At 31.7% G+C, this 57,671-nt stretch carries 57 protein-coding genes and 3 tRNA genes (2 of these 60 cut by a window edge); 34 read left to right on the top strand and 26 right to left on the bottom strand.

Going from position 1 to position 57,671, the window contains the following annotated elements; all coding sequences use genetic code 11:
- The 3 genes from AAYQ05_RS13990 to AAYQ05_RS13980 all read right to left on the bottom strand — a co-directional run.
- Positions 1–279, bottom strand: partial view of a VOC family protein gene (locus AAYQ05_RS13990; RefSeq protein WP_343544092.1) — the 5' portion only. Its footprint begins 117 nt before the window's first position; 279 of the gene's 396 nt are visible here — the first part of the coding sequence; its start codon is at positions 277–279; its stop codon lies beyond the left edge, outside the window.
- Between the two features lie 101 nt (positions 280–380).
- Positions 381–875, bottom strand: coding sequence for a hypothetical protein (locus tag AAYQ05_RS13985; RefSeq protein ID WP_343544091.1), 495 nt, complete (start codon positions 873–875; stop codon positions 381–383).
- A gap of 82 nt (positions 876–957) precedes the next feature.
- Positions 958–1,800 carry a chromate resistance protein ChrB domain-containing protein gene (locus AAYQ05_RS13980; RefSeq protein ID WP_343544090.1) on the bottom strand — a complete coding sequence of 281 codons (843 nt, stop codon included), beginning with the start codon at positions 1,798–1,800 and terminating at the stop codon, positions 958–960.
- A 205-nt stretch (positions 1,801–2,005) separates the two neighbouring features.
- Between AAYQ05_RS13980 and AAYQ05_RS13975 the strand changes: the two genes are divergently transcribed.
- Together AAYQ05_RS13975 and AAYQ05_RS13970 are read left to right on the top strand one after the other, a co-directional pair.
- The gene (locus tag AAYQ05_RS13975; RefSeq protein WP_343544089.1) at positions 2,006–2,524 is read left to right on the top strand and encodes an endonuclease V; all 519 of its coding nucleotides are present in this window, start codon (positions 2,006–2,008) and stop codon (positions 2,522–2,524) included.
- Positions 2,525–2,707: 183 nt separating this feature from the next.
- The gene (locus tag AAYQ05_RS13970) at positions 2,708–3,763 is read left to right on the top strand and encodes a serine hydrolase domain-containing protein (protein WP_343544088.1); all 1,056 of its coding nucleotides are present in this window, start codon (positions 2,708–2,710) and stop codon (positions 3,761–3,763) included.
- A 42-nt stretch (positions 3,764–3,805) separates the two neighbouring features.
- Here AAYQ05_RS13970 and AAYQ05_RS13965 read toward each other — a convergent pair whose 3' ends face one another.
- A complete protein-coding gene (locus tag AAYQ05_RS13965) occupies positions 3,806–4,387 on the bottom strand; it encodes an HD domain-containing protein (protein WP_343544087.1) in 582 nt (193 codons plus the stop codon).
- Between the two features lie 129 nt (positions 4,388–4,516).
- On the opposite strand from AAYQ05_RS13965, the gene AAYQ05_RS13960 reads away from it, so the two are divergent.
- The 8 genes from AAYQ05_RS13960 to AAYQ05_RS13925 all read left to right on the top strand — a co-directional run bounded on the left by AAYQ05_RS13960 (position 4,517) and on the right by AAYQ05_RS13925 (position 11,223).
- Positions 4,517–5,323, top strand: a complete 807-nt coding sequence (locus tag AAYQ05_RS13960; protein WP_343544086.1) for a hypothetical protein — start codon at positions 4,517–4,519, stop codon at positions 5,321–5,323.
- A 31-nt stretch (positions 5,324–5,354) separates the two neighbouring features.
- Complete coding sequence (locus tag AAYQ05_RS13955; protein ID WP_343544085.1) at positions 5,355–5,903, top strand: hypothetical protein; 549 nt, start codon at positions 5,355–5,357, stop codon at positions 5,901–5,903.
- Between the two features lie 10 nt (positions 5,904–5,913).
- Entirely contained in the window at positions 5,914–6,726 is an 813-nt protein-coding gene (locus tag AAYQ05_RS13950; RefSeq protein WP_343544084.1) for a hypothetical protein, read from the top strand.
- Positions 6,727–6,757: 31 nt separating this feature from the next.
- Positions 6,758–7,321 (top strand): Crp/Fnr family transcriptional regulator, encoded by a 564-nt coding sequence (locus AAYQ05_RS13945; RefSeq protein WP_343544083.1) that lies wholly within the window; start codon positions 6,758–6,760, stop codon positions 7,319–7,321.
- A gap of 74 nt (positions 7,322–7,395) precedes the next feature.
- Positions 7,396–8,196 (top strand): MBL fold metallo-hydrolase, encoded by an 801-nt coding sequence (locus tag AAYQ05_RS13940; protein ID WP_343544082.1) that lies wholly within the window; start codon positions 7,396–7,398, stop codon positions 8,194–8,196.
- A 120-nt stretch (positions 8,197–8,316) separates the two neighbouring features.
- The gene (locus AAYQ05_RS13935; RefSeq protein ID WP_343544081.1) at positions 8,317–9,246 is read left to right on the top strand and encodes a DUF2268 domain-containing putative Zn-dependent protease; all 930 of its coding nucleotides are present in this window, start codon (positions 8,317–8,319) and stop codon (positions 9,244–9,246) included.
- A 143-nt stretch (positions 9,247–9,389) separates the two neighbouring features.
- Complete coding sequence (locus tag AAYQ05_RS13930; protein ID WP_343544080.1) at positions 9,390–9,920, top strand: nucleoside monophosphate kinase; 531 nt, start codon at positions 9,390–9,392, stop codon at positions 9,918–9,920.
- A 340-nt stretch (positions 9,921–10,260) separates the two neighbouring features.
- Complete coding sequence (locus AAYQ05_RS13925; RefSeq protein ID WP_343544079.1) at positions 10,261–11,223, top strand: hypothetical protein; 963 nt, start codon at positions 10,261–10,263, stop codon at positions 11,221–11,223.
- A gap of 89 nt (positions 11,224–11,312) precedes the next feature.
- On the opposite strand, the gene lepB is transcribed toward AAYQ05_RS13925, so the two are convergent.
- The 4 genes from lepB to AAYQ05_RS13905 all read right to left on the bottom strand — a co-directional run bounded on the left by lepB (position 11,313) and on the right by AAYQ05_RS13905 (position 13,567).
- Positions 11,313–12,923 carry a signal peptidase I gene (gene lepB, locus AAYQ05_RS13920; RefSeq protein ID WP_343544078.1) on the bottom strand — a complete coding sequence of 537 codons (1,611 nt, stop codon included), beginning with the start codon at positions 12,921–12,923 and terminating at the stop codon, positions 11,313–11,315.
- A gap of 241 nt (positions 12,924–13,164) precedes the next feature.
- A tRNA-Tyr gene (locus tag AAYQ05_RS13915) sits at positions 13,165–13,245 on the bottom strand.
- An 83-nt stretch (positions 13,246–13,328) separates the two neighbouring features.
- A tRNA-Val gene (locus tag AAYQ05_RS13910) sits at positions 13,329–13,403 on the bottom strand.
- Between the two features lie 89 nt (positions 13,404–13,492).
- Positions 13,493–13,567, bottom strand: a tRNA-Val gene (locus AAYQ05_RS13905).
- A 267-nt stretch (positions 13,568–13,834) separates the two neighbouring features.
- Between AAYQ05_RS13905 and AAYQ05_RS13900 the strand changes: the two genes are divergently transcribed.
- The gene (locus AAYQ05_RS13900) at positions 13,835–15,619 is read left to right on the top strand and encodes an ABC transporter ATP-binding protein (protein ID WP_343544077.1); all 1,785 of its coding nucleotides are present in this window, start codon (positions 13,835–13,837) and stop codon (positions 15,617–15,619) included.
- A gap of 180 nt (positions 15,620–15,799) precedes the next feature.
- On the opposite strand, the gene AAYQ05_RS13895 is transcribed toward AAYQ05_RS13900, so the two are convergent.
- Positions 15,800–16,969 carry a proline dehydrogenase family protein gene (locus AAYQ05_RS13895; RefSeq protein WP_343544076.1) on the bottom strand — a complete coding sequence of 390 codons (1,170 nt, stop codon included), beginning with the start codon at positions 16,967–16,969 and terminating at the stop codon, positions 15,800–15,802.
- 247 nt (positions 16,970–17,216) lie between these two features.
- On the opposite strand from AAYQ05_RS13895, the gene aroB reads away from it, so the two are divergent.
- The 5 genes from aroB to recQ all read left to right on the top strand — a co-directional run bounded on the left by aroB (position 17,217) and on the right by recQ (position 23,730).
- Positions 17,217–18,284 carry a 3-dehydroquinate synthase gene (aroB, locus tag AAYQ05_RS13890; protein ID WP_343544075.1) on the top strand — a complete coding sequence of 356 codons (1,068 nt, stop codon included), beginning with the start codon at positions 17,217–17,219 and terminating at the stop codon, positions 18,282–18,284.
- Between the two features lie 303 nt (positions 18,285–18,587).
- Positions 18,588–19,991 carry a type III PLP-dependent enzyme domain-containing protein gene (locus AAYQ05_RS13885; protein WP_111424946.1) on the top strand — a complete coding sequence of 468 codons (1,404 nt, stop codon included), beginning with the start codon at positions 18,588–18,590 and terminating at the stop codon, positions 19,989–19,991.
- A 98-nt stretch (positions 19,992–20,089) separates the two neighbouring features.
- A complete protein-coding gene (locus AAYQ05_RS13880) occupies positions 20,090–21,058 on the top strand; it encodes a deoxyhypusine synthase family protein (RefSeq protein WP_057117936.1) in 969 nt (322 codons plus the stop codon).
- Positions 21,059–21,066: 8 nt separating this feature from the next.
- Positions 21,067–21,480: a DNA primase gene (locus AAYQ05_RS13875; RefSeq protein WP_343544074.1), complete on the top strand. Its 414-nt coding sequence runs from the start codon at positions 21,067–21,069 to the stop codon at positions 21,478–21,480.
- A gap of 141 nt (positions 21,481–21,621) precedes the next feature.
- Positions 21,622–23,730 carry a DNA helicase RecQ gene (recQ, locus tag AAYQ05_RS13870; RefSeq protein WP_343544073.1) on the top strand — a complete coding sequence of 703 codons (2,109 nt, stop codon included), beginning with the start codon at positions 21,622–21,624 and terminating at the stop codon, positions 23,728–23,730.
- 194 nt (positions 23,731–23,924) lie between these two features.
- On the opposite strand, the gene AAYQ05_RS13865 is transcribed toward recQ, so the two are convergent.
- The 4 genes from AAYQ05_RS13865 to AAYQ05_RS13850 form a co-directional block, all read right to left on the bottom strand.
- Entirely contained in the window at positions 23,925–24,440 is a 516-nt protein-coding gene (locus AAYQ05_RS13865; RefSeq protein ID WP_343544072.1) for a DinB family protein, read from the bottom strand.
- 10 nt (positions 24,441–24,450) lie between these two features.
- Positions 24,451–27,036 carry a phosphoenolpyruvate carboxylase gene (locus AAYQ05_RS13860; protein WP_343544071.1) on the bottom strand — a complete coding sequence of 862 codons (2,586 nt, stop codon included), beginning with the start codon at positions 27,034–27,036 and terminating at the stop codon, positions 24,451–24,453.
- A gap of 91 nt (positions 27,037–27,127) precedes the next feature.
- Positions 27,128–27,607: an Lrp/AsnC family transcriptional regulator gene (locus tag AAYQ05_RS13855; RefSeq protein WP_008468989.1), complete on the bottom strand. Its 480-nt coding sequence runs from the start codon at positions 27,605–27,607 to the stop codon at positions 27,128–27,130.
- A gap of 77 nt (positions 27,608–27,684) precedes the next feature.
- Positions 27,685–28,839: a M14 family metallopeptidase gene (locus AAYQ05_RS13850; RefSeq protein ID WP_343544068.1), complete on the bottom strand. Its 1,155-nt coding sequence runs from the start codon at positions 28,837–28,839 to the stop codon at positions 27,685–27,687.
- 312 nt (positions 28,840–29,151) lie between these two features.
- On the opposite strand from AAYQ05_RS13850, the gene AAYQ05_RS13845 reads away from it, so the two are divergent.
- Complete coding sequence (locus AAYQ05_RS13845; protein ID WP_343544067.1) at positions 29,152–29,607, top strand: helix-turn-helix domain-containing protein; 456 nt, start codon at positions 29,152–29,154, stop codon at positions 29,605–29,607.
- Between the two features lie 84 nt (positions 29,608–29,691).
- On the opposite strand, the gene AAYQ05_RS13840 is transcribed toward AAYQ05_RS13845, so the two are convergent.
- The gene (locus AAYQ05_RS13840; protein WP_343544066.1) at positions 29,692–30,243 is read right to left on the bottom strand and encodes a 1-acyl-sn-glycerol-3-phosphate acyltransferase; all 552 of its coding nucleotides are present in this window, start codon (positions 30,241–30,243) and stop codon (positions 29,692–29,694) included.
- A 64-nt stretch (positions 30,244–30,307) separates the two neighbouring features.
- On the opposite strand from AAYQ05_RS13840, the gene AAYQ05_RS13835 reads away from it, so the two are divergent.
- The 6 genes from AAYQ05_RS13835 (at position 30,308) to AAYQ05_RS13810 (ending at position 35,049) form a co-directional block, all read left to right on the top strand.
- Positions 30,308–30,973 carry a spermidine synthase gene (locus AAYQ05_RS13835; RefSeq protein WP_343544065.1) on the top strand — a complete coding sequence of 222 codons (666 nt, stop codon included), beginning with the start codon at positions 30,308–30,310 and terminating at the stop codon, positions 30,971–30,973.
- 5 nt (positions 30,974–30,978) lie between these two features.
- Positions 30,979–31,656 carry a peptidoglycan DD-metalloendopeptidase family protein gene (locus tag AAYQ05_RS13830; protein WP_343544064.1) on the top strand — a complete coding sequence of 226 codons (678 nt, stop codon included), beginning with the start codon at positions 30,979–30,981 and terminating at the stop codon, positions 31,654–31,656.
- A gap of 6 nt (positions 31,657–31,662) precedes the next feature.
- Positions 31,663–32,139: a hypothetical protein gene (locus tag AAYQ05_RS13825; protein WP_281632652.1), complete on the top strand. Its 477-nt coding sequence runs from the start codon at positions 31,663–31,665 to the stop codon at positions 32,137–32,139.
- A gap of 12 nt (positions 32,140–32,151) precedes the next feature.
- Positions 32,152–32,676, top strand: coding sequence for a hypothetical protein (locus AAYQ05_RS13820; RefSeq protein ID WP_343544063.1), 525 nt, complete (start codon positions 32,152–32,154; stop codon positions 32,674–32,676).
- A 48-nt stretch (positions 32,677–32,724) separates the two neighbouring features.
- Positions 32,725–33,195, top strand: a complete 471-nt coding sequence (locus AAYQ05_RS13815; RefSeq protein ID WP_343544062.1) for a nuclear transport factor 2 family protein — start codon at positions 32,725–32,727, stop codon at positions 33,193–33,195.
- 111 nt (positions 33,196–33,306) lie between these two features.
- A complete protein-coding gene (locus AAYQ05_RS13810) occupies positions 33,307–35,049 on the top strand; it encodes an APC family permease (protein WP_343544061.1) in 1,743 nt (580 codons plus the stop codon).
- Positions 35,050–35,242: 193 nt separating this feature from the next.
- On the opposite strand, the gene AAYQ05_RS13805 is transcribed toward AAYQ05_RS13810, so the two are convergent.
- Positions 35,243–36,730: an aminotransferase class V-fold PLP-dependent enzyme gene (locus AAYQ05_RS13805; RefSeq protein ID WP_343544060.1), complete on the bottom strand. Its 1,488-nt coding sequence runs from the start codon at positions 36,728–36,730 to the stop codon at positions 35,243–35,245.
- Between the two features lie 183 nt (positions 36,731–36,913).
- Here AAYQ05_RS13805 and msrA point away from each other — a divergent pair, with 183 nt between their 5' ends.
- Both msrA and AAYQ05_RS13795 read left to right on the top strand, forming a co-directional pair.
- A complete protein-coding gene (gene msrA / locus AAYQ05_RS13800) occupies positions 36,914–37,447 on the top strand; it encodes a peptide-methionine (S)-S-oxide reductase MsrA (protein WP_343544059.1) in 534 nt (177 codons plus the stop codon).
- 193 nt (positions 37,448–37,640) lie between these two features.
- On the top strand, positions 37,641–39,209 hold the full coding sequence (locus AAYQ05_RS13795) for a protein adenylyltransferase SelO (protein ID WP_343544058.1): 1,569 nt from the start codon (positions 37,641–37,643) through the stop codon (positions 39,207–39,209).
- A gap of 71 nt (positions 39,210–39,280) precedes the next feature.
- Here the strand turns inward: AAYQ05_RS13795 and AAYQ05_RS13790 are convergent, their stop codons facing one another.
- Both AAYQ05_RS13790 and AAYQ05_RS13785 read right to left on the bottom strand, forming a co-directional pair.
- On the bottom strand, positions 39,281–40,249 hold the full coding sequence (locus AAYQ05_RS13790; RefSeq protein WP_343544057.1) for a YpdA family putative bacillithiol disulfide reductase: 969 nt from the start codon (positions 40,247–40,249) through the stop codon (positions 39,281–39,283).
- A gap of 2 nt (positions 40,250–40,251) precedes the next feature.
- Complete coding sequence (locus AAYQ05_RS13785; RefSeq protein WP_343544056.1) at positions 40,252–40,725, bottom strand: CYTH domain-containing protein; 474 nt, start codon at positions 40,723–40,725, stop codon at positions 40,252–40,254.
- A 184-nt stretch (positions 40,726–40,909) separates the two neighbouring features.
- On the opposite strand from AAYQ05_RS13785, the gene AAYQ05_RS13780 reads away from it, so the two are divergent.
- A complete protein-coding gene (locus AAYQ05_RS13780) occupies positions 40,910–41,821 on the top strand; it encodes an OmpA family protein (protein WP_343544055.1) in 912 nt (303 codons plus the stop codon).
- A gap of 16 nt (positions 41,822–41,837) precedes the next feature.
- The gene (locus tag AAYQ05_RS13775; protein ID WP_343544054.1) at positions 41,838–42,377 is read left to right on the top strand and encodes a hypothetical protein; all 540 of its coding nucleotides are present in this window, start codon (positions 41,838–41,840) and stop codon (positions 42,375–42,377) included.
- Between the two features lie 130 nt (positions 42,378–42,507).
- On the opposite strand, the gene menC is transcribed toward AAYQ05_RS13775, so the two are convergent.
- From menC to menD, 7 genes are all read right to left on the bottom strand, one after another.
- Positions 42,508–43,545 (bottom strand): o-succinylbenzoate synthase, encoded by a 1,038-nt coding sequence (menC, locus tag AAYQ05_RS13770; protein ID WP_343544053.1) that lies wholly within the window; start codon positions 43,543–43,545, stop codon positions 42,508–42,510.
- Between the two features lie 98 nt (positions 43,546–43,643).
- A complete protein-coding gene (locus AAYQ05_RS13765; protein WP_343544052.1) occupies positions 43,644–44,882 on the bottom strand; it encodes a tetratricopeptide repeat protein in 1,239 nt (412 codons plus the stop codon).
- A 185-nt stretch (positions 44,883–45,067) separates the two neighbouring features.
- A complete protein-coding gene (locus AAYQ05_RS13760) occupies positions 45,068–45,745 on the bottom strand; it encodes a metal-dependent hydrolase (RefSeq protein ID WP_343544051.1) in 678 nt (225 codons plus the stop codon).
- Between the two features lie 28 nt (positions 45,746–45,773).
- Complete coding sequence (gene menA / locus AAYQ05_RS13755; RefSeq protein WP_343544050.1) at positions 45,774–46,736, bottom strand: 1,4-dihydroxy-2-naphthoate octaprenyltransferase; 963 nt, start codon at positions 46,734–46,736, stop codon at positions 45,774–45,776.
- An 85-nt stretch (positions 46,737–46,821) separates the two neighbouring features.
- Positions 46,822–47,655 carry a 1,4-dihydroxy-2-naphthoyl-CoA synthase gene (locus AAYQ05_RS13750; RefSeq protein WP_012024845.1) on the bottom strand — a complete coding sequence of 278 codons (834 nt, stop codon included), beginning with the start codon at positions 47,653–47,655 and terminating at the stop codon, positions 46,822–46,824.
- An 804-nt stretch (positions 47,656–48,459) separates the two neighbouring features.
- Complete coding sequence (locus AAYQ05_RS13745; RefSeq protein ID WP_343544049.1) at positions 48,460–49,314, bottom strand: CvfB family protein; 855 nt, start codon at positions 49,312–49,314, stop codon at positions 48,460–48,462.
- Between the two features lie 154 nt (positions 49,315–49,468).
- Complete coding sequence (menD, locus tag AAYQ05_RS13740; protein ID WP_343544048.1) at positions 49,469–51,130, bottom strand: 2-succinyl-5-enolpyruvyl-6-hydroxy-3-cyclohexene-1-carboxylic-acid synthase; 1,662 nt, start codon at positions 51,128–51,130, stop codon at positions 49,469–49,471.
- Positions 51,131–51,307: 177 nt separating this feature from the next.
- Between menD and AAYQ05_RS13735 the strand changes: the two genes are divergently transcribed.
- Positions 51,308–52,483, top strand: coding sequence for a thioredoxin family protein (locus tag AAYQ05_RS13735; protein WP_343544047.1), 1,176 nt, complete (start codon positions 51,308–51,310; stop codon positions 52,481–52,483).
- 16 nt (positions 52,484–52,499) lie between these two features.
- The gene (locus tag AAYQ05_RS13730) at positions 52,500–52,997 is read left to right on the top strand and encodes a GNAT family N-acetyltransferase (protein ID WP_343544046.1); all 498 of its coding nucleotides are present in this window, start codon (positions 52,500–52,502) and stop codon (positions 52,995–52,997) included.
- 111 nt (positions 52,998–53,108) lie between these two features.
- On the opposite strand, the gene AAYQ05_RS13725 is transcribed toward AAYQ05_RS13730, so the two are convergent.
- Both AAYQ05_RS13725 and AAYQ05_RS13720 read right to left on the bottom strand, forming a co-directional pair.
- Positions 53,109–53,696: a glutathione peroxidase gene (locus AAYQ05_RS13725; protein ID WP_281632671.1), complete on the bottom strand. Its 588-nt coding sequence runs from the start codon at positions 53,694–53,696 to the stop codon at positions 53,109–53,111.
- A gap of 387 nt (positions 53,697–54,083) precedes the next feature.
- Positions 54,084–54,215, bottom strand: a complete 132-nt coding sequence (locus tag AAYQ05_RS13720) for a hypothetical protein (protein ID WP_343544045.1) — start codon at positions 54,213–54,215, stop codon at positions 54,084–54,086.
- 272 nt (positions 54,216–54,487) lie between these two features.
- Here AAYQ05_RS13720 and AAYQ05_RS13715 point away from each other — a divergent pair, with 272 nt between their 5' ends.
- From AAYQ05_RS13715 to AAYQ05_RS13695, 5 genes are all read left to right on the top strand, one after another.
- Positions 54,488–55,018 carry an RNA polymerase sigma factor gene (locus AAYQ05_RS13715; protein ID WP_343544044.1) on the top strand — a complete coding sequence of 177 codons (531 nt, stop codon included), beginning with the start codon at positions 54,488–54,490 and terminating at the stop codon, positions 55,016–55,018.
- Entirely contained in the window at positions 55,018–55,806 is a 789-nt protein-coding gene (locus AAYQ05_RS13710; RefSeq protein WP_343544043.1) for an anti-sigma factor, read from the top strand. Before AAYQ05_RS13715 ends, AAYQ05_RS13710 begins: the two co-directional genes overlap by 1 nt.
- Positions 55,807–55,890: 84 nt before the next feature.
- The gene (locus AAYQ05_RS13705; protein ID WP_343544042.1) at positions 55,891–56,280 is read left to right on the top strand and encodes a DoxX family protein; all 390 of its coding nucleotides are present in this window, start codon (positions 55,891–55,893) and stop codon (positions 56,278–56,280) included.
- Positions 56,267–57,313: a hypothetical protein gene (locus AAYQ05_RS13700; RefSeq protein WP_343544041.1), complete on the top strand. Its 1,047-nt coding sequence runs from the start codon at positions 56,267–56,269 to the stop codon at positions 57,311–57,313. The genes AAYQ05_RS13705 and AAYQ05_RS13700 overlap by 14 nt, the downstream gene beginning before the upstream one ends.
- Positions 57,314–57,381: 68 nt before the next feature.
- Positions 57,382–57,671: the 5' portion of a DUF3667 domain-containing protein gene (locus AAYQ05_RS13695; RefSeq protein WP_343544040.1), read on the top strand. It continues 439 nt past the right edge of the window; only the first 290 of its 729 coding nucleotides appear in the window; it begins with the start codon at positions 57,382–57,384; its stop codon lies beyond the right edge, outside the window.

Genomic DNA, 57,671 nt, shown 5'->3' with positions numbered 1-57,671 from the left:
CACTTTTTTGTACCAAAGGTCTACTTCTTCCCTACTTTCTGCAGAAAGCGAAAATATAATTTCATTTTCTTTTTTAGCATTTACTAAATCACCCTTTAAGGCAGTTTTGAACCTATCGTTTGTAAAAAAGTTGATGATGAAATTATTCTCCGCAATAGAAAAACTCACGATTTCGTCTGTGTTTTGTCCGTTTTGCTTGAAGCCTAAATTGGTATAAAATTGAATTGTCTGCTGTAAATCGTGAGTAACCAAGTTAGCCCATATCATTTTCGTTTTCATAAACTTTAGTTTTAATTGATTGAGACTAAGTTACTGATTTTATTATTTAAAGAGTTGTAAAATAATGGAAAAGGTTTTCAGAATTCTTATTTTTGTGTGCCTTAAAAAGCAATTCCAAACTGAAATCCAACAGTAAAACTGGCGGGATGATCATTTCCAAAACGAACAGGCAACGGTACGGCAATATAATAACTGCAACTGCTACTTTTTATAATGGTTTTATTAAATACAGGAGTAAAACCGTATCGTCCGCTGGATTCAAAAGCTGCTCTTCCTGCAAATGTGTAGCCTTTTCCTAAAGCAACCAAAACGCCAGGATGAAATAATAAATTGGTTACTTTGCTTGTTCCTTTATCGTCTTTTATATTAGGAACCATCTCAAAAGAAAATCCGATTTTCTCATTTTTCCAGATATTTATTCCCGTTGGAAAACCAACCGCATAATAATCTCTAAAGTTTACAGTAGTCTCATCTGCGTTTATGGTGACAATGGGATGCATGATGCCAAAATATCCCGTAATTTTTGGATAAGTAGTTTGCGAGAAAGCTGTAAAACCAGCAAATAATACAATAATAAAAGTTAGCTTGAAAGACATTGTTTTTAATTTTGGTTATAAAAACAAAGCTAGAAGCATCTGTTATCAAAAAATAGAACTCAGTTTACCTTTTGTATCTGGTTTACTTTTTTGACTTTTTTCTATAAGCCGAAGGATTTTTTCCGGTATGAAGTTTAAAAATTCTAGTAAAATGACTTTGGTCTGAAAAGCCTGTTATATAAGCAATTTCAGTTAAGGTATGAGTTGAATTTTCAATAAGATTAATTGCCTTTTCGATACGGAGTTTTCTAACATATTCTCCAAAATTTAAATCTTCAAAATGTTTTGAAAATTCTCGTGACAAGTAGGAAGGATTTAAATCTAATTCGCTCGAAATCTTCTTTAAATCAAAAGTAAATTGAGCGTCAATCTGGTCTTGAATTATGTTTTTCAAATCTTTTACCCACAAAGGTGTTTTGCCTGATATTTTTTTGTCTTTTAGAAACTTGTTATAAACTTCATGCAGCAATTTTTCGAACGGACTATTTTGTAAATGATTCTGCTGATATAAATGTGTAGCCCAGCTGTATAAGGCATCATACAAAATCATTCCTTTTTCTAGCAATTCCTGATCATCTTTGATATTATAAGCCATTCCAGCAGAAATAGCCCAAAGTCCAGCCGATTCTTTTGCGATTTCGTGCCTGTCGGTATCTGCGCCACGCACAATTCCCGCAACAATTTTAACTGCTGGATCTTTTATATCATATTTCTTTACGATATAATCAAAAGTACATTCTTCATTATAATGCGTAAATTCAACGTTTGGGATATCAAACGGAATGGCATTCAGCTCTTTTGCTTTTGTGATAACATCATCAAAAGGAACATAAATAAACTCAGATTCAGTATCAACAAATTTTCGAATCAACCACGGACAGGCAATTCGATCTATTTTGGGTCTTTCTCTGGTTATCCATTTCATTTCGAAATACTTTTATCTTTTAAAACTTTAGCTAAACTACATCTATTTATGATTTATTCAAAAGCTTGAATTTTAAAGTTTTGTGATTTTTTGAATGATGATAAATTAGAAATAAAAAAAAACTTCTAAACTAATTGTTTTCAGCAATGAGAAGTTTCTAAACGATTTTTCTATTTTTAGGCTTTAATACTTTATTAAAGAATATATGATCCTAGCTTTTGATACTTATTACTTTGACCAAAAAGCAAAAACAATCTGTCTTGAATTTGCGAATTGGAATGAAGATAAAGACTTTAAAATTCATTCTGAAACAATACACAATGTATCAGAATATATTCCTGGTGAATTTTATAAAAGAGAATTGCCATGTATTTTGAGTTTGTTAAACCAAATAGATTTGTCTAAGATTGAAGTTATTGTTGTTGATGGTTTTGTGTACTTAAATGACGAACAGAAATATGGTTTAGGAGGTTATCTATACGAGAAATTAAACAAAGAAATTCCAATTATTGGTGTTGCCAAAACGAATTTTGCCTCTATAGAAAAGAATAAAAAAGCTTTGTTTAGAGGAGATAGTAAGAAACCGTTATACATTACTTCTGTCGGAATTGATTTGGATGAAGCCTATAAAAAAGTCGAAAGCATGCATGGAGAATTTAGAATGCCGACTTTATTAAAAGAATTGGATAGATTGACAAAGGAAAATTTAGAAATAGAAAAATAAGAAGTTGTTCAATTGCAATACGCTTATTATAAATGTGTTGCAATTAATCATACTCCTATTCAAAAAAAGTCGAACCATTTTTTTTAAAGAAAATGCGTTCGACTTTTTTTATTCGGTCGCCTGAGTCTGGTTTCTTTTTCAATTTTGTATCGAAATAAAATTCTAACATCAAAAAACGATACAATGAAAACTTCAGTAAAATTTTTAGCAGTTCTTTTAGTAAGTAACTTTTCTTTTGGACAAGATATCAACAGAAAAATTGATTCTATAATAAAAGACAATTGTCAAAAAAATCCTAATGTTGGTATTAGCGTTGGTTTTGTCAAAGACAACAAAGAATATTACACTTCGTATGGCAATCTAGATTCTAAAAATGATGCCAAAATTGATAAAAACTCGATATTCGAAATCGCTTCGATCACTAAAATTTTGACTTCTAATTTAATTGCACAAGCAGTGAATGAGAATAAAATTAAAACAGATGATTTTATAGACGCTTACCTTCCTACAGCATATGTACTGCACCCAAATCTTCAAAAGAAAATAAGAATTTCAGATTTGGCCTCTCACCAATCTGGTTTGCCTGATATTGATTTTGGGAAACTGATTGAACTTAATCCGCAACAGCCTGTAAGTAGTGTAACGCAAGAAACATTATCATCATTAATTAATAATTGTACAGAATTAGCAGATTATGGCAAATATCGTTATTCAACAATAGGTTATACTTTGCTTGGTCAAATATTAGAGAAAATCTATAATAAAAGTTATGATGAAATTATTGCAGAAAAGATGATTCAGCCATTAAAAATGAAAAGAACATTTACAAAAGATTTTAATGTAAAAAACATCACTACAAGCCATAATCCAGATGGCGGAATTCAGGAATTCTTCAAATGGAATATTACAGCTCCAGCTGGATTAATTAAATCAACCGCTTCAGATATGATTCTTTATTTAAAAGCTGTTCTAAACGAAAAAAGCGCTGTCGGTAAAGCTGAATTGATTACAGAAAAAATCTACTATAAAGATCAAAAAAGAGAAATGGGATTAGGTTTAGGAATCATGACAGATGATAAAAATACCATTTATTCTAAATCTGGAGATTCTATGGGACAGTCTTCTATTGTATGCTACAATAGAGACAAAAATTGGGGAATCATTATATTATTAGATCAGCGAAATTCAAAAATGAGACAGAATTTACTAAATACGATCTATGATACTGTTTTAAAATAAATTAAAATAAAAACTCCTCAATTTATTTGAGGAGTTTTGTTATTAAAGTTGCTCAGCAGTGCTAAGAAAACGATTATACTCTAGAATCTTATTCTTTAACCTTTCTGCTAAATAAGCGTTTCCATCTTTAAGCTCGTTATGTATAATTTCGGCTTCTTCAATATATTTTAACTTTTTCTCATCATTCCAATAATACGGAGGTTGGTATAAATTGCATATTCTATCAGCCATTTTTACAGCCCAAACTTCTATTGGCTGTTTTTTAATTCTGTTTAAGCTATCGCGCATTTTTTCAAATGAATCCTCAATTTCTTCATTTTTGGTTAATGCCAAAACTCCCGATGCTACCTGAGTTCCAAATAAATCGATAACTTTTTCATAAGTAAATGCAGTGTCTTCAATAGTATCATGAAGCATAGCACATTTTACAGCCAAATCGGCATTCATATTTTCTGTAAACCGCACAGCATTTAAAACTTCAAAAACGACGCTTCCAATATGATTGATGTATTCTACCCTTTCTCCTTCATTACTGCCTCCATATTTTTGTCCGTCATGAAGTTTTGAAACCAATTGCCAAATATTTTGTATTTCGTCTATAGACCAGTCTTTTTGCTGTTGCATAATTTTAATTTTGATTGGATGTAATTTATTGCTTTTTTTCGAATATTGAAAACATTCAATCAACGTTCTGCTTCTCTTTTGCGATATGATTGTATATTAGCTTCAACTAAAACTAAATCTTTAATCCGAATGAACAATCCTCAAGAGCTTATAGAAATAATACCTTTTCCAGAATTTGAGAATACTTTTAATAGTATAAATTCAAATGAAAAATTTGTTTTTTTGCCTCTTGCTACACTTCAATTTAAGAAGCATTCAGAATTTGAGAATAAGAGTTTTCATTTTGTTTCGATTTGGGATACAGGAGATTATGAGGAAAGTTTTTTTAATGAGTTTAGAAAAAACATTAGATGTATCAAATTCAAAATAGAAAACAACAAATATTCTTATCCAGAAAAATTGAATTTTCCTTTTATTAATTTATTATCTCACGCATATGATCTAACTCAGCAAAATTTCCAGCAGAATTTAGATTACTATTTAGCACCTAAAAGCTATCATGAATTTTCCTCTGAAAAAAGTATTTTCAGCCAAGGACGAGAATTTGTCTTTAATTCCTTAAACGGCATCGATAAATTTGAATCTAGTTATTATTATGAAAGGATAATGCAATATTTATATACCAAAGAAAAATACAAACTTTTTGACAAAATAAATCCACAGTTTACTTATTCTGAAACTTTTATCGGAATAACAACGACCAAAGAAGAAGTTATAGCAGAATTTAATGAAGAGGGAAAATCTAAAGATGAAATCATTAATAATCTGCTAGGAACGCCAGAATGGCTGCAGTCGCCTGAAGAAATTCCGGAAAAAGTAAGTTTAATTTTTATAGGAAGTGTTTATGAAGGAGATTTTACAAATGGATCAGCAGAAATATATCTTTATTGGGATAAAGAAAATGATGAAGCCTATCAATTTTTTCAGTGGACATAGACACGATTAAATATTAAGTTAGATTATTACGATGCACGAAATTTTAGAAATAAAAGAACTAAATACTGAGGATATAAAATTTCTTAAAAAAGAATTAAAGCAAACATATGCGCTTTCATTTTTTCAATCTCTCTTAGGTATTGTATTGCCGATTTACTTAATTTATCTGACTCTTACTAATAGTGATCTTGAAGACAAAGGATTTCCATTATTAATGATAATAGTAATTTTTGGCTTTTGGACTTATGCTGCTATCAAAGCAATGATAACTACTAGAGAAGAAAAACAGAATTTATTATTGCAGAAAAAGATAGAGGGTAATCTGAAAGTTTTAGAAAAAGAAATTGTAACGAATGAAGGTTATGAATCGGATACACAATCGTATGAAATAACAATTTATTCTCAAATTGAGCAAAAACACAGAAATATTTCAATTAGTAGAAAAGACTATGATAAAATTGAAATTGGAGATTTTGTTGGAATTACCTATTTTACAGACAATACTTCTATAAAAGCATTAATTTTTAAAGAGCAAGATTTAAAGTATAAGTCTTTTACACACAAAAGAAAGTCTGATTAAAAACGATAAAATGAAAACAACTATATTTTTAACTTATTTTATTTTAATGCTTTGTACTCCTTTTTATTCTCAGAATAAAAAAATAGCAATGAAAAGAAGAGAGAATGATGTTATTGTTGTTATGTATCTTACAACCGGAAAAGATAATGTTAAAACGGCAAACTATACTTTAAAAAATAAAGAAGAGAAAGTATTACTCAAAGATATAAGAGGAATGGAGAATTTAGGTCGTGGTTATCAAGCTATTGATGCCAAAAACAAATTAATCTATTTTTCTCTAGAAAAAGGAAATATTGTATTTAAGTTAGGTGTTAAAGATGTGGCACGTGCTTATACTGTTTGCGGAACAGCTCCCAGTTATAATGTAACTATCAAAGACACACTTAATCATTTTGAAATTGTATTATTAACTGATAATATGTGGCTTAATATAGAAAATACACGGAGTTCAATTGGGCAAATATCAAAAAAGGGTGCTGATGACTGTTATTTTATAAATGGCAAAAGAGAATATTCGTATCAAAATTATCCAGCAACAAATAGTTTTTCAGGGATTAAAAATGAAAATCCCAATGCTGTTATTTTTAGAAAGGACAATCTGTATGGGATTTTTTCAAAAACTGAAGCCTTTTATGACGAAATAAAAATTGTAGATCTTATGACGAAAGTAAAAAAAGGTAAGTTGTATAGTTATTACGAAATAAACAAAGTTCCGAAGTATAAAAAACTAGATGATTTTATAGGGCTATATGCTAGATTTGAATTACCCAATGGGAAAAAAGGTTATTTGACAGGTTCTGGCTATGAATATTTTGATAAATGATTGTGAATTAATTTAATAAATAGAAGATTTAATGACATCTTTGATAGAATATTTTAAAAAGCTAGGCTTTCCAGAACATACTTTAGCTGAATTTTTAAGTTGTATAAAAACAAGACAATTTTCGGCAAATGAGCTGATTCTCGTTCAAGGTCAATCTGAAAATTATTTGTCTTTTATAGACACAGGAGTTGTCAGATATTATGTTATTGCAAACGATAAAGAAATTACATTTGATTTTGCGTTTAAAGATTCCTTTTATTGCGCATACGACTCATTCTACAATAGAGCTAAAACCGAAATTTACGTTCAGGCATTAACAGATTGCCAATTATATTCTATATCATACGAAAGTTTACAGCGTCTTTACGAAAAATGCGAAACAGCAAAGAAACTTGGACGCATCGCAACTGAATATTTGCTTGATAAAAAAGTAAAAAGAGAATTAGACCTTTTAACCAAAACACCGCAAGAAAGGTATGAAAGATTACTATTTGAACAGCCAAAATACATTCAACAGATTCCGCTAAAATATCTTGCTTCTTATATTGGCGTTGTACCAGAAACTTTAAGCCGAATAAGAAAACGCATTTCTTGACCAAAGTCAATTTGCAAACCATTTATTAAACTCAGATTTGTACGAACATTTTAACAATTTAAAATCAAGTGCAAATGAAAGTTACAATTACACATATCGACACGGCATGCGTGCTGTTAAACATAAATGGATTTAAAATTTTGACTGATCCTACTTTAGATAAAAAAGATGGATTTTTTCCTCAATATGTCAGCAGTCCGATGGCATTTTCAAAAAAATATTGCAGTCCTTCCCTATCTATTGAAGAAATTGGAAAAATAGATTTGGTTTTGTTAAGTCATGATCATCACAGTGATAATTTAGACAAAAAAGGGCGTCTTTTTATTCAAACAGTTCCAACTGTCCTCTCCACAAAAGACGCTGTAAAACGCTTAAAAAATACCAATACAATAGGACTTGACAACTGGCAGGAATATGAAGTTGAAACTGAAAAGGTAAAAAAACTAAAAATTACTGCGATACCGGCTCAGCATACTAATATCAAAAGATTGAACAAAGTTATGGGAAAGGTGATTGGTTTTACTTTAGAATGGGAAGGTCAGCAAAACGGCTGTTTGTATATTTCGGGAGATACAGTTCTTTTTGAAGGTTTGCATGAACTGGAGCAAAAGAAAAAAGTAGAGATTGCTATTTTGCATTTAGGGGCTGGAGCATTTCCTTACTTAAAAAAGAATTTAAGAGTTACAATGAATGGTGAAGAAGCCATTGCAACAGCTCAACTTTTAAAACCGAGTGTCGTAATTCCGATACATTACGAAGGCTGGTGGCACTTTAAGCAATCTGTAAAATCATTAAAAAACGAGATTGAAAAATCTGAAATAAAAGAGAAATTTTTGTGGTTGGAAAGTGGTGTTGATACACTCCTGCCAATATAAATTATGATATCTCCTGAGAAATTACATTAGTTTATTTTATATAGACTTGGCTATTTTGTGTCGATATCCTTACATTTGACAAAAACTCGATTTTTTACTCAAACCTTATATAAAAAAAGCATGAAGTTAAACCTCATTTTTGCAACGCTTTTTATTATTGTCTCTAATTCTAATTTTGCACAAAGCAATTTCTCGGAGAATCCGTTAGATGCAGTTTTTGAAACAAAAGATTCAAAAAACTTTTGGAATGCTTATGATAACATGGAAAAATCTAAAGGAAATCCTTTCATCGAATATATGGAGAAAGGTTCGCAAGGTGTTAAAGCATTTACTGAAAATAGAATAATAAATGCTGATTCCCTTTTTGCTGTTGTAAAGAAAAGAAAAGCAGATTATGAACTTTCAAGAAATGTTTTAAATAGTATTTCTACAAAAGAAAAAAGAGTTAGAGCGATTTATAGCGCATTGAAATATTGGTATCCAAAGGCAAAATTTCCTCCTATTTATTTTGTGTACGGAAGATTTAATTCAGGCGGAACTTCTGCTCCAGAAGGGATTATCGTTGGGACCGAAATGCTTCAAAATCTAGATGGAGTTTCGGGTTTAATTGCACACGAACTCATACATTATCAGCAAAATATAACCGGTAAGGATATGCTCTTGAAATGGTGCCTGATGGAAGGTGGTGCCGATTTTATTGGTGAACTTATTTCAGGAGAATCAATTGATTCGTTTTCATACAAATACGGAGCGCAACATAAAGATAAATTATGTGAGGAATTTGTATCAAAGTTAAAAAATACTGAATATATAGATTGGTTGTACGCAACTTCTAAAAAAGATGACAGACCAAATGATTTAGGATATTGGATGGGCTATAAAATAATAGAATCTTATTTCAATAAACAAAAAGACAAGCAAAAAGCAATTGACGAAATCCTGAATATAAAAGATCCTTTGCAATTCTTGCAACAAAGCGGTTTTCTAGATGTTTGTATTGAAAAATATCAAAAATCTAAAAAAGAAAGTTTTGATAAGTTTTTTGAATAACGGAATTCAGAGAATATTTAAAACTTAAAAAAAATAATACAAGGCTCATTTTATGTGCTTGAACAAGAACTATTCTATAATCGACGATTTGTGAAAATCAACGTTTAAATTCCTATTTTCGCTAAGATGAAAGTAAAAATAAAATGACTGAAATAACAATAGTTTTTCGTTTTAATATATCTGAAGTTGTATATCCTTCAGTTGAGGAAATCCTATATTCTGAAAATGAATTAAACATTATTTCAGAAGACCGAATTAGAAATGATTTTTTAAAGAGTGATCATGTTATAGCCAATAAAATTAATAGCTATATAGACAATGGAGAATTGATTCCGACAGCATTATGGCAACCATTTTGGTTATCTATGATTCATAGAGAGCAAATGAATGTTTTTACAGCAGGAATAGGAGATCTCAATCAGTTTAAAGAATTTGAAAAATTTCTAGAGGCTAATAACTTTAAACTTTCTGAAATAATTTATTTAAAGCTAAACGATATTTCTAAAATTACCCAAATGGCAAAAGAGAAGTATTCAAAAATGTATGATGACGAGGAAATATTGAGAAATCATATTGAAAAATATAATAAAATGAGAGAAAAAGTAATTGATTATGCTTTGCCAAAATATAAAGTATCGATGCATGATTTCTTTTCAGAACTTATAAAAGTATAAAGTCTTTTATATTTAGTAATTATATAATCTTTAACTTATTAGTATTGAAAAAAGTCATTAAAAAAGGAATTGTTTTTTTGCAGGTATTTTAATCTTATGTCTTATCTATAGTTTTTCTGTAAAGAGTTATGATACCTATTCTGGAAAAGAAACTTTACAATATTGGAAGAAAAACGAACAACTATTTGAGTCGGTTAATCAAAATCAGAGTTTATCATTTAAAAATTTAGATCCTTATTTGCTACAAAACGATCTTTTTTTGCTTGGAGAATTTCATGGTATAAAAGAGACAATAAAAAACGATGTAAATCTTATTAAATATTTAAATCGAAAAGTTGGCATGAAAGCACATTTCGCTGAAATTGATTTTAGTCAAGCGTATTTTCTAAACCAATATTTAGAATCTGGAGATGAAAAATTAATAGATCATGTTTTAGATACATGGATAATTTATCACGGTAACAATAATAAAGACTACAAAAGGAAATGGATAGAAATATACAAGCTAAATCAATCTAATTTACCAAATTTAAAAATTCATGTTTATGGAATTGATAAAATCCAGAACCTAAAACTAACTCAAGAGCATTTAAAAATTTTATTGAAAAAAGTAAATCTTTCGGTTAATTTTCCAGAGGAAGATTTGTTGTTTATTAATTGGGCGAAAGAACAATTGCCAAAATTGCTTTTAGATTCCCAAGAATCAGATGATAATACCGTTAGAGATATTTTATTTATTCAGAAAAACTTAGCCGATTATATTTCTGTTTCTAGAGAAAACATTATGTATTCTAATTTTAAGAGTTTATACAAAAGATACAATCTTAAAAATGAGAAAGTTTACGGCTATTTTGGAGAAGCTCACGTTTTGCAAAAACAATTAGGTAAAAATAAAGATTTTGGTGTTTTAATAAAAGAAGATAAGAATTTAGGAAATAAAACATTTACTATAATTTCAAGGTATTTAGACAGTAATATGTCTGCACCTTCTAAATTTTTACCTTTCTTTTTAAAGAGCGGAAAAGAGCATACAAAATTAGAAGTTACTTGCAATAATACCTTTCTTATTTATCATCTAGGCATCAGTGAGTTAGAAGAATTAACTGTTCCTAATACTAATACTTTTTTTGATTTAAATGAAGAAAACTCTCCTTACAAACAGTCAAATAGATTGGTTAGGAGTTTTGGATTGTTGAGTATGATTTCGGGAATGAATATAGTAGATGAAACTTGCCCTACTACAGATTATGCTCAAGGTTTACTATTGATTAGGAATTCTGATTGGGCACAGCCGAATGATTGATTTTTAATTACTCTTAAATTTATTAATAGCGGAAGAAAGATTTAACATAAAAAAAACTCCTTAAGAAATTAAGGAGTTTTTTTTATATGTTAAACCTGTTGTTTTTTTCTACTTTTTATCAATTTGTTTGCTATTATAAAAAGGCCTAGGACGACTAAAAAATGGATTAAATATGATTTAGGTTTATCATCGCCATTAACAAAAGAAAAAACTCGATTCCATCTTATTTTATTAAAGCCTTTACCATCCTTCTCCAAGCTCAACCATATAAAAACGGGCTTGCCAACTACATGGTCAAAAGGAACATATCCCCAAAACCTTGCGTCTAAAGAATTATGACGGTTGTCTCCCATCATCCAATAATAGTCTTGTTTAAAAGTATAAGTGTCGCTTATTTTACCATTTATTAGAATATTATTATCGTTGATTTTTAAAGTATTATGTTCGTATTCCTCGATAATTCGTTTATAAAAAGGAAGTGATTTGAAATCTAATTTAATAGTTGCCCCTTTTTTAGGGATGTAGATAGGTCCAAAATTATCAATATTCCAGCCTAATGATGAATTGTGAGGAAATACATTTCCATCTTCTCCTTTTGGTGTCAATTGTTTTTTAACACTTTTTACAACAGGATTGCTAGCTAATAATTTCGCTTCCTCATCTGTTAATGTTAAAAAATATTCTCCTGAATTAGTTAGTGCAAAATAGCCATTATCATATTTTAATCCTTCTCTGGCCCCATATATAGACCTAAGTTCGTCTTGGCTTATAGCCTGTCCTTTAGTATCAATTAAAAAGTTATATTGAGCTTTTGCACTTTTTGGTAGCACCGATAATTTACCGTTAATATAAATATTTCCATCACGAATTTCTAAAGAGTCCCCAGCTATTCCGACACATCTCTTAACTAAGTTTGTTTTTTTATCAATAGGTTTGTAATAGTTTCGATCTGGATTAAAATTATCCATATTTCGCAAAGTATCTGCGGGTTGATTAAAAACCAAAATTTCATTACGTTTGATTTCTTCTAATGCCGGAAGCCGAAAATATGGTAATTGAAATTTATTTAATAATGACGTTTCCTTTTTTGTAAAATCATCATTGAATAAATAAGATTTTAAACCTAAAAAAGGGATTGAATCATGTACCATAGGCAATGCGACCGAAGTCATTGGCACTCTTGCTCCATAATTTATCTTACTTACAAACAAAAAATCTCCTGTATATAAAGTCTTTTCTAATGAAGAAGATGGAATTGTAAATGGCTGAATAATATAAGTATGGACAAGCGTAGCGACAATAATAGCAAACACAAGAGAGCCAATCGTATCTTCTGTTTTAGATTTAGGTTGTAAATCTCTATTCTCAATATAGGTGAGTTTTGAGTTATAATTTAAAAAGGTAATATAGAAACCGAATGTTAGCAAAACAAGTGCAGTATCTTTTGTGGAATTTTTTCCAAAGCTTCTAATACTCTCTATCCAAACAACAGGAATCATTAACAGATTGATAATAGGAGTAAAAACAAGAAAAACCCACCAGCGAGGACGTTTTATAATTATCATCAATACTACTAAATTGTAAAATGGTATAAATGACTCTAGTGGTTTTCTACCTGCTTTTATATAAAGTTTCCACGTTGATAATCCATGGACAATTTGCAAAATTAAAATTAAGATGAGCCATTGTGATAAATTCATACTTTCTAACGTTTTATTATGTAGTTGTTTTTTAAATCTAAGTTTATAATTGATTTAGTATATGTATCATTTTGCTTAATTTGTTACATAATAATGAAACAACGCGTTAAACTATAATCTATTTAAAATAAGATTTGCGCTATGGAATTGGTAATGATCTTGATTATAAAGTGTAGTTAAATTAGTTTGTAAAAGAAAAAAGCCTGTAAATCAAAAGATTTACAGGCTTTTTTCTTTTTAGTGGGGAGAGCAGGATTCGAACCTGCGAAGTTCACACAGCAGATTTACAGTCTGCCCTCGTTGGCCGCTTGAGTATCTCCCCAAAATCTGAATGTAAATGATGATTTATTACATTCACGAAAGTCAAAAAAAAAAAAAATCCTTAATTTCTTAAGGAGTTTTTTGTGGGCGATGAGGGGTTCGAACCCCCGACCCCCTCGGTGTAAACGAGGTGCTCTGAACCAGCTGAGCTAATCGCCCTATTTTACTAGGTTGCTATCATTTGTGATTGCGAGTGCAAATATACATTTAGAATTTATATTTGCAAACCTTTTTTATTAAAAAATTTGTGGGCGATGAGGGGTTCGAACCCCCGACCCCCTCGGTGTAAACGAGGTGCTCTGAACCAGCTGAGCTAATCGCCCTATTTTACTAGGCTACTATCATTTTGTGATTGCGAGTGCAAATGTACAGCTAGATTTTGTATTTGCAAGCCTTTTTGGAAAAAAAATGAAATATTTTTTCACGTTTTTATTTAGAAGGCTATTTTTCAAACCTTTAAAAAATGAAGTTTTTTTACTCTTTTCTTATAATTTCGTTAAAAAGCCAAATTGAGAGCTGTAATTCTTAATATTCCTTTGTAGTGATTCGACTTAGTTATACATTTGCATACCTAAAAATAGTATACTCTAATGGCACGATTTAAAGAAAATGATTTACCTAAATCAAAAATAACGGCTACTTCACTTAACAAAGCAAAAACAATTTTCACATACGCAGGACATCACAAATGGAAATTTTTCATTGGTTTGATTTTTCTCCTTTTAACGGGTGCCACTGCCCTAGCCTTTCCAAAACTAATGGGAATGCTGGTAGATTGCGTAAAAAACAAGAACAACGACGAAGCAAATACAATTGCTTTGGGGTTAGTTGTAATTCTGTTTCTACAGTCTTTTTTCTCATTTTTCAGATTATCATTATTTGTAAATTTTACCGAAAACACACTGGCAAACTTGCGTTTGGCTTTGTATACCAATCTGGTAAAATTGCCCATGACTTTCTTCTCTCAAAAAAGAGTTGGTGAATTAAACAGCAGAATCAGCGCCGATATTACACAGATTCAAGATACTCTAACAACAACAATTGCGGAGTTTTTACGTCAGTTCATCTTAATCATTGGTGGAGTTATTCTTTTAGCAACTGAAAGCTTCAAATTGACGCTATTAATGCTTTCAGTAGTCCCTTTAGTAGCAATTGCAGCGGTTGTATTTGGTCGATTTATTAGAAAATATTCTAAAAAAGTACAAGATCAGGTTGCAGAAAGCCAGGTAATTGTAGAAGAAACCATGCAAGGAATTAGTATCGTGAAAGCTTTTGCCAACGAATGGTATGAAATTGCAAGGTATAAAGGAAAAATTAGCGAAGTGGTTAAATTGGCTATTAAAGGCGGTAAATACCGCGGTTATTTTGCCTCTTTTATTATTTTCTGCTTATTCGGAGCAATTGTAGCTGTAGTTTGGTACGGAGTACGTTTGAGTATTGCTGGCGAAATGAGCGTCGGACAATTAATTTCGTTCGTATTATATTCTACTTTTGTTGGAGCTTCGTTTGGGGGAATTGCGGAACTATACGCGCAAATTCAAAAAGCAATTGGTGCGACAGAACGTGTTTTTGAATTGCTAGACGAAAATCCAGAGAAAATCAATTCAGATTCAAGTCAAAATCAAGAAAAAATAAAAGGAAATGTTACTTTCAAGAACGTAGCATTTAGTTATCCTACACGTCAAGAAGTACAAGTTTTGAAAGATGTAAACTTCTCAGCAGAATTTGGTCAGAAAATAGCAATTGTTGGCCCTAGTGGTGCCGGAAAATCGACTATATCTTCTCTTCTGCTTCGTTTCTACGATATTACTTCTGGAGAAATTACAGTTGACGGGAAAAATATTTATGACTACGATTTAGAAAACCTTCGAGGAAATATGAGTATTGTTCCTCAAGACGTAATTTTATTTGGAGGAACCATTAGAGAAAACATTGCATACGGAAAGCCAGACGCAACAGATGAAGAAATTATGCAAGCTGCTAAACAAGCCAACGCATTTAATTTTGTTGATGGTTTCCCTGAGAAATTTGAAACTTTGGTAGGAGAACGCGGTGTTAAACTTTCAGGAGGTCAGCGTCAACGTATTGCGATTGCAAGAGCCTTGCTTAAAAACCCAAGTATTTTGATTTTAGATGAAGCTACATCGTCTTTAGATAGTGAAAGCGAAAAACTAGTTCAAGAAGCCTTAGAAGTATTAATGGAAGGCAGAACGAGTATTATCATCGCTCACCGTCTTTCAACAATCAGAAATGCAGATAAAATCTTAGTTTTAGATAACGGAAAAATTTCTGAAGAAGGAACGCACCAAGAATTAATAAACTTAGAAAACGGAATCTATAAGAATTTAAGCAACTTGCAGTTTAGTAACTCTTAAAAGGAAATTTCAGTTTTATAAAATCCATATTCCAATAAAAAAACTCCATTTAAAAATCAAATGGAGTTTTTTTTTAACCTCAAAGCAAACCCGAGAGGTTTTAATAAAAAAGCTTCAATGAAAATTGAAGCTTTTTTTTATATAAACTGTAAACTATAAACTGAGACTGAAAACTAAAAATTATTTCCCTTTTCTGCGTTTACGTTCTGCCTTAATCATAGACAATTCACGGCTTGTTTGTCCTGCTACAGAAGTATTTTCTTCTGCACGACGGATCAAGTATGGCATAACATCTTTTACAGGTCCGAATGGTAAATATTTTGCAACATTATAACCGTTTTCAGCTAAGTTATAGCTAATATTATCACTCATTCCGTATAATTGACCGAACCAGATTCTAGAATCATTTTTAGCGATTCCTTTCTGAGTCATCATTTCCATTAACTTGTATGAACTTGATTCGTTATGAGTTCCAGCAAAAATGGCCATTTTATCAATATGCTCTAACATATATTGTACGGCATTATCATAATTTACATCGGTAGCTTCTTTAGAAACACAGATTGGAGAAACATACCCTTTTTCTTCGGCTCTTTTGTTTTCTTTTTCCATATAAGCGCCACGAACCAACTTCATTCCGATATAAAAACCTTCCGTTTTTGCAACATCATGAAGTTTTTTAAGGTAATCTAAACGATCCCAACGGTACATTTGCAATGTGTTAAATACTATAGCTTTTTCTTTATTGTATTTACGCATCATATCAGTAACCAAATCATCAGCAGCATCCTGCATCCAGCTTTCTTCACCATCAATTAATAATGCAACATCCTTTTTGTGAGCTTCACTGCATATTTTATCAAAACGAGCTACTACTCTATCCCATTCTGCTTGTTCAGCAGGGTTTAAAGTTTGTTTTTCACCTAATTTTTCATACAGTTCAAAACGTCCTAAACCCGTTGGTTTGAAAACAGCAAACGGAATAGCTAAACGTTCTTTAGCAAAATCTACTGTTCTTAAAGTCATTTCTAAGGCAGCATCAAATTGCTCTTCTTCTTCTTTTCCTTCAACGGAATAGTCTAAAACTGAAGAAACTCCTTTTGTAAACATTTTGTCTACCACAGTAAGGCAGTCATTTTCGTTTACACCACCACAAAAATGGTCAAAAACAGTTGCTCTAATTAATCCTTCTACTGGTAAATGAGCTTTAATTGCAAAATTAGTTACAGCAGTCCCAATTCTTACTAAAGGCTCGCTGTCAATCATTTTGAAAAGAAAATAAGCTCTATCAAGTTCCGTGTCACTCTTTAGTGAAAATGCAACTTGCGTGTTATCGAATATCTTTTCCATTAAAATTTATTTTTTATGCAAATATAGAGAGTGTTTTGAATATTTTTCACTAAACAGCATCATATTTTTCAATATTCTTAACAAGAACATCTCAAATGTTAATTTGTGAAGTAAATATTTATTTCTTGAATAATTTTATCTTAATTTTAAAGATGCAAACCCGCATTTTAAACAAATTAGCCCGAAAGTTTGAATATTATTACGTTTAAAATGCCTTATTTTGCGCTTTCAAAACAACAAAAGAATTATGCAATCTATTCAAGCCAATAATTATCTCGTACATTTTAATGAGAATGCTTACGAAGCTTTAAATAAACATTTAAAAGAAAGTAAATATTCTAATATATTTATAATTGTTGATGATCAAACTAATGAGTATTGTTTGTCTAAGTTTATTCCGGTTTTGGAAACAGATTTAGCAATCGAAATTATAGAGTTTGAAGCTGGAGAAGCAAATAAAAACATTGAAACTTGTATTGAGATCTGGAATATTTTGACAGAACTTGGAGCTGACAGAAAATCGCTTATTATTAATTTAGGAGGCGGAGTTGTTACAGACTTAGGCGGTTTTGTTGCTTCTACTTTTAAAAGAGGTGTAGATTTCGTTAATATCCCTACTACTTTATTATCTATGGTTGATGCTTCTGTTGGAGGAAAAACAGGAGTTGATTTAGGAAATCTTAAAAATCAAATCGGCGTTATCAATGTGCCGCAAATGGTTTTGATTGATACACAATATTTGGAAACTTTACCACAAAGCGAAATGCGTTCTGGTTTAGCAGAAATGCTTAAACATGGTTTAATTTACGATGCGCCTTATTGGAGACAGTTTTCGGATTTAAAATCGATTGTTTTTGATGAATTGGATCAATTGATTTATCGTTCTGTAGAAATTAAGAATGAAATCGTTATTCAAGACCCAACAGAGAAAAATATCCGTAAAGCTCTAAACTTCGGACATACATTAGGTCACGCTATTGAAGGCTACTTCTTAGAAAGCGAAGAAAAAACTACTTTATTGCATGGAGAAGCGATCGCGGTCGGAATGATATTAGAAAGTTATATTTCGCTTCAAAAAGGATTGATTTCTGAACAAGAATACAGAGAAATAAAAGCGGTAATTAAAGACATATATGATGATGTAATTTTTGAAGAAAATGACATCGATCCGATCTTAGAATTGTTAATTCACGACAAAAAAAATGAATACGGTTTAATTCAATTTGCATTGATTGAAGGAATCGGAAAAATAAAAATTAACCAATCCGTTGAAAATAAATTGATTCTAGAAGCGTTTCAGGATTATAAATCTTAAACTTTTTTTAATCAAAAGCGTTGCATTTGGTATATATTATTTTTTACATTTGCCCCATGAAAACAAAGAATCAGCAAAGGCACTTCAGCTCTTACCGAAACAGACTCAACAGTTCTTTATTAAGAATGTTGAATCGTTTCTATAATAGCAAAAGTCCTTTTTGTTTTGATGTATTCCAATGTACAAAAGCAGAGCATGAAAAACTGCCTATTATATTTGCCAATATTAGAGTTTGAATTTAAGATTAAGTCCCCAAAAACCTAAATTAAATTATAATTACAATCTCTAAACATTGATAAATAAATGAATACAAAATATTCTGATCTAATAAACCAAACATACTACTTTCCACAAGAGGAATTTAAACTAAACAAAGACAACCTATTGTTTCACAACATCGATTTGATGAAATTGGTTGAACAATATGGTACGCCATTAAAGTTTACTTATTTACCTCAGATTTCTGAAAACATCAACAAAGCAAAAGCATGGTTCAGAAAATCAATGGAAAAAAATAAATACGAAGCAAAATATTACTATTGCTATTGTACAAAAAGCTCTCATTTTGAATATATTATGAATGAAGCTTTCAAGAATAACATTCACATCGAAACATCATCTGCTTTTGATGTAAATATTGTGGAGAATTTATTAGAAAACGGTAAAATCAACAAAAGTACGTATGTAATTTGTAATGGTTTTAAAAGAGACGAATACATTACTAATATTGGTAGATTAATCAACAACGGACATAAAAACACTATTCCGATTATTGATAACTACGAAGAGTTAGATTTGCTTCAAGCAGAAATTAAAGGAAAATTCAAAATCGGAATCCGTATTGCTGCCGAAGAAGAACCTAAATTTGAGTTTTATACTTCTAGATTAGGTATTGGTTACAAAAACATAGTTTCTTTCTATAAAAAACAAATCCAGGAGAATGATAAGTTAGAGCTGAAAATGCTTCACTTTTTCATCAATACTGGTATAAATGATACTTCATATTACTGGAATGAGCTTGTAAAATGTATTAAAGTATACATTGCTCTTAAGAAAGAGTGCCCTACTCTGGACGGTTTGAACATCGGAGGTGGTTTTCCAATTAAAAACTCACTTGCCTTTGAGTATGATTATCAATACATGATTGATGAAATTATCAATCAGATTAAAATTGCTTGTGATGAAGCCGAAGTTGATGTTCCAAATATTTTTACGGAATTTGGATCGTTTACTGTAGGTGAAAGCGGTGGTGCAATCTATCAGATTTTGTATCAAAAACAACAAAATGATAGAGAAAAATGGAATATGATCGATTCATCTTTCATTACCACTTTACCAGATACTTGGGCTATAAACAAACGTTTTATTATGCTGGCAGTAAATCGCTGGAATGATACTTACGAGCGGGTTCTGTTAGGAGGTCTTACTTGTGATAGTGACGATTATTACAATTCTGAACAAAACATGAACGCCATTTATTTGCCTAAATACAACAAAGAGAAGCCTTTATATATTGGATTCTTTAATACTGGCGCTTATCAAGAAACAATTGGAGGATACGGAGGTCTGCACCACTGTCTGATTCCGCAACCTAAACACATTTTAATTGATCGTGATGAAAATGGAATTTTGGCAACGGAGGTTTTCTCTGAACAACAGACTTCAGACGATGTTTTAAAGATTTTAGGATACAAAAAAAAGGTGTAAAAAAACGGCAGATTAAGTAATAATTTTTCTTAAAAAATTCTTAATTTGCATTAACATCCTAAAAGGTTAAACTTTTTAATTCAAAAAAAAACAAAAAAATGAAAGGACCAATCAGTCAGTTTATTGAAAAACACTATTTGCATTTTAATTCTGCTTCATTAGTAGATGCAGCAAAAGCATACGAGCAGCAATTAGCTGATGGTGCTAAGATGCTGGTAAGTATGGCTGGCGCAATGAGTACAGCAGAAATTGGAAAAATTTTTGCCGAAGTAATCAGACAAGACAAAGTGCATATTATTTCATGTACTGGAGCAAACTTAGAAGAAGACATCATGAATTTAGTAGCCCATTCTCACTACGAGAGAGTTCCTAATTACCGTGATTTGACACCAGAAGACGAATGGGCCTTGTTAGAAAGAGGATTAAACCGTGTTACAGATACGTGTATTCCTGAGCATGAAGCTTTCCGTCGTTTACAAAAACACATTTACAAAATTTGGAAAGATGCAGACGACAAAGGAGAGCGTTACTTCCCACACGAATTTATGTATAAAATGCTGTTATCTGGCGTTTTAGAAGAATATTATGAAATTGATCTAAAAGATAGCTGGATGTATGCAGCGGCAGAGAAAAATTTACCAATTATCGTTCCAGGATGGGAAGATAGTACAATGGGTAACATCTTTGCTTCATACGTAATTAAAGGAGATTTAAAAGCATCTACCATGAAATCTGGAATTGAATACATGACTTTCCTTGCGGATTGGTATTCTAAAAACAGTTCAAACGGAATTGGATTCTTCCAAATCGGTGGTGGTATCGCTGGTGATTTTCCTATCTGCGTAGTACCAATGTTGTATCAAGATATGGAAATGCATGATGTTCCATTTTGGAGTTATTTCTGCCAAATTTCAGATTCAACAACTAGTTATGGTTCTTATTCTGGGGCAGTTCCTAATGAAAAAATCACTTGGGGTAAATTAGACATCAAAACCCCAAAATTTATTATTGAGTCGGATGCTACAATTGTTGCTCCGTTAATTTTTGCATATTTATTAGATTTATAGAATAATTTATGAAAAGAGTTATAGTAGACTACGCCAAACTTACCAACGAAATTTTAAACCTTTTGGTAGAAAAATTTCCTGATGGTTACGATGATTCGGATGTAATCCGTTTTAGAAATGCTAAAAACGAATTGGTTGAAGCTGTTGAAGTTCGTACTGAGGACACAATTTATTTGGTAAAAATTAGTACTAAACTTGCTGACAGAATTGAAAACTACGATGAAGATGATGATTTAGATGTTGATGTAGATGCAATTGCACCAGTAAAAGGAATGGACCTTGATGATGATATTAGCAATGACGATGATGAAGATGATGATAATCAAGACAAACCTGATGCTGATGGCGACGATGATGATGAAGATGATGATGACAAAGCTGACACTGATTATGATGAAGAAGATGAAGAGGATGAAGATTAATACATTTTCTTTTCAATAAATAAAAGGAACTCTATTTTGAGTTCCTTTTTTTATAACAATACAGTACAAATTCAACAAATTATATTTTTATTTTTATAGGATTATTTTTACATTTAAATCTTAAGCAAAAAATATATGCCTATGACTTCAGAAATTTTACACGCTACTTTAAAAGAAAATTTTGGTTTCGAAAAATTCAGACCAAATCAAGAAACCATAATTAATACCATACTATCTAGACAAGATACTCTGGCAATTATGCCTACTGGTGGTGGAAAATCAATATGTTTCCAGCTCCCAGCTTTAATCTTGCCTGGAATTACAGTTGTAATATCACCTCTGATTGCACTAATGAAGGATCAAGTAGATAGTCTAAAAACCAACGGAATATCAGCTTGTTACATAAATAGTTCCCAATCATCACAAGAACAGCAATATTATATTGATAATCTAAAATCAAATCATTTTAAACTAGTTTATATTGCTCCCGAAAGTCTTTCTTACTTAGATATGGCTTTCAATGAGCTAAATATAAGCTTAATAGCAATTGACGAAGCGCATTGTATTTCGTCTTGGGGACATGATTTTAGACCCGCGTACACTAATTTAGGTTATCTAAAGAGCCGTTTCCCTTCTACTCCAATCTTAGCTTTGACTGCCACGGCTGACAAAGCTACACGTACCGATATAACCAAGCAGTTAAATCTGAAAAATCCGAAAACATTTATCGCATCTTTTGATCGGGCAAATCTAAGTCTGGAAGTTCGTCCAGCTTTGGATCGAGTTAAACAAATAATTGATTTTATTGAAAACAAACCCAACGAATCGGGAATAATTTATTGTTTAAGCCGTAAAACTACCGAAGAGTTAGCAGAAAAATTGAAAAAAAACGGTATAGAAGCTAAAGCGTATCATGCTGGTCTTGATAATGAAACGCGTGCTAAAACGCAAGACCAATTTATAAACGACGATTGTCAAGTAGTTTGCGCTACTATCGCTTTTGGAATGGGAATTGACAAATCGAATGTTCGCTGGGTGATTCATTACAATTTACCAAAAAATATCGAAGGTTATTACCAGGAAATTGGCCGTGCTGGACGTGATGGTCTTCCGGCTGAAACAGTATTGTTTGAAAGTTATGCAGATGTGATTCAGTTGCAAAAATTTGCTTCCGAAGGATTGAACTCTGATATTCAGCTTGCAAAATTAGATAGAATGAAGCAGTATGCTGACGCTGTAAGCTGTCGTAGAAAAATTCTGCTTTCTTATTTTGGTGAATTGGTTACTGAGAATTGCGGAAACTGCGATATTTGCAAAAATCCTCCAACTTTTTTCGATGGAACGATTCTCGCGCAAAAAGCTTTGTCTGCTATTGTGCGTTTAAAAGAATCTGAGCCTTTGGCTGTAATTGTCGATTTTTTGAGAGGCTCGAGAAACGCGTATATTTATGAAAAAAATTATCAAGAGCTAAAAACGTACGGAATTGGACACGACGTTTCTTGGTATGACTGGAATCAATATCTTATTCAGCTTATCAATTTAGGATATTGCGAAATTGCCTTTCATCAGCATAATAAAATTTTGCTTACCCATTTTGCAAAGAAAGTTTTATTTGAAGGTGAAAAAGTAAAACTGACAACAGTTGTTAAGAAAACAATTGATAAAAGCGAAACCAAAGAGACAAAACCAAAAGCAGCTAAAAATTCTTTATTTGAAACGCTTCGAAAATTGCGTTATGAAATTGCGCAGGAAGAAGAAGTTCCTGCTTATGTTATTTTTAGTGATGCTTCTCTTCGTCAAATGGAAATCTTAAGACCTATGAGCGATGAAGAGTTCCTTGCTGTTGAAGGTGTTGGGAAAGCAAAACTGGAAAAATATGGAGCAGATTTCATTAAAGCAATTATTGAATTTGAAAGAAATAAATCTGTTGTAAAAAAAGAGAAAAAAGACAATACTTATAAAAAGACTCTGGAATTATTTCAAAATGGAGTTTCGGTAGAAGAAATAGCAGAACAGCGGGATTTGAGCTCAACTACGATTATTTCGCATTTAGCAAAATTGTATGTTGATGGTCATGATTTAGATTTAAGCCAGTTTGTTTCTGAAGACGAAATCTTAAAAATTGAAAAAGCTCAGATAGAACTAGAAAATCCAAATGCATTAAGACCTTACTTTGAGTATTTTGAGGAAAAAATGTCTTATGATAAAATTAGATTTGGATTGGCTTTTTTGGAGAAAAAACTTAAATAAGTTTGTCATCTTGACGAAGGAAGGATCACACTACAAATTTGACAAAGTTAGTCTTCAATCTTTGTGGAATCACTAGTGAGATTCCTCGTTCCTCGGAATGACAAGATTGAGTCAACAACAAACCAAAATCAATAAGAAATCCCAAACTCCAACGAAATTGGAATTTGGGATTTTAAATTTTCAAATATTAATTTTTACAAATATCTTTCTTCAAAAACTTTCTGATGATGTTTCTGATGTCCAATCATGACAAAACCTAAAGCACGAACAGAAATCGGATTATTAGATGCTGTTCCAATTCTTTTTAGTTGTTCTTCAGATAAACTTTTGTAAAACAATAAAGTTGAATGTCTTACAGCTGAAAATTCAGTTAATAAATCTTGAATACTTCTGCTGTTTGAGTTTGTGTTATCTGCATAATCATTTTCTTCAAAACTTGGCAAAGGCGTTTTATCGTTTCTTGAAAAACGCAAAGCGCGATATGCAAAAATTCTTTCAGTATCGATAACATGCTGAATGATATCTTTGATCGTCCACTTCCCTTCCGCATAGCGATAATCAAATTTATCCATTGGAATATTTTGTACAAATCGGATAAACTCGTGAAGCGAAATTTCTAATTCTTCAATCAAAATTCCATCTCCAGCTGCTTGTACATAGGTTCCAAAATGACCTGAATATTCATTATCTAATAATTCTGCTGCTTTCATTTTTTATATTTTAAGCTGAATTTCTACTTGCGTTTGTATTTCCAAATAATGATCTTGTTACGATTTTTTCGTAAACTTTAACTAATTCTTCATTAGGAACTTCAGCTTTGTTTAATTCGTTAATTCTCAATAAAGCATATTGCTGAATAGTCAATAACGGTAAAACAATACGCTCCCTAATCTGAATCGATGCAATACCATCAGGATAATTTTCCATCAACGTTTTGTGCCCAGCAATTTTCAATAAAAGACGTTTTGTTTCTGAGAACTCATCATAGATAATCTGCCAGAATTCACCAAACTCAGGATCATTTTTCATATAAGCTGTCAATGGCAAGAAAGATTTTGCTAATGACATCATACTGTTTTCAAGCAATGTTTTGAAAAATAATGAATTATGATACAAATCACTTACTTTATCCCATTGTCCAGATTCCTCAAAATGTTTTAAAGCTGAACCAACTCCAAAGAATCCTGGTACATTTTGTTTCAACTGGCTCCATGAACCTACAAACGGAATTGCTCTTAAATCAGCAAAATCTAATGATTCAGATTTACTTCTTTTAGAAGGGCGGCTTCCAATGTTAGTTTTTGAATAATATTTCAGCGTACTCATTTTTTCTAAGTACGGAATAAATTTCGGGTGATTTTTGAAACTTAAATATTTATCATACCCCAAATTAGCTAAATCTGTCAAGATTTGAGTTTCATCTGCAGTCAGTTCATTTTTCTCTTTGCTAAAAACTTGATTGGTAACACCTGCACTTAATAAGTTCTCGATATTATAACGGCAAGAATCTAAAGTTCCAAAATTAGAACTGATTGTTTGTCCTTGCACTGTAATCTGAATTTCGTTGTTTTCAATTTTTGGTCCAAGAGACGCATAGAATTTATGTGTTTTTCCGCCACCACGAGCAGGAGGCCCACCACGTCCATCAAAGAAAATAGCTTTAATTCCGTATTCTCTAGAGATTTTTGTCAATGAAATTTTAGCTTGATAAATACTCCAGTTCGCCATTAAATAACCACCATCTTTAGTTCCATCAGAGAATCCAAGCATAATTGTTTGTTTGTTTCCTCTAGATTTCAAATGTTTAGCATATTCTGGATTGGTATACAACTGCTCCATTATAGAATGCGCATTTTGCAAATCATCTACAGATTCAAAAAGCGGAATAATATCTACAGTTGGTTTTTCCCAATTATTCAATCGAATCATAGCGAAAGTTTCCATTACATTCAAGGCACTTTCGTTATTACTAATGATATAACGATTTGCTCCTTCTTCGCCATTATTTTGCTGAATGGTTTTAATTGCTTGCACAGACTCTAAAGTGTATCTTGTAATTTCACTTTCAAAATCTGCAGGATTCAGATTGCCTTTAACTTTCGATAAAACATCAATTTTTTGATCTTCTGTCAATTCGAAATAATTTTTCGGAAAAACATCAGAACCAGAATTCAAATAATAGTTTACAACATCTTTGAAAACTGCATTATGGATTTTACTATTCTGACGAATATCTAAAGTTGCAAAATGGAATCCGAATAAATTAATTTTTACTAGAAGTGCGTCCAATTCATCCAAATATAAAGATTGATGTTTCTCAATAATTATACTTCGAATTTTGTTCAGTTGTGTTAATAATTCCTCTAATGTGATAAAAATATCTCCTTTAGAATAAAATACTGAACGATAAAGTTTATGTTCAAGTTCTGCAACCAAATCATCTACACCTGAGAAAGTTAGCTTACGTTTTAAATTTCTCATTTCTACATAATAGCATTTTAAAATTGAAGTACGCAAACGATCTGCAACTTTAAGTGTTATATCTGTAGTAACAAAAGGATTTCCATCACGATCACCTCCTGGCCAAAATCCTAGTTTGATTAATTGGTTCTCAATTGGATTTCCTTGTAAAATATTTTTCTGTAAATAATGAACAATTTCTCCAGCTGTAGCATAAAACACATTCTCTAGATACCAAATTAAACTTACAGCTTCGTCGTACGGATTTGGCTTTTCTTTCTGAATGAAAGGTGTTTTTCCTAACTGAGCAAGTAATTGTTTAATCACCAAGAGATCATTTTTACGAATTGCTTCTGTCAAGTCATTGATAATTCCTAAAACTGGTCCAGGATAAAATTGAGTTGGGTGTGCTGTTAAAACTGTACGAACATTAAAGCTTTCAAGAAATTCGATCAATTCATCATCTTTCTCTTTGGCGTCAGATTTTTCTTTAATGTCGCGAAGAGATCCGCGTCCTTCCATGTTGTTAACCTCTGGAAAAGCTGCATCTTCAATAGCGTCAAACAATACAATTTGGCGTTCTATATATTGAATAAATCGAAACATTAAATCGATTTTTTCATCTTCAGAAACGTTGTTTAAGAATTTATTTGAGAAGAAATCTACAATTTCTTTTGGTGTTTCCTGTTTTTTAAAGCCTGTTTCGCAAGTTTCTGTAAATAAAGGAAGTAAAACTCCCGTATTATCTATAGAATCAAAAGGTAATGTTATAAAAACACTATTGTAAATGTGGTATTTTGAGAGAACGTCTTGATTAAAACGCTCAATTTTCGGCAACGTATACATAATCGTGTTATAGTTGGTTGGTTAATTAGTCATAAAAAAACCCCAAGAATAAACTTGAGGTATATTTTAATATAGCATTCAAGAAAAGTTATTACATATTTTTGAAAATAGTATGCATCAAACGCTTCTTATCGTTTATACTTTCCTCTAATGAAATCATAGTTTCTGTTCTGTAAACACCATCAATATCGTCAATCATAAAGATAACTTCTTTCGCGTGTTTAGTGTCTTTTGCTCTAATTTTGCAAAAGATGTTGAATTTTCCTGTAGTTACAGAAGCTACAGTTACGAATGGAATTTGATTGATTCGCTCTAATACAAATTTAGTCTGAGATGTATTATTAAGGAAAACCCCAACATAAGCAATAAATGAATAACCTAATTTATCGTAATCTAAGGCTAATGAAGATCCCATGATGATACCGGCATCTTCCATCTTTTTAACTCTAACGTGTACTGTACCAGCAGATATCAATAATTTTTTTGCAATGTCAGTAAACGGAACTCTCGTATTGTCTATTAACATATCTAAAATCTGGTGATCTACTTCATCTAAACGAAATTTACTCATAATTGTTTAATTAATATTACTAATTGCTATTACAAAGTATAAAATTATATATAAAAAACAACAAATTCACATAAAAATTAACTTTTTATTAATCCGTTAACAAATTTAACATTTTTATTTAAATAAAAATTTGCTTTTTGACCCGTTTTAGGAAAGTTTTGGAAATCGTCCGAATATTCTGCACCTTTTGCGTCGTATTCATAGTGACCAAAATAATTTTCCAACTCGCCTACTTCAACAATGTAAGCGTTAAAATGAATCTTATTTTCGATTAATTCTTCTTTGTATTGTGCGACAAAATTCGTAATAATTTCGATACCATCATAATTTATTTTGACATTTTTATACATAAAATCATAAAAAACGACATTATTTTGTGAAATATTCAAATATTCACCAAATCTATTATCAACTAAATCGTTTTCGGATATCAGTTTGAAGCTCTGAATTAACGCGAAAAATATGAATTTTCTAGTAATTTCGCGCTCATAATCCCCAGGAAAGTGTCCTGCCTCAAATAGTATAGTTGGCACACCTAAAAATTGAAAAGTGTCTCCTATACAATTAATATTGAAGGAGTCATCAAAACGTCCAACTTGACCTGGAATATATTTTTGAAGTTCTTCATTGATTCCAGCAATTACATTTATAGCTTTTAATCTATTGTCATTTACTTCTCTTTCTTCATTATAAGAAGGAGCCAAAAAAGATACTGTTGCAGGTTTTCCAGTTGAGCCTGCTCCAAATATTGTACGCTGATCGTGTAGATTAAAACAGAAATCTGGTTTAAATTTTTCAAATACCTCACGTAACACTCTACTTTCTGGTTGTGTAAGATCTTGTGAATCACGATTTAGATCTATTTCATTAGCATTTGCTCTTGTATAAAGTCTTGCTCCATCTGGATTAAGCATTGGTATACAGTAAAACGTAAAAGTATCGAGCATTTGCTTTGCAAAATCGGTATTATCATTCAATAAGTTAATGAAATCAAATAGGGCTTTTGTCGTTGTGCTTTCGTTTCCATGCATTTGTGACCAAAGATAAGCACGAGTTTTTCCAGTTCCGACTTGATAACTACATATAGGTTCGCCGAGAACAGATGTGCCAATAATCTGCACTTGACCATTTGTATTTAGTTTATCTAAAAGCGGTTTAATATGGTCTAAAGTGAGATATCTGCCAGAGATAGATTGTTCCTTGTATTGAGTAAAAAGCTGTTCTAAATTCATTGTGTTTCGATTAGTTTACAAAAGTAAACATCTTTATTTTTACAATTGTAAACAGTATGAAAAATTAAAAATTTAGAATTGTAAACAGTTTTAAGGGAGATTTGATGTTACTATAGATAACTTGTTTTAATTGAGCTTTTTAAATTTTTATATTGCATCTAAATCCATTAATTTCAGTTAATTATAAATATTTATTTCAATTTTAAATTTAACATAAAAATGAACTCTATTTAAAATTGAAACAATAATATTCGAATACCGCTTCTTTTTGTTTACATTTGTAAATGATAAAATTTAAAGCAAGAATTTACAATGGTAAACATAGATGATTTTGTAAAAAGACTTGAATCTGTATTAGAATATTATGGTTTAAACGCATCTGCATTTGCTGATAAAATTGGTGTGCAACGTTCTAGTATGTCTCACCTTTTATCAGGAAGAAATAAGCCAAGCTTAGATTTTGTAATGAAAATTCTAGAAGTTTTTCCAGATGTAGATTTATATTGGATTCTGGTAGGAAAAGGAACTTTTCCTAAAAGCAATAACGAGGAAACGACAGAAATTGAAAAAACTTCCTCTCCTATCGTATCGAATCAGAATATGGGAAATGATTTATTTTCGGCTATAGAAATAAATCCGGAAGAAGAAAAAATAGAAACCAAAAAATCTCATGTTCTAAAAAATGAAAAATTTAGTTTGGAAGATAAAGAAATTGAAAAAATAGTCTTATTCTATAAAAATGGTACTTTTAAGGCCTATTCTCCATAATTCAAAAATTAGCGCGTATTTGACTCTTTGTCCAGAAAAATTTCAAATATGCGATTCTCACGCATTTGGAAAAATTCTCAGAAATTACAATTTAATTCCGTTTTCAGGGATTTTCCCTAAAACACCTTTATAATGTTCTTTCAAAATTTCGAAATCGGCTTCATAATTTCCGGTTGGCAAAAGTGGCTTACCAAGATTTACTTCTTTTTTCCCCCAATCAAAAGCAACAGGAACAATTGGCACTTTCGCTTTAAGCGCAATAAAATAAAATCCTGTTTTTAGCTCATTCACTTTTTTTCTAGTTCCTTCTGGAGCCACAGCCAAACGAAAGACTTCTTTTCGTTCAAAAATTGCGGCAATTGCATCAACTTTGTTCAATCCGCCTGATCGGTCTAGCGGTTCTCCCCCTACATTTCGAAAATAAAATCCAAAAGGAAATCTAAATAATTCCTTCTTTGCTACAAAATTCATCTGCAATCCAGATATACCGCGAGTAAAAAGACCAATGTAAAAGTCATGATTACTCGTATGAGGCATCACCACCAATACACATTTTTTTACTTCGGCATTTTCGATTCCTACTATTTTCCAGCCCATTAGCTTGAAAAATATGAATTTGTACAATAGTTTTTTCATTAAAGGTTTATTATTTGGTGCAAAATAAAAGATTTAATGGTAAATTTGAGTAAAAGCATAAGAAATGATTCGAAAATTTTTCAGTTATATAATTCCAATAAAAATATTTAAAAAAAAATCGGCCAGAAGTAAAATGATCGAAGTTACTTGGGCAAACGGGGAATTAGTACTGGACACTGAAAACACAAATTATTCATATGGAAGCTTACAGCGTATATTAAGGTATGGGCTTCGAAATATAGGTTACAATAAAATAGTAGAAATGGATCACATTCTATTATTAGGAGTTGCGGGCGGAAGTGTCGTTAAAACGTTAGTAGACGAAATAGCATACAAGGAAAAAATAACTGGAGTTGAAATTGATCCAGACATGATTCAAATAGCCAATCAGTATTTTAATCTTAATCAAATTAAACAATTAGAAGTTGTTATTGACGATGCTTTTGAATTTGTGCTGAAAACAAAAGACAAATATAACCTTATTATAATAGACATTTTTGAAGACACGCATATGCCAAACTTTTTGTTTGAAAAATTTTTCGTTGATAGAGTTTGCACACTTTTAAAAGACGAAGGTTTTGTTTTGTTCAATACCATGATTTTAGACGAAGCGCACAATGTTAGAAATAGAAAATATGTTGCCGAAGTAAATCCAAAAATGTTTAAAACAAAGATGCTGCCCCGCATTGAAGTTCATAACGAATTAATAATTATAAACAAAGTTGCTTAAATTTTATGAAACCCCTTTCCTCAATCTTAAACGCCCTGCCACCTACTAAAGTTATTGATGCCTCAATTAATCTTTCTGAATATGTACCACTAAATTTGTCCGTTTCAAATCAGGAGTTGGTCGATAAAAAACTGGACACTTCAAAGGATTTTGAAAAGTATATTTCAAATTATCTAAAAGAGAACAATGCCAAAGTTGCCTTTGGAGGTTATATAGAAGGTAGATTTTTATATCAAAGAAGTCCCATTTTTTTGGATGCTTCAAAACCAGAACGCAATATTCATATTGGATTAGATTTATGGGCAGAGGCCGGAACCGCAGTACTTGCAGCTTTAGATGGAAAAGTGCATAGTTTTAAAAATAACGTCGGTTTGGGCGATTATGGTCCTACTATTATATTAGAACACAAAGTTGAAAATGAAAAATTTTATACTTTATACGGACATTTATCGTTAGAAAGTATAGAGAATCTAAAGATCGGAGACTATTTTAAGAAAGGTGAAAAGATTGCCAGCTTAGGAAACGCCTCAGTAAATGGAGATTACGCCCCTCATGTCCATTTTCAAATTATTCACAATATTGGTGATTATCAAGGAGACTATCCTGGTGTCTGCAATACAGGCGACCTTAACTTTTATATCGAAAATTGTCCCGATCCTAACTTATTATTAAAAATTACTTAAATAGTTATGAAGAAAGCAGGATTGATTATATGTTTGTTGTTATTAATCGGATGTAAATCTAAAACCGTAAGCAGAGATACAGAAGATTTAAAAATAAAAAAAGTTTCTGGAGCAGATGTAAATGCAAATCAGCAGCGTAAAGCTTATGATTTAGGAAAAAGAGTTTTAGAAACTTGTAATACTTCAAAATTTAAACCTTTTAATGAAACTGAAGTTACTAAATCGGTTATGGAAAATACAACAGAAGAACGTTTAACCAAAACCTGCCAAAGATTTAGACAATACTACGGAAGTTTTATAGATTTAAAATTAGATGGAGTTTACAGAACCAAAAATGAAGTCATTTACCGTTATCATGCTTTGTATACAAAAAAAGTTGCCAATAAAGAATTACGCATTTTTGTAAATGAAGACAATCTTGTTTCTGCCATAAAATCTATGGATTGGGATGAGAAATTTGATGCCAAATTAGCCGATCAATAAATTAAGATACCTATGAATTTTAAACTGCCACTTTTTCTTTTATTATTTGTTTCAATACTTGCTTCAGCACAGCAAACTATAAGTGTAAAAGGATCTGCACCTTATCCTGCAACACAAGAATATACTTTCATCTGCGAAAAATATGCTTATTCTGGCGAAATAAATGTTCAAATAGCTAAAACAGAAAAAGGAGGTGTTTTAAAACTAACTGTTTCTACAGCAAATGACAAAGCAAAGATTGCTGGTGGTGTCTACGTCGATTTGACAAATGCCGATGTAATTGCATGTACAGACAAAAATGTAAAAGAATCTTCAGAGGGTAAAACAACTGCCTACTATTATTTTACGCCTGCAGAATGGTTGAAGCTTAAAAAGACTGATATTTATGCAATTAGATTTATAATTGCTGGTGGACCAGATATTTCAGGGAATCTAACTGGACATTTTACAGCATATAGTAAAGTAAAGTATTTCTCAACAGCATTTGATAAGTCAAAAAAAACATTTGATACAGCTAAAGAAATTAATGTTTTGTAATGATTTTTTAATATAATAAATCTTATATTTAACATAAATATTTTTTTTATGAATTTAAATGAAGCCTTGATTACAAAATTCTATACTGCTTTCGCGAATGCAGACGCCAAAACAATGAGCGAATGTTATCATCCAAAAGTTCATTTTATCGATCCAGCTTTTGGTTTGTTGAAAGAAGAACAGGTTTCTAAAATGTGGGAAATGTTGCTTTTAAAGAGTAAAGGGAATTTAAAAATTGAATTTTCAAATGTAAAAGCTGATGATTTCACAGGCTCTGCAAATTGGACAGCAACCTATAATTTCAGTAAAACCAATAGAAAAGTCATCAATAAAATTGCAGCTGAATTTGTTTTTCAAGACGGATTAATCATCAAACATACTGATAATTTTGATGTTTGGAAATGGTCAAAACAAGCCTTTGGCTTAACAGGTTATTTATTAGGCTGGACTGGTTTTTTCCAGAAAAAAGTACAGGCACAAGCTTTATCGTCATTACAACAATTTCAGAAAAATAAATAAAACTACATACCTTAAAAAGTTTATTAGATTTAAACCTGAGTATCTGCCTCACTCCGATTATAATTATTTTGTTGCTTATTATTTTACTAAAAGTATTAATTCTAAATGCTGATGAAAGAAATTGTACACAAAAAATTAAATCAACTGCAGGCAACTGCAATCTGCGGAAACGATATTAGTTCTTCCTGTCTTTATGTTTCGGCCTTAACCATTTTGTATGCAGGACAATATGCTTGGATTTCTCTTCTGATTGTTGCTGTAGTTTTATTTTTGTTTAGAAAAATTTATGCAGAAGTAGTTGGTGCGATTCCTTTAAATGGAGGTGCTTACAACGTTTTATTAAATACTTCAACAAAACGTTTGGCTTCTATTGCGGCAACTTTGACTGTTCTGTCTTATATGGCAACTGCCGTAATTTCAGCATCTGAAGGCATGCATTATCTACACGGAATTTTTGAAGGTCTTAATGTTACCATCGCCACAGTAGTGGTCTTAGTTTTATTTACAGGATTAGCCATTTTAGGAATCGGAGAATCTGCATTTGTGGCCGTTATCATTTTTATGACTCATATTGGTACTTTGACCTTGCTGGTTTTGGCATCTGTTTGGTTTGTTTTAATGCATGGCTTAGACATATTCCATATCAATTGGCAAACTCCAATTGCGTCAGGGAGTATAAAAACAGCTCTTTTTCTTGGGTTTTCTGCTGCAATGCTTGGTATATCAGGTTTTGAAAGTTCAGCTAATTTTGTCGAGGAACAAGAGCAAGGCGTTTTTCCTAAAACATTACGAAACATGTGGGGAATAGTAAGTTTTTTTAATCCTGTAATCGCAATATTATTAATAAGTGTGATTCCGCTTACAGAAGTTGGCGAAAACAAAGAATCGCTCCTCGCTCATTTGGGAGAAACAACAGGCGGATCTTGGCTTGCTTGGCTAATTTCTATAGATGCCGTTCTTGTTCTTTGTGGAGCTGTTCTGACTTCATTTGTTGGTGTTTCGGGACTTTTAAACCGAATGACATTAGATCGAATTTTACCTAACTACTTTCTAAAGCAAAACAAAAGAGGATCTCATTACCGAATCGTTTTAAGTTTTTTAATTCTTTGTTTGTCAGTTCTTTTTGCTACAAATGGACACTTAGAATCTTTGGCAGGAGTTTATACGTTTTCTTTTCTGGCAGTAATGGCGCTTTTCGGAATTGGGAATTTGCTTTTAAAGTATAAACGCAACAAACTCCCGAGACCAGAACGTGCGCGTGGCATTGCGGTTGTAACTGCTGTAGTTTTTGTGATTGCTGCTTTTTTTGGAAATATGCTTCTGAATATCAATTCGTTTTATACTTTCTTGCAGTATATGGTTCCAGCATTAATCTTTGTCTGGATTATGCTAAATCGTGTTATTTTAATACGTTTATTAATCGAAGCGTTAGAATATTTTTATCAGCCTCTTCGCAAAATGGTCGTATTGAGTAATCGTTATTTAGAGAAATTAAGCTCCAAGATTAATTCTCAAGAATTTGTGTTTTTTACAAAAGGTGACGACATTACCATTTTGAATAAAGTTTTGCAATATGTTGAAGACAACGAAACTACAAAGAAATTGAAAATTGTTCATGTCAAAAAAGACACTGTAGATAACGAAGCGCTTAAAAAAGATTTGGAAGTTTTAGATCGTGCTTACGACGGACTCGATATCGAATTTATAGAAATTGAAGGCGTATTTGGTCCAGAAATAATTGACGAACTTTCTCAAAAATGGAACATTCCAAAAAACTTTATGTTCATTGGTTCTCCTGGAAATAAATTTTCTTATCGAGTTGCAGACTTAGGAGGTGTTAGATTGATTATGTGATTTTTTTTAAGTTTTTCTCCTTTTCGACCTCAATAAACGCAAAAATTATCAAATAAAATTTATAAAAATCTTTACAATCTTTGCGTTAAAAGAAATAGCCACAGATTATAAAGATTAAAAGGATTTAAAAAAAATCTGCGTTAATCAGTATAATCTGTGGCTAAAAAATCTTTATTGTTTTTTTTAGTAAAATCTAAGATTTAAACCAGCTTTCCACTAATTCATCTTCAAACGAAGTTGCGTCTTTATGAATAAACTCATTTCGATTTTTATCGTAAGAATAATCTAAAGCCCAATTTTTATGGTTTGCTGCCAATTCTTTGATGCTATTACAAACAAAAGCAATTTCTTCATCAGTTGTCGTTGGGTGAATTGACATTCTAATCCATCCCGGTTTTTTGATTAAATCACCAATCGTAATTTCATTAACTAATTTATTAGAAGTTTCTTGATCAACATGCAATAAGTAATGACCATAAGTTCCTGCACAACTGCATCCTCCTCTAGTCTGGATTCCAAAACGATCATTTAAGATTTTAACTCCCAAATTAAAGTGAAGATCATCAATAAAAAACGAAATTACACCAAGACGTTCTTTGTGCTGTCCTGCTAAAATTTTAATATTCGAAATTGGTTCTAATTCAGAGAAAACATAATCAACGATCTCATGTTCACGCTCCATTATGTTTTCAATTCCCATTTCTTCTTTTAGCTCAATTGCCAAAGCAGTTTTGATAACTTGTAGAAATCCAGGAGTTCCACCATCTTCACGATCTTCAATGTTATCAATGTATTTATGTTCTCCCCACGGATTTGTCCAGCTTACAGTTCCTCCGCCAGGACAATCAGGAATCATATTTTTGTATAATTTTTTATTGAAAATTAAAACTCCAGAAGTTCCAGGACCACCTAAGAATTTGTGAGGTGACATAAAAACAGCATCCAAATAAGCTTCTGGATCTGATGGATGCATATCAATTTCTACATAAGGGCCTGAACAAGCAAAATCAACAAAACACACACCATTATATTGGTGCATTAATTTTGCTGCTTCGTGAAAAGGAGTTCTCAAGCCAGTAACATTCGAACAAGCTGTGATAGAAGCAATTTTTATGGTTCTATCTTTATATTTTTCCAATAAAGTCTCAAGGTTTTCTAAATTAAAAAGACCTTTTTCACAAGAAGGAATGATCTCCACATCGGCAATAGTTTCTAACCAAGAAGTTTGATTAGAATGATGCTCCATATGCGAAATAAAGACAATTGGTTTTTTCTCAGCAGGAACATTTGTAAAACCTTTTAAGTTTTCAGGAATTTTCAATCCTAAAATACGCTGAAACTTATTGATAACTCCAGTCATTCCAGTTCCATCTGTAATTAAAACATCATCATTGTTAGCATTGGCATGACGTTTAATAATATGCCTTGCATGATGGTATGCTTTTGTCATAGCAGTACCAGATACAGTAGTTTCAGTATGAGTATTGGCTACAAATGGTCCAAACTGATTTAATAGTTTTTCTTCAATCGGACGATATAATCTTCCGCTGGCAGTCCAATCTGTGTAAATTATTGATTTTCTGCCATAAGGAGAAGTAAATTCCTGATTTATACCGACAATATTCTTTCTAAATTCCTGAAAATAAGTTTCCAGTGTCATGGTACTATTTTTGCTATTCATTAGTTGTGCCTTGTGTTTGACTGCAAATATATATAGTTTTTTATAAAATTGCGAATTTATCAATAGTAAACTTCAAACACTATATTACCGTTTGGTATTTTTAGTTAAAACAACTTTTTTTTAATAAATTATCATAATATCCTATCGAATTAATAGGCATTAAATTTAAAGAAAGTAATATTTATGGGAAATTTATCAGTAGCTACGTTTGGTGGCGGATGTTTTTGGTGTATAGAAGCTGTAATTCAGCGTTTAAAAGGTGTAGAATCAATAAAATCAGGTTATTCAGACGGATTTATCAAAAATCCAGCTTATCGCGAAGTATGTACAGGAAGAACAGGACATGCCGAAGTAATACAAGTGACTTTTAATCCTGACATAATTTCATATCATGACTTAATTTTCATATTCATGACAAGTCATGATCCAACAACTTTAAATCGTCAAGGTGGCGATAGCGGAACACAATATCGTTCTATAATTTTATACCACGATGACACTCAAAAAGAGATTGCAGAAAAGGTTTTTGAAGAAGTGCAGCCGGCTTACGCAGATCCAATTGTAACGCAATTAAAACCTTTTGAAGTTTTTTACGAAGCCGAAGATTATCATCAGAATTATTATAACGAAAATCAAGAAGCGGGATATTGCCAAGTTGTAATTGATCCAAAAATTCAAAAACTAAAAAAATTATACGCAGATAGATTAGCAAACTAATTTTTGGTTTAGCCACAGATTAAACAGATTAAAAGGATTTTTTGTTTGCCACGAATTACACGAATTTCCACTAATTTTTTTTAGTTGAATTTGAAAAACATTCGTGGAAATTCGTGTAATTCGTGGCAAAAAGACGAAGTAGAAAATCTTTTTAATCCATTCAATCTGTGGCAAAAAAAAGAAAGAAAACAAAATGAAAAGTTTAAAAATAAATAATCGGTTTACTGCCGAATTACCAGCAGATCCAGATTTGACCAATGAAGTTCGTCAAGTTAAAAATACGTTGTTTTCATACGTAAATCCGACAAAACCCTCACATCCAAAATTGATTCATGCCTCTGAAGAAGTTGCTGCATTAGTTGGCATTTCTAAAGATGAAATTCAATCAGAAGAATTTCTTAATGTATTTTCTGGAAAAGAGATTTTTCCAGAAACAAACCCGTTTGCCATGTGTTATGCCGGGCATCAATTCGGAAATTGGGCTGGACAATTAGGAGATGGACGTGCCATTAACTTAACAGAAGTTGAGAATAACGGTGAATTTTATACATTACAGTTAAAAGGAGCAGGAAAAACTCCCTATTCTAGAACTGCAGATGGTTTGGCTGTTTTGCGTTCTTCGATACGAGAATATTTATGTGCCGAAGCAATGTACAATTTGGGCGTTCCTACTACCCGATCGCTTTCGCTTATTCTATCTGGAGATCAGGTTTTACGAGATATTTTATATAACGGGAATCCTGCTTATGAAAAAGGTGCTATAGTTTGTCGCGTAGCTCCCTCTTTCATTCGTTTTGGAAGTTATGAGATGCTTACTGCCAGAAATGAACTGAAAAATCTGAAACAATTTGTCGAATTTACAATTAAGCATTATTTCCCTGAAATTACTGGAGAACCAAAAGAGCAATATTTGCAGTTTTTCCAGAAAGTTGCTGACACAATTCGTGAAATGATTTTGCATTGGCAACGCGTCGGATTTGTTCATGGTGTCATGAATACTGATAATATGTCTATTCATGGAATCACAATTGATTATGGCCCATATGGCTGGCTTGAAAACTATGATCCAAACTGGACACCAAACACAACTGACAGTCAAAATAGAAGATATCGTTTCGGAAATCAGCCTCAAGTGGCACAATGGAATTTATTTCAATTGGCAAATGCACTTTATCCTTTAATTAATGAAGCAGCGCCTTTGGAGAAAATCTTAGATACGTTTATAACTGATTTTGAAAGTGACTACAAAACAATGTTTTTAAGCAAATTAGGATTATTTACTTCAAGTGAAACTGATGATAAAATAATCAAAGGTTTAGAAGAAATTTTACAGTTATCAGAAACCGATATGACTATCTTTTTTAGAAATCTTAGTAAAATTAAAAATGAGGATTCTGTAGAACAAGCATTCGAAAAAATAGAATACGCATTTTACATTCCAGAAGAAATAAAAGAAAACATTCTGGATGCTTGGCAAAAATGGTTTACTGTTTACTTGAAAAGATTAAATGCAGAAGAACTTACGGATGATGAACGTTCAGAAAAAATGAATAAAATTAATCCTAAGTATGTATTACGAAATTACATGGCACAATTGGCCATTGATGCCGCAGATAAAGAGGATTATTCATTAGTTGATGAATTATTCCAGCTTCTGAAAAATCCATATGATGAACAGCCAGAATCTGAAAAATGGTTTGCAAAACGTCCAGACTGGGCAAGAACAAAAGTTGGCTGTTCAATGTTGTCTTGTAGTTCTTAAAAGTTTTTTGCCACAGATTAAAAAGATTCTAATGATTAATCCTAAAAATCCTTTTAATCTGTGGCATTTTTTTATTTCGTAGTAATGTGATCTACAATCAAATTAGCATGAATTCTAGAGTTTTCTATAAACCATTTATGGGTCTGCATTCCGCCACAAACTACTCCAGCAAGAAATAAACCTTCTACATTAGTTTCCATCGTTTCCGGATTGTAAACAGGAATTTTCAGTTCATCATCAGAAAGTTGGATTCCAATTTTTTCTAGAAAATTTAGATCCGGTTTGTAGCCTGTTAGTGCCAGAACAAAATCATTTTCAATTGTAATTTTACCATTTGAGGTTAGAATTTCCACTTCATTTTCCCTGATTTCCGTAATATTTGATTCAAAATAAGCTTTAATACTTCCTTCGGCAATACGATTTTCAATATCTGGTTTTACCCAATATTTTACGCGACTATTAATTTCGTTTTTACGAATTACCATCGTTACCTCCGCTCCTTTTCTCCAGCATTCCAAAGCTGCGTCTACAGACGAATTATTAGCGCCTACTACCAAAACTTTTCTAAAAGCATACTCATGTGCTTCCTTATAATAATGGCGAACTTTTGCAAGGTTTTCCCCTAAAACATTCATTTGAATAGGAATATCATAGAAACCAGTTGCGATTATAACATTCTTAGATTCGTAATTTTGCTTATCAGTTGCTATCTTAAAAATGCCTTCATTTTTCTGTACATCAAGTACTTTTTCAAATAAATTGATATTGAATTTAAAGTAACGGTGAATATTTCGAAAATACTCCAAAGCTTCCTGACGTCCTGGTTTTGGTGCCAGGCAGTTAAATGGAATTTCGCCAATTTCCAATCTTTCTGCGGTAGAGAAAAAGGTCATATAGAGCGGATAATTAAAAATACTATTAACGATCGCTCCCTTTTCTATAATTACATATTTTAATTTTTTCTTTTCGGCTTCTATTGCACAAGCAAGACCAATTGGTCCACCGCCTACAATAACAAGGTCATATATTGATTCTGTCATTTTTATTTCTGCCAGTCTTTAAAAGGATTTTTACTCAAATAAGCATTATAATATCTCTCGTCGTTAGTAACTTCTTCACCTAGCCAATCCGGTTTTTCAAAAACTTCATCTTCAGAATTTAATTCAATTTCGGCCATTACTAGACCTTCATTTTCGCCATAAAATTCGTCAACTTCAAATATATGGTTGCCCAGTCTTATTTCATAACGTGTCTTCTCAATCTTACCCTTTTCGCACAATTTTAATAACTCTTGCGCTTCATCTAACGGAATTTCATTTTCCCATTCAAAACGAGACATACCACTACTGTGGCTTATTCCTTTTATAGTTATAAAGCCCTTTTCTCCTTTAATTCTAACCCTAACGGTACGCTCTGGCGCAGAACTCAAATAGCCCTGAGCAATTTTATTCTGAGTAAAAGCTTGCTTCTTGAAGTCTTCAGATTTCACAAGAAACTTTCTTTCTATTTCGATCATCTTAAATGCAGATTATTTTTTTATGCAAGTTACTCATTTTAATCAAGCCTTTGGAAGTATAAAAAATGAAAAATAAGTTAATTTATTCTGTTTTATTTCAAAGTAATAACATCAAAATAATTGATTATTAACATGTTATAACTTTTATTTTAATTAAATTTGATAGAATCTTAATACGAAATATATGTCTAAAAAAGCACTTTATTTGTTAGGCATTGCAATAACCATCATTTTGGGTACTTTTTTATATCTGAAATTTTGTTGCAATTGCTGTGAGAAAACCACAACGGACATTGCTCCAAAAACAGTGGCCACTACTGTTGCAGAGCCGAATTTTGTTCCGTTTGTATTAAATGGTCCCGGAATTAATTATCAGACAAATGATAATTTAAAGTTCCTTAAAAACAGTGCAAAGCTTATTATGCCTGTCAGTGATTCGGTCACAACTGGTGTTGATAACTTAAAGAAATTCTTAGAAGCAAATCCGAAACAGAAAATTACGATAACCGGTTATGCGACTTCAGACGAGACAAATTCGACGACTTTTGAAAATCTAGGTCTCGCAAGGGCAAATGATGTCAAGAATTACTTTGTTTCCAAGGGATTATTGGAAAATCAGTTTTCTACGAAAGGTACCATTATAGATAAATGGAAAATGAGTGGAGATACCCTTCTAGGACCTGCTGAATATTTATTTGAAGCTATAGATTCAACGGCTGCCCCAAATGATGAATGGAGTGCATTGAAAGCAAAAATAAACGCAGATCCGTTAATTCTCCATTTTAACACAAATAAATCTAGCGAGAAATTAAGTGCTGCGGAGAAACAAAAAGTTACTGATATTGCTAAATATGCAGAGAATGTAAAAGATGCTGTGATTGTGGTAATTGGACATTCTGACAATGTTGGAAACCGTGACTCAAACATTGTTTTAGCACAAAAAAGAGCCGATTTTTCAAAAGATTATCTTTCTAAAAACGGAATTGATAATACCAGAATTGAAACGCAATCTAAAGGTCCTGACGAACCTATAGGCGATAACAATACGGCGGACGGAAAGGCTGCAAATAGAAGAACTGTAATTACCATTAAATAATTAAAAATATACGATCATGAATATACCTTGTGTCTTAATACCTATTCTAGTAGGTTTAATCTGTGGAATCTTAGGTTATTTACTAGGAAAAATGAATTCGAGAAATGATGATTCACTTTCTGCTTCACTTCAAGCTGATTTAGATGCCTGCAAAGCCAATACACGAAACTTGAATGCAAGAATCGCTACACTAGAAGCTGATTTGGCCGCGAAAGCTAAAGCTTCTGTACAGTCTTTTGCTGCTCCTGCAACGATTCCTTTTGATGCTGCTTTGGCTGCAAATGTTTTAGGCAAGAAAGTTAAAGAGAATGACTTGAAAATTGTGGAGGGAATTGGCCCTAAAATTGAAGCATTATTTAATGCTGCTGGAATCAATACTTGGTATGAGCTTTCGCAAACAGCTACCGAAAAATTACAATCTATTCTAGACGCTGGAGGAGAAAATTACGCTATGCATAATCCTAGTACATGGGCAAGACAGGCTCTTATGGCTTATCAAGGCAAATGGCAGGATTTAAAAGAGTGGCAAGACAGTCTTTTAGGCGGAAAAGAGTAAAAGAAGGTTCAAAGGTGCATAGTTGCAAAGGAACAGAGGTTTTTCAATCTCTGTTTATATGAACGAACAAAAAAGACGTAAAGTTTTCATACTTTACGTCTTTTTTTATTTTATCAGTTTGTATGTTTTCTTAGAAAAAATCCGATTGCCATTCTAGGTTAGAATTGTACCAAAGTTTTCCATTTTTAACTTCAAGAGGACAATCTATATTATTAGTATATAATGCTCCAGTTCCTAAACCTTGTGGCATATCTGAATGCAAAGTATATGTCCATTGCGCAATAGCATTTAGTCCAATATTACTTTCTAATGCAGAAGTGATCCACCAGCCAATATTATATTTTTCAGCAAGCGTAATCCATTCTTGAGTGCCACGGAAACCACCAATAAAACTTGGTTTTAAAATGATGTATTGAGGCTTAATTTCCTGAAGCAATTTTTCTTTTTCTTCTAATGAAAATACACCAATTAGCTCTTCGTCTAAAGCAATTGGAAAAGGCGTCTGCTCACACAGTTTAGCCATTTCTGAAACATTTCCTTTTTTAATTGGCTGTTCAATACTATGAAGCTGAAATTGATTCAATTGATTTAACTTATCTAAAGCTTCAGTTAAAGAAAAAGCGCCATTAGCATCTACTCTTATTTCTATTTCTTCTGCTGAAAAATGGCTTCTTATAAATTGCAATAATTCTAATTCTTTACTGAAATCAATAGCGCCAATTTTAAGTTTTATGCAATCAAAACCATCAGCTAATTTTTCTTCAATCTGCTGTTTCATGAAAGCTGCTTCACCCATCCAAACCAGCCCATTAATAGGAATTGAAGCTGTATTTTTTGTGAAATCAGAAGAAAATAGAATAAATGGATTTTCACTTTTAAGAGACAAAAAAGCCATTTCTATTCCAAATTGTATAGAAGGAAATTCTAATAAAGCATTCCAAAGTGCTGTTTCTCCTAAATGTATATTATCGCAAACCCATTTTAGTTTTTCTTCATAATCTTCGCGATCGTCTGCGCTTAAACCACGAAGTATACCACACTCTCCTATTCCTTTTCTGCCATTTTCTTCTAGAGTTATAAACCAAGTTTCTTTTTCGGTCATAATGCCTCTAGAAGTTCCTGACGGACGTTTAAAATCTAGTAAATATTTACTGTACGATGCTTTCATTTTTAAAGGTGCTAAGATGCTAAGGTACTGAGGTCCTAAGTTTAAAAAAAACTAGCTTTAAGAAGCATTACATTTCTAAACAACTTAGTTTTTTTTCCTTAATTATATAATTTTAAGATTCTTTCAAAATCTTTTGAAGGTAAACCTGCTTTTTCAAAAGCTTGAAAATCAAGTTTTGTTTTTGCAATCCAGCTTAAACTGTCTGTTACATTTTGAGTCTGATATTTTTTGTAAATCGCTTTGGCAGCGCTATAGTCATCGCTTACTAAATAAGTATGTGCCAGATTCAATTTGACTAATAATTCTGTATCATCCAATTTTTCGCCCTCTTGAAGTACTTTTAATGCTTTTGCATATTGTTTTGTCAAAATGTAACAATAGCCCAACCAGCTGTAATCTAATGCAGTTGCTTTTCCTTCGTTTACAATTGTATTTAATTTCGGAATTGCTTCGTTATATTTTTGGGCTTTGATTAAAGAAGCTGTTTGCGCTCTTAAATCATTAAATACATTCTTAGAAATATCAGCATCTTTATAACAGCTGTTTCCAAAATCTTTGTAGACTTTTGTTTTTTCGACAGCCAATAATTTTTGAAACTCATCATAACGATATTGTTTCATGATTTTATTTAAGATACAAACGCAAAAATCATCTGAATTGGCCATTTTTTGTGCCATTGTAGAAGTTTTGCATAAGCTTATAATTTCATTTTTATTGTCTTGATTCCAACCGCGATTTAATTTTGTGTCAACCCAAGGCACTACTTCTAGAACTACTTTCTGACTTAGAAGCCAGTTCTTGCTTTCAAAACCGAACCAGATTGTACCAATGTTTTCTTTTAAACAAGACGATTTATTGACAGATAATCTTTTGGCGTCTTTGCTGACAGGTTCTGCTTGAGAATAGCAAGCTTTGTCAATTTTACCGTCTGCAACGTATTTTTTTGCATTTTCATTGGATGTAAAAATCGAATAAGTACATTCGTCATCACCGGAAATTTTGGACATCAAGAAAACAGCACCTGCTGAACCTTGACTAACTCCCGTTGGATCTGGAATTGCTTTTAATAAGGAAACCAAACTATTGGCCATTTCCTGATTTTTATCTAAAAGTGTGATTCTATATACAATTTCTGTAGTTCCAACTGGTAAATCTTCTGTTGGTATAGAAATTCTATCGCGTGCGGGAACCATGATTTCTTTGGTTGTTGCACGTTCTTTATCCCAATAACCGTCTTTTTGTGCAAAAGCGTTATAGGAAGTTGCGATAAATAGTAATAAAAGGATTTGTTTGAAAGTTGTATTTTGTGATGATGCTTTAATTGCCACAGATTTCACAGATTAAAATGATTTTTATTTTAAAAAACTTTAATTCAATTAACATAGATTATGCCAAATAACTTTCTTATGGAATTGAGTGCCCTAGCCCCGATAGAGGCGGTATCTCCCGATTTAGAAAAACAAGGCTTTTTCAGCCGTAGTTTTTGTTAATCGGGAATTTAGCCGAAAGCGGGATTAGCTTCTTATAATTCAATAGAATCTCCTATTGGTAAAAGCATTAAATCTTTTCCTTTATCGAAGAATTTACGAATTGCTTCTTCATGATTGATCTCGATATAGCCAAAAGTGTCATAGTGATATCCTAAAACTTTGTCGCATTCTACAAAATCTGAAGCAATAATAGCGTCTTCAACATCCATTGTAAAATTGTTTCCGATTGGAAGAATAACTAAATCTAGTTTTGTGCGAAGCGGAATCAATTTCATATCGTAAGTCAAAGCTGTGTCTCCAGCGATATAGATATTTTTATGTTCGCCTTCAATTACAAAACCTCCAGGATTTCCTCCATAAGAACCGTCAGGAAAACTGCTTGAGTGAATTGCATTTACATATTTTACTTTTCCGAAATCAAATTTCCAGCTTCCTCCGTGATTCATTGGATGCGAATTGAATCCTTTTTTTGCATAATGGCTTGCAATTTCTGCATTTGAAACAATAACTGCATTGGTGTTTTTTGCAATAGCTTCAACATCCAAAACGTGATCAGCATGCGCATGTGTCAATAAAATATAATCTGCTTTGATCGTACTTAGATTGATTGCAGCAGCTTGTGGATTTCCGGTAATAAATGGGTCTACAATAATGTATTTTCCTCCTACTTCAATTCCTAATGAAGCGTGTCCGTAGTATGTAATTTTCATTTTGTCACTTTTTAAGTTAAACATTGTTTTATCTTCCTCCTAAAAAGAGGTTTACAATAATGTCTGAAATCAAAGAAATCATGCATACTGTAAGTAATATAGAAAGTAAGAATGTGCTTAATGCAAGTTTTTTTAATTCTGGATCTAATAATTTTGGATCTTGATTTTTGTAAACTGTGATTAAATGTTTTGTTAATGGAATATAAGCCAATAAAAACAAATATTGGTCAAAGTTATAATCGCTTAAGACAGCAAATGCAACAACCAAAATCATTGCAGTAATAATTAAGAAAAAGTGATATTTTTTGGCATTTTGAGCTCCAATCTGTACCACGATTGTGTTTTTTCCAGATTTTTTATCAGATTCTTGATCGCGCATATTGTTTAGGTTTAAAACTCCAACGCTCAACAATCCGATGGCAACAGCTGGAAGAATTAAAAGCGGATCTACTTCTTTTGCGTATAAAAAGTTCACACCTAAAGTGCTTACTAATCCGAAGAAAATAAAAACGAATAAATCTCCTAATCCTCTATAACCGTAAGCAGAATTACCTACTGTGTAACGAATTGCAGAAATAATAGCAGCGATGCCTAACAGAAGAAAAAAGATAGAATAACCGAAATTATCCTTTCCAAAAGCAAAATAGATCAGGATAATAGCAGATAATAAAGTCAAAAAAGAAGTAATAATAATCGCTTTTTTCATTGCCTGAGGCGTAATAACCCCACTCTGAATAGCGCGTTGCGGCCCAACTCGATCTGCATTATCAGTACCTTTTACTCCATCTCCATAATCGTTTGCAAAATTGGATAAAACCTGTAATCCTAATGTTGTCAATAAGGCAAAACCAAAAACTTTCCAGCTGAATACTTCTGTTGGAGTGTTAATAGTTTCTGTTGGATTTGACAAAGCATAAATGCTTCCAACTATAATTCCGGAAACTGATAAAGGTAATGTGCGTAATCTCGCGGCTTCAATCCAATGTTTCATTATTTGTTTTGTTTGTTTAGTTTCAGGTTTCAAGTTTCAGGTTCTTAACTTGAAACCTGAAACTTGAAACTATTTTATAACTTATTTACGGTAACCACTTATTTTCGCCAAAGTTTGGTTTTCTTTTTTCTAAGAAAGCGTTTCTTCCTTCTTTTGCCTCTTCGGTCATATAAGCCAAACGAGTTGCTTCTCCTGCAAAAACTTGCTGTCCGACCATTCCGTCATCTGTTAAGTTCATTGCAAATTTTAGCATTTTTATAGAAGTTGGTGATTTTTGAAGAATTTCTTGAGCCCATTCATAAGCAGTTGCTTCTAGTTCGTCATGCGGAATTACAGCATTTACCATTCCCATTTCAAAAGCTTCTTGTGCAGAGTAATTTCTACCTAAAAAGAAGATTTCACGTGCTTTTTTTTGTCCGACCATTTTGGCCAAATAAGCAGATCCGTAACCGCCATCAAAACTAGTTACATCGGCATCTGTTTGTTTAAAAATAGCATGTTCTTTACTTGCAAGTGTCATATCACACACTACGTGTAAGCTATGTCCACCACCTACAGCCCATCCAGGAACTACTGCAATAACAACTTTTGGCATAAAACGAATTAAACGCTGCACTTCTAAAATGTTTAAACGGTGCTGTCCATCATCTCCAACATATCCTTGGTGTCCACGTGCATTTTGATCACCGCCACTGCAAAAAGAATAAACTCCATCTTTTGTAGAAGGTCCTTCAGCTGAAAGTAAAACTACACCAATTGAAGTGTCTTCTTGAGCATCATAAAAAGCTTGGTATAATTCTGAAGTAGTTTTAGGTCGGAAAGCATTTCTAACATTTGGTCTGTTAAATGCTATTCTTGCTACTCCATTGCATTTTTTATAAGTTATATCTTCAAATTCTCTGGCTGTAATCCAATCCATTTTGATTTTTTGTTTTAATAATTATACGGTAAAAATAAAGCATTTTTACTATTTTACCTACTCAATCCGTCTTAAGTCTTTACTAAATTGACGTGCAATGTTAACAATTGGTATTTACTTACAAAAAATAACATTTTTTAACATTAGTTTAGAAAAATAATAATTAATTTTACAGCCTAGAAATCAATGAGATACAAAAATTTCAAAGATTTCAGATTGATTTTCTTTCACTGATTTATTAACCTAAAAAATGATTTTTTTGAGAAAATTTAAAAAATTTGTCGCTCATTTTTTTAGGGTTTTAAGTAACAAACCTCAATTAAAAGAGCAAATGATTTATGTGTTTGTCGAAACTTCAAAAAGAAAAAAGTAACACCTAAGGTTAAATGTTAGAATTGTATCTATAGTTAGTATAGGAATGATAACGATAAAAGAAGAAAAAAGTACTAATTCATACTTTCTAAAAGTTATTTTATAAAACCAATGGATTAGCCGTGAAATTCTTTTTTTGCTGTTAAGATAGGTACTTCAAATCATTTAAAAGACATACCATCAATGGGATAATTTCTAAAATTCGTAAAGTTATTGTTCTGAGATGGACTCGAATTATTTTATTTCTGTTTTTTTTTAATTACAATTTTTTTTAAAACTGAATAAAAAGCGAAAGGCTGCTTGTAATGAGCAGCCTTTTGTGTTATAATAATTTTGCTGACGCAAAATAAGTTCCAAAAAATAAAAATTCCAATGCATTTCGTTGAATCAGTCTTGGAGTTTGGATTTTAAAATATTAGGATTTTTAGGTTTTTATTCTTTTACCAGATAAATTCCATCGTCTTTTATTTCGATCAATTTTTCTTTATACAGAGATCCAATCGCTTTTTTAAATGATTTTTTACTCATTTTTAAAACTGTCTTAATATCTTCTGGATGAGAGTTGTCATTTAATCTAAGAAAGCCTCTGCTGGCTCTTAGCTCATTAAGAATTTTCTCTGCATTTGGTTCTATACTTTCAACGCCTTGCGGCTGAAGCGCAACATCAATTTTGTTATCAGGACGAATGGTTTTGATATAACCGCGCATTCTATCGCCAGTTCTTATTGAATCGTCGTAAACTTCATCTTTATACAAAAGTCCTTTATGCTGCTCGTTTATAATAACATTGATTCCCATATCGGTAATATGAGAAACAATTAAGTCAACTTCTTCGCCTTTTTCAACTGTTAGATTGTCGTTGCTTAAAAACTGATTCGTTTTACTTGATGCCACAAGACGATTGGTTTGTTTATCCATGTATAAATAAACCAAGTAGCGTTTTCCTTTTTCCATTGGACGCGCTTGTTCTTTGAATGGAACCAGAATATCTTTCTCCATTCCCCAATCCATAAAAGCACCCACATTATTGATATAATTTACTCTTAAAAGTGCAAATTCATTCAATAAAATATAAGGCACCAACGTCGTTGCCACAGGTCTCTGTTCGTGATCAAGATAAACAAAAACGATTAGTTCTTCTCCAATTTCAAATACTTTAGGTACATATTTATTGGGAAGCAAAACATCGTGAATTCCTTCTGGGTCTTTTTCAGGATTTCCTAAAAACAAACCTACTTTGGTATCACGTAATATAGTTAGAGTATTGTATTTTCCTATTTCTAGCATTTTAATAAATTTCTAAGCAGCCGAACTGCTAAGTTTCTGAGGCGCAAAGGTACGAAGTTTGGCGCGCTACAGAGAATTTAATTTAACAAATCTTACTTTATAGAGAAAACAAAAAAAATCCTTTTCAATAGAATATCAAAAAGGATTGTAGTTTTTAGATTAAATGTTTGAAATACTGCTTTAAAATCACATCGTTTTGAGCAGTCGGTGTAAAAATTTCCAGAATTCCGGGTGTATCATCTGAATTATATAATTCTCGCAAAGCATTTTCTAATGAATCGCTATCATTTGCCGTGAAATAATTCAATTGATACATCTTTGCCAAATGTTCAGCTGTCAGTTGATGCGATGTTTCAAAATAAGTATTAAAAACAGGCTTTTCCTGATGCCCTGGTAAAATTCTAAAGATTCCTCCTCCACCATTATTGATTAGAATAATTTTGAAGTTTTTAGGAATATAGGAATTCCATAAAGCATTACTGTCATATAAAAAACTAATGTCTCCCGTTACAAAAACAGTTTGCTTTTGGTTTCCAACAGCTGCACCAATTGCAGTAGAAGTACTTCCGTCGATTCCACTTGTTCCTCGATTACAGAAAACTTCAATAGAATTATCTATATCAATCAATTGTGCGTAACGAATAGCAGAACTGTTACTGATCTGTAACATGCTATTTGTAGGCAATGATTCGATTACTTTTTCAAAAACTTTAAAATCCGAAAACTCTATTTTACTCAAATATTCTTTTCTTCTCTCTAATCTCGTTTGGTAAACCGTATCTACATTATTAAAATAATTACTTTTTACAAAAGATGTTTTTGAAAGCAGGTCTTTAAAGAAATCATTTGGTTTCATTTCAAAATGTTTTGTCAATGCTCCAAATGTATCATAAGCTCGTAAAGTATCAATATGCCAATGCTCTTTTGGTTTGTATTTTCGCAAAAAGCCTTTAATTCTTTTTGAGACAACCATTCCTCCAAAAGTTATTAAAACTTCAGGGTTAAATTTCTTAAAATCAAAATCATCAAAAGGCGTAATTAAAGTATCAATTGAATTAATAAAACTCTCATGATGAAGATTTGAAGTCGTTTCTGTAAGCACTACCACTGACGGATCTGAAGCTAAATTTTCAATAATTTCCTGATCAATACTATTAGCTTCATTAACTCCAACCAAAACCAATTTTCGTTTGGCATTATTCCAAACAGAAACAAATTCATCGCTGTTTTGTATAGTGCGAGGAAAATTTTCTGGATTTGGAACTGTGATTTTTGGTTTTACAGAAAGTTCTTCTGTGGTTTCATATAATGGTTCTTCGAAAGGTGCATTAATATGTACTGGACCTTTTTTAAGAATTGCTGTTTCAATTGCTAGATTGATTTTTAAATCATTTTCTTCTGATGCTTCTTCAGTTAAATTCGCATTAAAAACAGAATGATTAGCAAACACATTTTCTTGACGAATGGTTTGTCCGTCACCAATATCGATTTTACTTTGCGGACGATCGGCAGAAATTACTATTAATGGAATCTGGCTGTAAAATGCTTCAGCAAGAGCAGGATAATAGTTTAATAAAGCAGATCCTGAAGTACAAACAATAGCTGTCGGCTGTTTGGTCTGCTGTGCAATTCCTAAAGCAAAGAAAGCAGCACAACGTTCGTCTGCAATACTGTAACAAGTAAAGTTTGGATTTTGAGCAAATCCGATAGTTAACGGTGCATTTCTAGATCCTGGAGAAATTATGATATTAACAATGCCTTTGGCAGATAAAATTTCGATAATGCTTTGTGCAAGCGCTATTTTGGGGTAAATCATTACGGTCGCGTATTACTTTTTTAAAGAAAATCTTTTAGTCTGATTTTTCTTTATCTTGTTTACAAAGTTACAAACTTCACATTTGATTTATATTATAATTAGGAATATATTAAGGTTCTTTCTAGAAAAAGCGAATATATTTGTAAAATCGAATGATTAATAAAAGCCTTGCCTTATATGCGTTTCTTATTTATACTTTTTTTATCTGTTACTTTTCAAACTATTGCAGCACAAAATAAGTTTGTGCCTGTTGATGTTCCTTATAAAACAGCTTTAGAAAATGCAAAAAAAGAAGGAAAACCAGTTTTTGTAATGTTATATGCAGATTGGTGTCCGCATTGTAATTTAATGAAAACAGAAGTTTTAAGTGATCCAGCTATTATGGAATTTTTAAATAAAAATTTCATCTGCACTTATAAAAATATAGAAAAAGAGGAAGGAATCGCTTTAAAGAATCAATTTAATACAAAATCGCTTCCTACATTCTTATTTCTTGACAACAATGAAACGCTGATTTATGCGCTGAAAGGCGAAATGAAAAAGCCAGAATTTCTAAATGAATTAAATAATGCTTTAAAACCTCAAATGCAGTTGCCTCATTTAGAGAAACAGTTTCTTGCTGACCCTAGTAATTCTGATAAATTCTTTGCTTATCTGAACACTTTAAAAAAAGGAAAAGACAGAACAGAATTATCAATACCAACACATATTTATCTAAATACGCAAACTGACAAACAATTGGTAAGCGAATTAAACTGGCGTGTTATTGCAAATGGTGTAACCGATATTAAATCTAGAGAATTTCAGTATGTTATAAATCATCAGAAAGAATTTGCTGCTGTAGCTTCTCAAAGTCGTGTTGACAGAAAAATCGAAAGTATTGTAAATGAATTGCTTCGCCCTTTGGTTGATAATTTAGACACTATAAACTATTATAAACAAAGAGAAATTGCCAAATCTATTCGATTGCAAAAAACTGATTCGCTAGTTTTTAAATATGATTTAACTTTGGCAGAAAGAACTGAAAAATGGGATTTTTATAAAAAAGTTACGCTTGAAGATACTCAGAAATTAGTTTGGAACGATGCTAGCTTTTTGAAAGATATTGGAAATACTTATTTTAAGCATATTAAAGATAAGGAGAGTTTAAAAAAAGCTATTTTCTGGGTTGATCGCTCTTTAGAATTAAGCGATTCTTACGATGGAAATTTGCTTGAGGCCAAACTTTATAACAAAATAAAAGACAAAAAAAAAGCTTTAGAATATGCCAAAAATGCCAAAGCCATTGCAAAAGAAATGGACTGGAATTCTAAAGAAGCAGATACTCTATTAGCTGAATTAAACACCAAATAACCTGTAATAATAACCAATGAGCATTATTTTACGACCTGCAACGGCAAACGATTTACAAAAGATTCTAGAAATTGTAAATCATTCGATTTTACATACCACCGCAAATTACAGTTACGTAACCCAAACTTTAGAAGTTCAGACCAAATGGTTTGAAGATAAAAAAGCCAAAAATCTTCCTGTAATTGTCGCTGATTTAGATGGTGAAGTGGTTGGTTTTGGAAGTTATGGACAGTTTAGAGAAAAAATTGGCTATCAATACACTGTGGAGCATTCTGTATATGTTGTTGATAACATTATAGGAAAAGGAATTGGCTCAAAGCTTTTAACAGAATTAATTCGTTTAGCAAAAGAACAAGGATATCACGTAATGATCGGTGCGATTGATGCCGATAACGCAGGAAGTATCGCTTTTCACGAAAAATTCGGATTTGTAGCTACAGGAACAATTCGCGAAGTAGGCTATAAATTTGATCACTGGCTGGATTTGGTTTTTATGCAGCTTATTTTAGTTTAACCACAAAGTTCGCAAAGTATTTAAAACTCTGTTCCTTTGCTTCTTTCTACCTTTGAAACTAAAAAAAAGCTCAAATTTGAAATTTCAAATTTGAGCTTTTTTTTATGCTTTTTAGCTTTTAATCCAATTGATCACTTCAGGTTCTGTTACTAAAGTTTTTGGTTTAATTACTTTAACCAATTCCCCTTTTTCGTTGATTAGGTACTTTTGAAAATTCCATTCTACTTCAGAATCCTGTAAACCGTTTCTCGATTTCTCAGTTAAGAATTTATAAACTTCACACATATCGCTTCCCTTAACAGAAACCTTGTTCATCATAGGAAAAGTCACGCCATAATTCTGTTGGCAGAAAGTTTCAATTTCCTTAGCTGTTCCTGGTTCTTGAGATGCAAAGTTGTTTGCAGGGAATCCAACAATTACGAAACCTTTATCTTTATACTCTTTATAAACTGCTTCTAAATCTTTGTACTGAGGTGTTAAACCGCATTTTGAAGCAGTGTTGACAATCATGATTTTTTTGCCTTTTAAAGAAGCAAAGTCAAAAGTATCTCCAGATAGATCTTCTACTTTAAATTGATAAATAGTTTCTTTTGCCATGGTTTTATCTTTTTTAGATAATTTGTTTGAACTAGTTTGAGCATTTAATCCTGTTACAGATAAAAGAGCGGCTCCAAATAGTATAAATAGTACTTTTTTCATCTTATAATTTTTTATAAAATTAGCTAAAATCCGTTTCACAAAACTATTTTGGATCTTTAATTTTTGCCAATCAAAAGTTAAATAAAAAAATGAAGCCTAACGTTAATCAGACGTTAGGCTTCCCCCCATACAAACAAATCAAACCATGAATTAATTATTATGCAATCTTTTATAAATTATAGTTGATGACTCGGTTGTGTTCGAAAATTTCTTTCCCCCCAATATGTCAAATGGCTTTAAAAAAATCTTTTAATGGCTTGTATTGATGTAAATTTAAATCCTAAAATATCCGAAGACATATTAAAAAAATCTTCGACCTGGAAGTCCGAGTACATCAACTATATAATATTTTCTCTTTTCTTATTTCTAATGAATTCTTACTAATTATTAATAAGCACGGTATTCTTTTGTGCATCGTGACAAAGCATCTCCTAAAAAATCCTTTTTAGTAAAAACAGATAATGCCAAAACTGTTGTTAATCCCACTATTAATATTTTGACTATTATTTTGCTATCCATAGATTTTTAATAATATTTTAACAACAGCTTTTTATGTTTTTGGTCACTTTGTCTAAGATCTTTCTGACCTTATTAAAAACATTTACGTAATTGGATTGTTTTTGGTTTTAAAAAAATGAAAAAAATATGCTTTTTTTTTCTGAACCCTTTATTTTCTTAGGTTTTGGACTATTAAAAAAAAATAAAAAAATGAAGAAAAAATAAATTAACTTTATGACAGGTTAACATATAATGTTTTATTTTTTAATGTTTAAACTTAAAAATCCAAATCTATGAGTCAAGAAGAACTGTTAGTTTTAATTTACAAAAAAGACGAAAAAGCTTTTACGCATTTGTACGATATGTACTCAAAAAGCCTATTTTCTGTCATTCATGTCTTAATCAAAAATCGAGAAGAAGCTGAAGATGTTCTTCAGGATGTTTTTGTCAAAATCTGGAAAAACATCGACACTTACAATGAAAGCAAAGGACGATTTTATACTTGGATACTTAATATCGCCCGAAACACTTCAATCGATAAACTTCGTTCTAAAGACTATAACAACAGCCAAAAAAACCTTTCATCAGATAATTTCGTAAATCTCTTAGACGAGAGCAATAAATTGAGTCATAAACTTGATGCAATTGGAATTCAGGAGTTTGTAAAAAAACTAAAACCAAAATGTATCGAAATAATCAATTTATTATTCTTTAAAGGATACACCCAGCAAGAAGCTTCAGAAGAATTGGCAATGCCACTGGGGACTATCAAAACTCAAAACAGAAACTGTATTAACGATTTACGTAATTATTTGAAGATATAATGGAAGCACAAGAATATATAGAATCAGGAATTTTAGAGCTGTATGTTTACGGTCTATTAAGTGAAAAAGAAAATCTCGAAATTGCCGAAATGGCAAAAAAGAACCCAGAAATGGATCAGGAAATTATCTCGATAGAAAAGGCTGTCATCGCGCTTTCTTCTAGCTTCTCTCCTTTCCATTCTGTAGAGAATTTCGAAAAAATTAAAGCTCGTCTTGAACTTAAACACGGAAAAGTAGTCGACATGAAACCAGCATCAAACTGGTCACAATATGTTGGTTGGGCCGCAGCAGTGCTGTTGCTTTTAGGTTTAGGATATCAGACTTTAGAATTGACAAAAACAAAAGAAGCGATTTCTACTGTTGGAAATGAAAAGAACAAAATTCAGCGCGAATATGCCTTCTTAGATCAGCAGAATAAACAAACCGAGAAAAACTTGAGTATCGTAAGAGATATTAAAAATACAGGTGTAACTCTTGGCGGACAGGCTGTTTCTCCTGCTTCTTTTGCAAAAGTATATTGGAATAAACAGACTAAAACCACTTATATCGATGCGGCAGGTTTGCCAACTCCTCCAAAAGGAATGGTTTATCAGGTTTGGTCTTTAAAGTTAAGTCCTGTTCTTACGCCAACAAGTATTGGTTTATTGGATAATTTTGAAGGAAATAAACAAAAAATCTTTGCTGTAGAACAAACGGATTCTGCAGAAGCTTTCGGAATTACTTTGGAGCCAGCCGGCGGAAGTCCAACTCCAACAATGGAACAGCTTTATACTTTAGGAAAAGTTTAAAATTAATCTTTTATAAAAAGCTAAAACGCATATTCTCTGTAATATGCGTTTTTTTATTATATTTAATTTACCAAAAACCAATTTATGAATGCAAATTTACTCCTGAGAATCGCTATGGCGATCATTCTCCTCACCCATTCTATTTCCGGAATGTTTAATAACGGTATTAATGATTTTGGAAATCTTTTCCTCAACCAAATTGGTTTTGCCCCGTATGGTGTATTCCTCGCTTGGAGCATCAAATTATCTCATGTTGTTGCTGCAATACTTTTATTAGCCAATAAATATATTAAACTTGCTGGTTTTGTTACCATTTTCGTTCTTATAATGGGAATCATTCTAGTGCACTTTAAAGAAGGTTGGTTTGTTGTTGGCGGCGGAAGAAATGGTGTTGAGTATAATTTTCTACTGATAATAGTTCTAATGGCAATTATGTATCCTAACGGTTTTCAAGTAAGTAATGAAAAAAAATAAAAAATATCACTTTCGAAAAACAGTTCTTTTTATCACTTTATTATTTAGTGGACTCATTTTCTCGCAGCATATTCCTGTTGATGAGTATAAATCTCTGAATAAAAGCGACAAGGGAATAAAGAAACTGACTGTAAAATTAAATGATACAATTTCAGAAGAGTATTACTTTGATCTAAATGGGATGCCGTATTTTTCAATAGAACGTTCCTATTTTATAAAGTATTATAAATATGACAATAAGAACAGAATTATAAAAAAAATTCAAGTTGACCCAGTCAGAGGTTTTAGTTGTGAGGAGGTAAAATATTTCAAAAACAAAACAAAAGTTTACTCTTATCTTACTGAAGATGAAAAAAAATATCAACTTGAGCATGATCAATATTTAAAAAATAAAGCGAACGGAGTTGAATATACTATTGTTGGAAAAGATACTATTAGCATTGATGATGCTTATGAAGTAGTTGGGTCTGATGAAGAATATTATAAATACGCTAAAGAGGTTGCCTCTATTCATGACACCATAAGCATGTTTAATTCTTTTGCTTTCAAAAATTTAATGAAGGAACCTAAATATATTTCATTTTCAGCTGAATATGACAACAAGTTAAGGCCATTAAATGAAAAATACTTTAATTCAAGAAATAAAATCACCTCTGACAAAAAGTTCTATTATTCTGGCAATACTATAACTATCGTCTCTAATACTGATATGATTGGAAAAGGCAAAATAGTACAGACTTTAGACTCCTCTAATAATATATTAATTGAAGTTGAAAAACAAAAAACTATAAAGTATAAATATGATAAAGGATTATGTGTTGAAAAAAAAGAGTTTGAGGGTGATATACTTGCGAACATAACTTCTTGTACATATAAAGATGGTCTATTAGAACAAAATATATATGAAGATTTTCAGAATGGAGGAAAATTTGTTACGAATTATGTTTATGATTCTAATAAAAGAGTAACCGAAACAATAAGCACTTCTAATCATTCAAAACAAGTATATAAATATACTTATGACTATTATTAGTCTATTCAATTTTATTTCTAGAGAAAAGAGTATTTGCTAATAATTTTAGAACCTAAAAAAGTATATAAATGGAAATCATTTGCAAAAATTGTCATCAGATTTTTAAAGGTCATTATTGTAACAACTGTGGTCAGCCCGCAGAAACGCACAAAATAAATGCTCATTTTTTATGGCATGATATTCAGCATGGTTTATTGCATTTTGATAAAGGTATTTTGTATTCTTTGAAACAATTATTTACCAAACCTGGGCATTCTATTCGTGAATTTATTGAAGGAAAAAGAGTTCGTCATTTTAAGCCTTTATCTTTGGTTGTAGTTCTCGCAACACTTTATGGTCTTTTATATCATTTCTTTCA

Origin of the sequence: Flavobacterium movens (assembly GCF_039581425.1) — a bacterium.
GTDB lineage: Bacteria > Bacteroidota > Bacteroidia > Flavobacteriales > Flavobacteriaceae > Flavobacterium > Flavobacterium luteolum.
The sequence above is the reverse complement of the archived record's forward strand: the minus strand, read 5'-3'. Positions and strand labels throughout refer to the sequence as shown.

Coding starts and splice junctions, on each gene's coding strand:
- AAYQ05_RS13985 (WP_343544091.1), bottom strand. CDS start 875: ATGTCTTTCAAGCTAACTTTTATTATTGTATTATTTGCTGGTTTTACA.
- AAYQ05_RS13980 (WP_343544090.1), bottom strand. CDS start 1,800: ATGAAATGGATAACCAGAGAAAGACCCAAAATAGATCGAATTGCCTGT.
- AAYQ05_RS13975 (WP_343544089.1), top strand. CDS start 2,006: ATGATCCTAGCTTTTGATACTTATTACTTTGACCAAAAAGCAAAAACA.
- AAYQ05_RS13970 (WP_343544088.1), top strand. CDS start 2,708: ATGAAAACTTCAGTAAAATTTTTAGCAGTTCTTTTAGTAAGTAACTTT.
- AAYQ05_RS13965 (WP_343544087.1), bottom strand. CDS start 4,387: ATGCAACAGCAAAAAGACTGGTCTATAGACGAAATACAAAATATTTGG.
- AAYQ05_RS13960 (WP_343544086.1), top strand. CDS start 4,517: ATGAACAATCCTCAAGAGCTTATAGAAATAATACCTTTTCCAGAATTT.
- AAYQ05_RS13955 (WP_343544085.1), top strand. CDS start 5,355: ATGCACGAAATTTTAGAAATAAAAGAACTAAATACTGAGGATATAAAA.
- AAYQ05_RS13950 (WP_343544084.1), top strand. CDS start 5,914: ATGAAAACAACTATATTTTTAACTTATTTTATTTTAATGCTTTGTACT.
- AAYQ05_RS13945 (WP_343544083.1), top strand. CDS start 6,758: ATGACATCTTTGATAGAATATTTTAAAAAGCTAGGCTTTCCAGAACAT.
- AAYQ05_RS13940 (WP_343544082.1), top strand. CDS start 7,396: ATGAAAGTTACAATTACACATATCGACACGGCATGCGTGCTGTTAAAC.
- AAYQ05_RS13935 (WP_343544081.1), top strand. CDS start 8,317: ATGAAGTTAAACCTCATTTTTGCAACGCTTTTTATTATTGTCTCTAAT.
- AAYQ05_RS13930 (WP_343544080.1), top strand. CDS start 9,390: ATGACTGAAATAACAATAGTTTTTCGTTTTAATATATCTGAAGTTGTA.
- AAYQ05_RS13925 (WP_343544079.1), top strand. CDS start 10,261: ATGAAAGCACATTTCGCTGAAATTGATTTTAGTCAAGCGTATTTTCTA.
- lepB (WP_343544078.1), bottom strand. CDS start 12,923: ATGAATTTATCACAATGGCTCATCTTAATTTTAATTTTGCAAATTGTC.
- AAYQ05_RS13900 (WP_343544077.1), top strand. CDS start 13,835: ATGGCACGATTTAAAGAAAATGATTTACCTAAATCAAAAATAACGGCT.
- AAYQ05_RS13895 (WP_343544076.1), bottom strand. CDS start 16,969: ATGGAAAAGATATTCGATAACACGCAAGTTGCATTTTCACTAAAGAGT.
- aroB (WP_343544075.1), top strand. CDS start 17,217: ATGCAATCTATTCAAGCCAATAATTATCTCGTACATTTTAATGAGAAT.
- AAYQ05_RS13885 (WP_111424946.1), top strand. CDS start 18,588: ATGAATACAAAATATTCTGATCTAATAAACCAAACATACTACTTTCCA.
- AAYQ05_RS13880 (WP_057117936.1), top strand. CDS start 20,090: ATGAAAGGACCAATCAGTCAGTTTATTGAAAAACACTATTTGCATTTT.
- AAYQ05_RS13875 (WP_343544074.1), top strand. CDS start 21,067: ATGAAAAGAGTTATAGTAGACTACGCCAAACTTACCAACGAAATTTTA.
- recQ (WP_343544073.1), top strand. CDS start 21,622: ATGACTTCAGAAATTTTACACGCTACTTTAAAAGAAAATTTTGGTTTC.
- AAYQ05_RS13865 (WP_343544072.1), bottom strand. CDS start 24,440: ATGAAAGCAGCAGAATTATTAGATAATGAATATTCAGGTCATTTTGGA.
- AAYQ05_RS13860 (WP_343544071.1), bottom strand. CDS start 27,036: ATGTATACGTTGCCGAAAATTGAGCGTTTTAATCAAGACGTTCTCTCA.
- AAYQ05_RS13855 (WP_008468989.1), bottom strand. CDS start 27,607: ATGAGTAAATTTCGTTTAGATGAAGTAGATCACCAGATTTTAGATATG.
- AAYQ05_RS13850 (WP_343544068.1), bottom strand. CDS start 28,839: ATGAATTTAGAACAGCTTTTTACTCAATACAAGGAACAATCTATCTCT.
- AAYQ05_RS13845 (WP_343544067.1), top strand. CDS start 29,152: ATGGTAAACATAGATGATTTTGTAAAAAGACTTGAATCTGTATTAGAA.
- AAYQ05_RS13840 (WP_343544066.1), bottom strand. CDS start 30,243: ATGAAAAAACTATTGTACAAATTCATATTTTTCAAGCTAATGGGCTGG.
- AAYQ05_RS13835 (WP_343544065.1), top strand. CDS start 30,308: ATGATTCGAAAATTTTTCAGTTATATAATTCCAATAAAAATATTTAAA.
- AAYQ05_RS13830 (WP_343544064.1), top strand. CDS start 30,979: ATGAAACCCCTTTCCTCAATCTTAAACGCCCTGCCACCTACTAAAGTT.
- AAYQ05_RS13825 (WP_281632652.1), top strand. CDS start 31,663: ATGAAGAAAGCAGGATTGATTATATGTTTGTTGTTATTAATCGGATGT.
- AAYQ05_RS13820 (WP_343544063.1), top strand. CDS start 32,152: ATGAATTTTAAACTGCCACTTTTTCTTTTATTATTTGTTTCAATACTT.
- AAYQ05_RS13815 (WP_343544062.1), top strand. CDS start 32,725: ATGAATTTAAATGAAGCCTTGATTACAAAATTCTATACTGCTTTCGCG.
- AAYQ05_RS13810 (WP_343544061.1), top strand. CDS start 33,307: ATGAAAGAAATTGTACACAAAAAATTAAATCAACTGCAGGCAACTGCA.
- AAYQ05_RS13805 (WP_343544060.1), bottom strand. CDS start 36,730: ATGAATAGCAAAAATAGTACCATGACACTGGAAACTTATTTTCAGGAA.
- msrA (WP_343544059.1), top strand. CDS start 36,914: ATGGGAAATTTATCAGTAGCTACGTTTGGTGGCGGATGTTTTTGGTGT.
- AAYQ05_RS13795 (WP_343544058.1), top strand. CDS start 37,641: ATGAAAAGTTTAAAAATAAATAATCGGTTTACTGCCGAATTACCAGCA.
- AAYQ05_RS13790 (WP_343544057.1), bottom strand. CDS start 40,249: ATGACAGAATCAATATATGACCTTGTTATTGTAGGCGGTGGACCAATT.
- AAYQ05_RS13785 (WP_343544056.1), bottom strand. CDS start 40,725: ATGATCGAAATAGAAAGAAAGTTTCTTGTGAAATCTGAAGACTTCAAG.
- AAYQ05_RS13780 (WP_343544055.1), top strand. CDS start 40,910: ATGTCTAAAAAAGCACTTTATTTGTTAGGCATTGCAATAACCATCATT.
- AAYQ05_RS13775 (WP_343544054.1), top strand. CDS start 41,838: ATGAATATACCTTGTGTCTTAATACCTATTCTAGTAGGTTTAATCTGT.
- menC (WP_343544053.1), bottom strand. CDS start 43,545: ATGAAAGCATCGTACAGTAAATATTTACTAGATTTTAAACGTCCGTCA.
- AAYQ05_RS13760 (WP_343544051.1), bottom strand. CDS start 45,745: ATGAAAATTACATACTACGGACACGCTTCATTAGGAATTGAAGTAGGA.
- menA (WP_343544050.1), bottom strand. CDS start 46,736: ATGAAACATTGGATTGAAGCCGCGAGATTACGCACATTACCTTTATCA.
- AAYQ05_RS13750 (WP_012024845.1), bottom strand. CDS start 47,655: ATGGATTGGATTACAGCCAGAGAATTTGAAGATATAACTTATAAAAAA.
- AAYQ05_RS13745 (WP_343544049.1), bottom strand. CDS start 49,314: ATGCTAGAAATAGGAAAATACAATACTCTAACTATATTACGTGATACC.
- menD (WP_343544048.1), bottom strand. CDS start 51,130: ATGATTTACCCCAAAATAGCGCTTGCACAAAGCATTATCGAAATTTTA.
- AAYQ05_RS13735 (WP_343544047.1), top strand. CDS start 51,308: ATGCGTTTCTTATTTATACTTTTTTTATCTGTTACTTTTCAAACTATT.
- AAYQ05_RS13730 (WP_343544046.1), top strand. CDS start 52,500: ATGAGCATTATTTTACGACCTGCAACGGCAAACGATTTACAAAAGATT.
- AAYQ05_RS13725 (WP_281632671.1), bottom strand. CDS start 53,696: ATGAAAAAAGTACTATTTATACTATTTGGAGCCGCTCTTTTATCTGTA.
- AAYQ05_RS13720 (WP_343544045.1), bottom strand. CDS start 54,215: ATGGATAGCAAAATAATAGTCAAAATATTAATAGTGGGATTAACAACA.
- AAYQ05_RS13715 (WP_343544044.1), top strand. CDS start 54,488: ATGAGTCAAGAAGAACTGTTAGTTTTAATTTACAAAAAAGACGAAAAA.
- AAYQ05_RS13710 (WP_343544043.1), top strand. CDS start 55,018: ATGGAAGCACAAGAATATATAGAATCAGGAATTTTAGAGCTGTATGTT.
- AAYQ05_RS13705 (WP_343544042.1), top strand. CDS start 55,891: ATGAATGCAAATTTACTCCTGAGAATCGCTATGGCGATCATTCTCCTC.
- AAYQ05_RS13700 (WP_343544041.1), top strand. CDS start 56,267: ATGAAAAAAAATAAAAAATATCACTTTCGAAAAACAGTTCTTTTTATC.